General features: G+C 72.2%; 39 protein-coding genes and 2 pseudogenes. 16 read left to right on the forward strand and 25 right to left on the reverse strand.

What is annotated here, in order from left to right; translation table 11 throughout:
• Window positions 1-116: 116 nt before the first annotated feature.
• A complete protein-coding gene (locus tag AB0G63_RS33370) occupies window positions 117-263 on the reverse strand; it encodes a hypothetical protein (RefSeq protein WP_360758146.1) in 147 nt (48 codons plus the stop codon).
• Window positions 264-456: 193 nt separating this feature from the next.
• Between AB0G63_RS33370 and AB0G63_RS33375 the strand changes: the two genes are divergently transcribed.
• A complete protein-coding gene (locus AB0G63_RS33375; RefSeq protein WP_360758233.1) occupies window positions 457-966 on the forward strand; it encodes a hypothetical protein in 510 nt (169 codons plus the stop codon).
• Here AB0G63_RS33375 and AB0G63_RS33380 read toward each other — a convergent pair.
• Window positions 914-1,708, reverse strand: a complete 795-nt coding sequence (locus tag AB0G63_RS33380; protein WP_360758148.1) for an IS5 family transposase — start codon at window positions 1,706-1,708, stop codon at window positions 914-916. The two genes, AB0G63_RS33375 and AB0G63_RS33380, sit on opposite strands and share 53 nt — an antisense overlap.
• Before the next feature lie 288 nt (window positions 1,709-1,996).
• Between AB0G63_RS33380 and AB0G63_RS33385 the strand changes: the two genes are divergently transcribed.
• Window positions 1,997-2,194, forward strand: a complete 198-nt coding sequence (locus AB0G63_RS33385) for a hypothetical protein (RefSeq protein WP_360758151.1) — start codon at window positions 1,997-1,999, stop codon at window positions 2,192-2,194.
• A 330-nt stretch (window positions 2,195-2,524) separates the two neighbouring features.
• On the opposite strand, the gene AB0G63_RS33390 is transcribed toward AB0G63_RS33385, so the two are convergent.
• Window positions 2,525-3,322 carry a helix-turn-helix domain-containing protein gene (locus AB0G63_RS33390; RefSeq protein WP_360758153.1) on the reverse strand — a complete coding sequence of 266 codons (798 nt, stop codon included), beginning with the start codon at window positions 3,320-3,322 and terminating at the stop codon, window positions 2,525-2,527.
• 127 nt (window positions 3,323-3,449) lie between these two features.
• Between AB0G63_RS33390 and AB0G63_RS33395 the strand changes: the two genes are divergently transcribed.
• Window positions 3,450-3,650 (forward strand): hypothetical protein, encoded by a 201-nt coding sequence (locus AB0G63_RS33395; RefSeq protein ID WP_360758155.1) that lies wholly within the window; start codon window positions 3,450-3,452, stop codon window positions 3,648-3,650.
• Window positions 3,651-4,090: 440 nt separating this feature from the next.
• Here the strand turns inward: AB0G63_RS33395 and AB0G63_RS33400 are convergent, their stop codons facing one another.
• Window positions 4,091-4,423, reverse strand: coding sequence for a DUF296 domain-containing protein (locus AB0G63_RS33400; RefSeq protein WP_360758157.1), 333 nt, complete (start codon window positions 4,421-4,423; stop codon window positions 4,091-4,093).
• A complete protein-coding gene (locus AB0G63_RS33405; protein ID WP_360758161.1) occupies window positions 4,420-5,181 on the reverse strand; it encodes a helix-turn-helix transcriptional regulator in 762 nt (253 codons plus the stop codon). The genes AB0G63_RS33400 and AB0G63_RS33405 overlap by 4 nt, the downstream gene beginning before the upstream one ends.
• Window positions 5,182-5,312: 131 nt before the next feature.
• On the opposite strand from AB0G63_RS33405, the gene tgmA reads away from it, so the two are divergent.
• From tgmA to AB0G63_RS33430, 5 genes are all read left to right on the forward strand, one after another.
• Window positions 5,313-5,579: a putative ATP-grasp-modified RiPP gene (gene tgmA, locus AB0G63_RS33410; RefSeq protein ID WP_360758162.1), complete on the forward strand. Its 267-nt coding sequence runs from the start codon at window positions 5,313-5,315 to the stop codon at window positions 5,577-5,579.
• 12 nt (window positions 5,580-5,591) lie between these two features.
• Entirely contained in the window at window positions 5,592-6,551 is a 960-nt protein-coding gene (tgmB, locus tag AB0G63_RS33415; protein ID WP_360758165.1) for an ATP-grasp ribosomal peptide maturase, read from the forward strand.
• On the forward strand, window positions 6,544-7,665 hold the full coding sequence (gene tgmC / locus AB0G63_RS33420; RefSeq protein WP_360758167.1) for an ATP-grasp peptide maturase system methyltransferase: 1,122 nt from the start codon (window positions 6,544-6,546) through the stop codon (window positions 7,663-7,665). Before tgmB ends, tgmC begins: the two co-directional genes overlap by 8 nt.
• A 177-nt stretch (window positions 7,666-7,842) precedes the next feature.
• Window positions 7,843-8,739: a helix-turn-helix transcriptional regulator gene (locus tag AB0G63_RS33425; RefSeq protein ID WP_360758170.1), complete on the forward strand. Its 897-nt coding sequence runs from the start codon at window positions 7,843-7,845 to the stop codon at window positions 8,737-8,739.
• Window positions 8,736-8,927 carry a DUF397 domain-containing protein gene (locus tag AB0G63_RS33430; protein WP_360758173.1) on the forward strand — a complete coding sequence of 64 codons (192 nt, stop codon included), beginning with the start codon at window positions 8,736-8,738 and terminating at the stop codon, window positions 8,925-8,927. Before AB0G63_RS33425 ends, AB0G63_RS33430 begins: the two co-directional genes overlap by 4 nt.
• A gap of 89 nt (window positions 8,928-9,016) precedes the next feature.
• Here the strand turns inward: AB0G63_RS33430 and AB0G63_RS33435 are convergent, their stop codons facing one another.
• The 11 genes from AB0G63_RS33435 to AB0G63_RS33485 form a co-directional block, all read right to left on the reverse strand.
• Complete coding sequence (locus AB0G63_RS33435) at window positions 9,017-10,174, reverse strand: LLM class flavin-dependent oxidoreductase (RefSeq protein ID WP_360758176.1); 1,158 nt, start codon at window positions 10,172-10,174, stop codon at window positions 9,017-9,019.
• Between the two features lie 52 nt (window positions 10,175-10,226).
• Window positions 10,227-11,540 (reverse strand): SfnB family sulfur acquisition oxidoreductase, encoded by a 1,314-nt coding sequence (locus AB0G63_RS33440; protein WP_360758179.1) that lies wholly within the window; start codon window positions 11,538-11,540, stop codon window positions 10,227-10,229.
• Between the two features lie 22 nt (window positions 11,541-11,562).
• Window positions 11,563-13,005 carry an NtaA/DmoA family FMN-dependent monooxygenase gene (locus AB0G63_RS33445; protein WP_360758181.1) on the reverse strand — a complete coding sequence of 481 codons (1,443 nt, stop codon included), beginning with the start codon at window positions 13,003-13,005 and terminating at the stop codon, window positions 11,563-11,565.
• On the reverse strand, window positions 13,002-14,321 hold the full coding sequence (locus AB0G63_RS33450; protein WP_360758184.1) for an acyl-CoA dehydrogenase family protein: 1,320 nt from the start codon (window positions 14,319-14,321) through the stop codon (window positions 13,002-13,004). Before AB0G63_RS33450 ends, AB0G63_RS33445 begins: the two co-directional genes overlap by 4 nt.
• Entirely contained in the window at window positions 14,318-16,057 is a 1,740-nt protein-coding gene (locus tag AB0G63_RS33455) for an ABC transporter ATP-binding protein (RefSeq protein ID WP_360758186.1), read from the reverse strand. The genes AB0G63_RS33450 and AB0G63_RS33455 overlap by 4 nt, the downstream gene beginning before the upstream one ends.
• A complete protein-coding gene (locus AB0G63_RS33460) occupies window positions 16,054-16,935 on the reverse strand; it encodes an ABC transporter permease (protein WP_360758188.1) in 882 nt (293 codons plus the stop codon). Before AB0G63_RS33460 ends, AB0G63_RS33455 begins: the two co-directional genes overlap by 4 nt.
• On the reverse strand, window positions 16,935-17,936 hold the full coding sequence (locus AB0G63_RS33465; protein WP_360758192.1) for an ABC transporter permease: 1,002 nt from the start codon (window positions 17,934-17,936) through the stop codon (window positions 16,935-16,937). The genes AB0G63_RS33460 and AB0G63_RS33465 overlap by 1 nt, the downstream gene beginning before the upstream one ends.
• A 13-nt stretch (window positions 17,937-17,949) precedes the next feature.
• Window positions 17,950-19,596 (reverse strand): ABC transporter substrate-binding protein, encoded by a 1,647-nt coding sequence (locus AB0G63_RS33470; protein WP_360758194.1) that lies wholly within the window; start codon window positions 19,594-19,596, stop codon window positions 17,950-17,952.
• Entirely contained in the window at window positions 19,596-21,062 is a 1,467-nt protein-coding gene (locus AB0G63_RS33475; protein ID WP_360758197.1) for an NtaA/DmoA family FMN-dependent monooxygenase, read from the reverse strand. Before AB0G63_RS33475 ends, AB0G63_RS33470 begins: the two co-directional genes overlap by 1 nt.
• Before the next feature lie 50 nt (window positions 21,063-21,112).
• Window positions 21,113-21,667 (reverse strand): NADPH-dependent FMN reductase, encoded by a 555-nt coding sequence (gene ssuE, locus AB0G63_RS33480; protein ID WP_360758201.1) that lies wholly within the window; start codon window positions 21,665-21,667, stop codon window positions 21,113-21,115.
• Window positions 21,668-21,890: 223 nt separating this feature from the next.
• On the reverse strand, window positions 21,891-21,980 hold the full coding sequence (locus AB0G63_RS33485; protein ID WP_360758204.1) for a putative leader peptide: 90 nt from the start codon (window positions 21,978-21,980) through the stop codon (window positions 21,891-21,893).
• Window positions 21,981-22,065: 85 nt separating this feature from the next.
• Between AB0G63_RS33485 and AB0G63_RS33490 the strand changes: the two genes are divergently transcribed.
• Window positions 22,066-22,974: a LysR family transcriptional regulator gene (locus AB0G63_RS33490; RefSeq protein WP_360758207.1), complete on the forward strand. Its 909-nt coding sequence runs from the start codon at window positions 22,066-22,068 to the stop codon at window positions 22,972-22,974.
• 223 nt (window positions 22,975-23,197) lie between these two features.
• Window positions 23,198-26,002, forward strand: a complete 2,805-nt coding sequence (locus tag AB0G63_RS33495; RefSeq protein ID WP_360758210.1) for a SpoIIE family protein phosphatase — start codon at window positions 23,198-23,200, stop codon at window positions 26,000-26,002.
• 39 nt (window positions 26,003-26,041) lie between these two features.
• Here the strand turns inward: AB0G63_RS33495 and AB0G63_RS33500 are convergent, their stop codons facing one another.
• Window positions 26,042-27,505 carry a hypothetical protein gene (locus tag AB0G63_RS33500; RefSeq protein ID WP_360758235.1) on the reverse strand — a complete coding sequence of 488 codons (1,464 nt, stop codon included), beginning with the start codon at window positions 27,503-27,505 and terminating at the stop codon, window positions 26,042-26,044.
• A gap of 234 nt (window positions 27,506-27,739) precedes the next feature.
• Between AB0G63_RS33500 and AB0G63_RS33505 the strand changes: the two genes are divergently transcribed.
• Window positions 27,740-28,957, forward strand: a complete 1,218-nt coding sequence (locus AB0G63_RS33505; protein WP_360758212.1) for a molybdopterin-dependent oxidoreductase — start codon at window positions 27,740-27,742, stop codon at window positions 28,955-28,957.
• A gap of 391 nt (window positions 28,958-29,348) precedes the next feature.
• Here AB0G63_RS33505 and AB0G63_RS33510 read toward each other — a convergent pair whose 3' ends face one another.
• From AB0G63_RS33510 to AB0G63_RS33520, 3 genes are all read right to left on the reverse strand, one after another.
• Window positions 29,349-30,134: a methyltransferase domain-containing protein gene (locus tag AB0G63_RS33510; protein ID WP_360758237.1), complete on the reverse strand. Its 786-nt coding sequence runs from the start codon at window positions 30,132-30,134 to the stop codon at window positions 29,349-29,351.
• A gap of 608 nt (window positions 30,135-30,742) precedes the next feature.
• Window positions 30,743-31,357: a DUF2064 domain-containing protein gene (locus tag AB0G63_RS33515; RefSeq protein WP_360758214.1), complete on the reverse strand. Its 615-nt coding sequence runs from the start codon at window positions 31,355-31,357 to the stop codon at window positions 30,743-30,745.
• Complete coding sequence (locus tag AB0G63_RS33520; protein ID WP_360758216.1) at window positions 31,354-32,094, reverse strand: glycosyltransferase family 2 protein; 741 nt, start codon at window positions 32,092-32,094, stop codon at window positions 31,354-31,356. Before AB0G63_RS33520 ends, AB0G63_RS33515 begins: the two co-directional genes overlap by 4 nt.
• 103 nt (window positions 32,095-32,197) lie before the next feature.
• Here AB0G63_RS33520 and AB0G63_RS33525 point away from each other — a divergent pair.
• Window positions 32,198-32,890 (forward strand): annotated as a pseudogene (locus AB0G63_RS33525) (response regulator transcription factor); the annotation flags it as partial.
• Between the two features lie 959 nt (window positions 32,891-33,849).
• Window positions 33,850-34,962: a HAMP domain-containing sensor histidine kinase gene (locus AB0G63_RS33530; protein WP_360758218.1), complete on the forward strand. Its 1,113-nt coding sequence runs from the start codon at window positions 33,850-33,852 to the stop codon at window positions 34,960-34,962.
• Window positions 34,963-35,039: 77 nt separating this feature from the next.
• Here AB0G63_RS33530 and AB0G63_RS33535 read toward each other — a convergent pair whose 3' ends face one another.
• Entirely contained in the window at window positions 35,040-36,029 is a 990-nt protein-coding gene (locus AB0G63_RS33535) for an NAD-dependent epimerase/dehydratase family protein (RefSeq protein ID WP_360758220.1), read from the reverse strand.
• 256 nt (window positions 36,030-36,285) lie between these two features.
• Between AB0G63_RS33535 and AB0G63_RS33540 the strand changes: the two genes are divergently transcribed.
• From AB0G63_RS33540 to AB0G63_RS33550, 3 genes are read left to right on the forward strand one after another with little or no spacing between them, the layout of a single operon-like run.
• Complete coding sequence (locus tag AB0G63_RS33540; protein ID WP_360758222.1) at window positions 36,286-37,407, forward strand: ABC transporter ATP-binding protein; 1,122 nt, start codon at window positions 36,286-36,288, stop codon at window positions 37,405-37,407.
• Window positions 37,404-38,126 carry an ABC transporter permease gene (locus AB0G63_RS33545; RefSeq protein WP_360758224.1) on the forward strand — a complete coding sequence of 241 codons (723 nt, stop codon included), beginning with the start codon at window positions 37,404-37,406 and terminating at the stop codon, window positions 38,124-38,126. Before AB0G63_RS33540 ends, AB0G63_RS33545 begins: the two co-directional genes overlap by 4 nt.
• Window positions 38,123-38,791, forward strand: a complete 669-nt coding sequence (locus tag AB0G63_RS33550; protein WP_360758225.1) for an ABC transporter permease — start codon at window positions 38,123-38,125, stop codon at window positions 38,789-38,791. Before AB0G63_RS33545 ends, AB0G63_RS33550 begins: the two co-directional genes overlap by 4 nt.
• A gap of 188 nt (window positions 38,792-38,979) precedes the next feature.
• On the opposite strand, the gene AB0G63_RS33555 is transcribed toward AB0G63_RS33550, so the two are convergent.
• From AB0G63_RS33555 to AB0G63_RS33570, 4 genes and pseudogenes are all read right to left on the reverse strand, one after another.
• Entirely contained in the window at window positions 38,980-39,582 is a 603-nt protein-coding gene (locus tag AB0G63_RS33555) for an ATP/GTP-binding protein (RefSeq protein WP_360758227.1), read from the reverse strand.
• A complete protein-coding gene (locus tag AB0G63_RS33560; protein ID WP_360758229.1) occupies window positions 39,569-39,985 on the reverse strand; it encodes a DUF742 domain-containing protein in 417 nt (138 codons plus the stop codon). Before AB0G63_RS33560 ends, AB0G63_RS33555 begins: the two co-directional genes overlap by 14 nt.
• Before the next feature lie 34 nt (window positions 39,986-40,019).
• Entirely contained in the window at window positions 40,020-40,496 is a 477-nt protein-coding gene (locus AB0G63_RS33565) for a roadblock/LC7 domain-containing protein (protein ID WP_360758231.1), read from the reverse strand.
• Window positions 40,493-40,949: pseudogene (locus tag AB0G63_RS33570) on the reverse strand (ATP-binding protein); the annotation flags it as partial. The pseudogene AB0G63_RS33570 and the gene AB0G63_RS33565, both read right to left, overlap by 4 nt.

The following is a 40,949-nucleotide window of genomic DNA, read 5'->3' on the forward strand; positions in this document are numbered from 1 at the left end:
GCCGACGCCTGCGCAAGCACAAAATCTTCGGCTACCTCACCCCGGCCGAGACCAGGCAACGGCATCAACACACCCTCGCGGCATAACCATCGAGTATCCAAGATCACGGGGAAACTTCAACCGACCGCTTCCACCGAGACGGCGACGACGCCTACCTGATCATCAGCAAGCACCCCGTCCTCCTCCCACCCCGACTCGCTGTCCTCATCGAACGACAGATCACGAGCCCCTCCTGCCGCACCTCCGTGCTCCAGCAGTCGCACACCGGGACACCTGGCTTCCTCTTTCCGGGCCCGCCCCCAAGTCGCCCCCGCGGCCCTCAGAAGCCGTATCTCAACCGAACTTGATCGCGTGGTTCCTGCTGGTCAGGCATGGTTCGGTTCGGAGTGAGGGAGGCATGCGGCGTCTTGTGTCCGCTTCGTGGTCGAGGGGTGCGCGGTGGCGTCGGTGCTGGGAATGCTGGAGGAGCGGGAGACGGCTGCCCGGGTGCGGGTGGAAAGTCTGCGGGAGGACGTCGCGCGGCTGGCTGAGGTGTTGGAGGCCGCGGAGATCGAGCTGGACCGGCGGGTGATCGCGCGGGAGGAGCTGATCGAGGCCCTGGCTGTCTCTGCGGCTGAGTCCACTGCCGTGACCGAGGCCGGGACGGAGCGGGAAGCCGCGTCCTCGCCCGTGCCGGGCTCGACGGTGCCGCCGTGGCGGGACGGGTTGCCGGTGACGGTTCTGGCACCGGACTATCAGCGGCTTCTGGGTGTGCTGGAGGAGGGACGATCAGCGGGCAGGGGGCCGCTGAAGGCCAGGGAGATCGCAGTGGAGCTGGGCTTGGAGACGACGCCGGCGAAGGTCGAGGGGGTGCGCTCGAAGGCAAGGCGCCTGGCGGAGCGCGGGTGGCTGGTGCAGGAGTCGTCAGGGATGTTCAGCGCCGGTCGGCGACCCGTGCCCGTGCCAGGCGCCGGCCCATCCGCGTGATCATCGACCACTGGACCACCGCCTCGCTGGTAGCGGGCAGGGTTTCGTAATCCCGGGCCAGACGACGGGAGTTCATCAACCATGCGAACGTGCGCTCTGCCACCCAGCGTCTGGGCAGCACCACGAATCCCTGCATGTCGTCGGTGCGCTTGACGATCTGCAGGGTGAGGGCGAGTTTCCGCCGGCACCAGTCGACCAGGTCGCCGGTGTAGCCGCCGTCGGCCCAGACCAGGGTGATGTCGCGGTGCAGGCGGCGCAGCCGCTGAAGCAGGCCCGCGGCGGCGTCCCGGTCGCCGATGTTCGCGGCGGTGACCGCGACGACCAGGAGCAGGCCGAGCGTGTCGGTCACGATGTGCCGCTTGCGGCCCGGCACCTTCTTCCCGCCGTCGTAGCCGCGTGAGGCGGCCGGCACCGTCGCGGCGGCCCGCACCGACTGCGCGTCGATGATTCCGGCCGTGGGCTCGGCCTCACGGCCCTCGCGCTCACGCACCTTTCCGCGGAGCCGGTCGTGGAACTCGGTGATCAGCCCGTGCTCGCGCCAGCGGCGGAAGAAGGCGTGGACCCGGCCCCAGGCGGGGAAGTCCGCGGGCATCGCCCGCCAGGAGATCCCGCCCGCGACCAGGTACCGGATAGCGTCCAGCATCTGGCGGTGGCAGTAGCCTTCGGGCTGTCCGCCCCGCCCCTGAAGCCAGGCCGGCACCGGCAGCAGCGGCCGAATGGCCGCCCACTCCGCGTCCGTCATGTCCGACGGATACCGGCGCACCCGGTCCGGATGATCGGCCGCGTTCCCGTACGCGTGCGTGAGGCAATCACACGATCGGGAGCCCGAGTTGAGACCAGCGGGCGTGAGCGCGTACAACTGCGACAACAGGGCCTCCTGGTACTGCTCGGTTCGGTTCGCACCTCCGCGCTACCAAGGGGCCCTGCCTTCCTGCGCCGACCGCCAGAAGATCATCCCGGCGAGAAAACTGTTCGACTCGCACGTTCCATGATCGGTTGAGATACGGCTTCTCAGACCGTCAGCCACTACATGAGGCAGCACGGCCTGCCGGGCATCGGCGCCCGCAACACGGCCATGATGGAAGCGATCAGCGACCTCCCTCCGATCGTGGTCAGCGACCTCTTCGGCATCCACCCCAACACCGCCTACGCCTGGGCCCAGTACGCCCAGAACAGCTGGGCCGAATACCTCGAAGCCGTTCAGGCCACCGATGATGGCGATCGTTGAAAACGGCCACCCCGTCGGGTGCTGACCAGACCTGCTCACCCGGACTCCCCACTTGCGGGGTGGTTGACCTGAGGAACGCCATACCTCTGGGGCTGCTCGTCAACCATGCCGCTGCCAGGGCCCGCCTGGGCTGGGTGGGACCGGCCATCGCGCCAGCGACGCCGAAGGCGCCTTGACAGGGCAAGTCGGCCGACGAGAAGGACGGGAACGAGCAATAGCGGCAGCGGTCAGCGGTTGGTGAGCTGTTTTGGAAGGCGGAGCTCCTGTAGGCCAGGGATGGTGAAGCGGATGCGCAGGCAGCAGATGCGGCTCGGGTCTCCCGGGTACGGCTCAGAGAATTGCGTGGAAGGCCCGGCTGAGTCGCTCGGCCTCCTCGAACATCTCCATCCGTGCGGCGGTAGGCAGTTTCGTGCGGCAGTAGCCCTTTACCTCGTTCCGCAGCTCCTCCGGCATGTGGACGGTGTCACTGAGATAGAACAGTTCGGTTCGTGCGCCTTCGACGTTCGGAGCTGACGGCCACGCCGCCGCTGCGTAGAAGGCAATGCCCTGCAGGAGCTTGCCCAATTCGAACCAGCGGAACTCGGCGCGCGGGGTCCGCTCGTTCACCAGGTCGATCACCTCATCCAGTACGTGCGACAACAAGGGCAGGATGGTCGGGTCAGGCTCGTCAGCCTGCTCCAGTCGGGTCCTGATCTCGCGCAGCGGCGCGGTTTCGGACTTCTCCAAGCCGATCACCCGAAGGGCTCCCAGGAACTCCTCGAACCGGCCAGCCTCGGTTGTCTGGAGCGTGACGGCAATGCCGATGGCGGAGCCGGCCTGGAAGAGAGCCAGCAACCGGTCTCCGGGTTGTCCGGGGATCCTGGGGCCTACCGGGGCGGGAGCCTGTCCGAGGGCGATCGCCCGCAGAGCGAGCAGGCGCCCTGGGTCCAAACCCAACGCTTCGGCCAGTAACGTGACCGTTTCCTCTCTCGGCACCGGCCCCGCGACGATGTTGTTGACGGTGCCGCGGCTCACGTTCGCCTTCTGCGCGAGCTGGGTCCTGCTCAAGCCCATGCTGTTCCGCTTGTCTTCCAGCTGCCTGCGCAGTTCGGCGAGCGCCGCTTCAGGCCCAAGGTCGTTCGTGCTCACATGCCCCCCAGCATCGGGTGTCTATCAGTGTCCAGGAGTCCACAGCTTTGTCCAGATCGACCTTGTTCAACACCGATTCCAGGAAAGTCGGTCACGTCAACGCCCCCGACCTCTGCTGGAGATCGTTGTGAATCACCTGGCTGTCGTCCTGCTAACCACCGCCCTGGTCGTCGTGCTCGCCCTTCTGGTCAGCGCCACCACGGGCGTGCTCGCCCGCCTCGATGGCACTACCTACCCCACCGCCCTCGCCCGCGCTGGCGCGGCCTTCGCCGCCGTCCTCGCCCTTGCCGCCGCCATCACCGGCGTGCTCGTCCAGGTCTTCAGCTGACGCCTCTGCAGTCCCGCTCCTCGCTCGGCCCCAGATCGATACTCTCGTCGATCCGGGGCCGAGTTCTTCGTACGCCGCGGCTTTTCAAGGCAGACCGTCGGATGAGGACTTCCGGAGCAGCTCGGCCCATCGTCAACCGATCATTCCTATCTTCCTCGCAGGTCAGGACGGACCGAACATTCAACGGACGGGCGGCCTCGCAGCCCTTGCTCGCTGAACCTCCCCACTCGCTTCGAACAACCTGAGGAACCATGAGCAGGGGCGGGGAAATCCGCGGGTTCTCATCACCGAATAGCGCAGGGTTGGAACACCGCCTCTTCACCAGTGGCGCGGCCCGATCACGTGTCGGCCGGTGGAGTCCGCAGCTCGGAGCGGACGGTCGTGCCGCTACGCGGCTCTCTCAGGGGCGGGCAAAAACCCTGGTACGGGCCTACGGGCCTTCAGCGGACCGGGATGACGTAGGCGCGGGCGAAGTGGGTCGCGATGTGGGCCTCGTGGAGGTGCCCGGCGACGGCGCGGTCGCCTTCGACACCCATGACGACGTGGAGGTGGACGAAGCCGTTGCGGATCTCGCCGGTGCCGGTCATTTCGCCGGGCAGGTGGTACTTGGTGATGGTGTCCTTGAGCGCGTCGCCCTCGGGCATGGTCGAGACGGTGAAGGAGTCGGCGGCGCCGATCAGGGAGACGATCGCGGCGTCGGTGACGCCCGCCTTGGCGGCTTGGCGGTTCAGCTCGTCGACGAGTTCGCCGTCGGACACTTCAAAGACGATCACGCAGGACTCCGTCCGATCATGGGGCTCAGCTCTCGTAGCATGACCGACGAGCACCAGCGGGCACCAGAGTCACGGGGGTTGAGCGCCTCTCTCGCGAAACGGGTGGCGAGAAAGTCCGCCCGGTGGGCGTAATCCGTGGGGCGGGAGGCGATGCGGCCGGCGGTCATCCAGTCCACGGCGCAGACGCGGGAGGTCACGGCCGTCATGTAGAGACGGCGGACTTCCTCGTCGTGCGCCAGGACGCGGGCTACCTGGTCTGCCTGGCCCTGCCCGGGGAGCTTGGCGAGGATGCCCGTGGCGTTGACGCGCAGGATCGGCATGTCGCCGCCGAGCATCCATCGGCGCAGGTTAGCGGTGGCTGCCTTGTCGGCCAGCGACGCCGTGACGATGTCCGTGCCGTGCGTGGTCTGGACCCGGGCCAGGGGGCCCGGGTCGCGGTCGGCGATGCTGGCCGCCATCTCGGCGGCAAGCGCGCCGTGCGTGACGGCAAGGGTGGACAGTCCCAGGAAGACTCGTCGGTTCACCCGGTCGAGCGTAGCTTCCATGGCCAGTTGTCCGGGAGGGACACCCAGTACGCGGGCCAAGTGCCCGATCCAGTGCTTGCCGGGGACGACCTTGCCGTTCTCCCACCGCTTGACCGCGTCCCGGCCCGGTGCGCCGGTGGGATCACCTGCGGAAACAGCGAGTTCCTCGGCGAGCCGGGCTTGAGTCCACTGTTTGAGGGCGCGCAGATCACGGATCAACTGTCCGACAGGCATGGGCACATGATGCCCCCAAAGATGCCCCTCCGCCGTGGGCCCGGCACAGTTCACCCTTGTGGGGGCACATCGTCGAGGTTGTGCGCTCCTGTACGGCATCACCGGATGAAAAACCAGGAAGGGACATGCGAATGAGCCTTTTATGCACGGACGCCACCCCATCGGCCCCGTGGGGGCTGCGCCGTATGGCTCCGATGCGCAACGGAGCCTACTCGCCGTGGCGGTACGCGGGAATCGACCCGGCCACGCAGACCGGCCGATGGATCGGCGAGGACGGCACGATGACGCCGGCCGAACTCGGCAAGCACGGCACGAGCGTGAACACCTACCCGCCCACGCAGGTCAGCAAGGACGGAAAGCAGGACTCCGATTCCGGCCACGACGCGACTCAGGACTGAAGGGGCTGCTCCATGGACGGACGCCCAGTGCTGGTCTGTACGGAGTCCGAGGACGCAACCGCCGATCTGGTCATCGCGGAACTGAACCGGCGCCGGGTGTCTGTCCTGCGATTCGACCCGGGGCGTGACTTCCCGGTGCCCGGGACTCTCACCGCGCGGATCGGGGCGGGAGGCTGGAAGGGGCGACTGATGGTCGGGGAACGTGCGGCCGACCTGTCCGCCGTACGATCCCTGTACCATCGTCGGCCCAGCCCGTACCCGGCGGACAGCGGTGCACAGATGGCCCGGTTCGTTGCGCAGGAGAACAGACGCGGCTTGGGCGGCGTGCTGGGCGCACTGCCCGGGTGCCTGTACCTGAGCCACCCGCAGGCCATCGCACGGGCGGAGTACAAGCCCGCACAGCTGACCGCGGCGATCCGGGCCGGGCTCACTGTCCCGGCCACCCTGATCACGAACGACCCGGGGGAGGCCAAGGCGTTCTGTGCCGCGCAGCCGACCATCTACAAGCCGATGCACGCAGGGCCATACGAGGCCGAGGGCGAGCCCGCCGGGATCTGGGCCGCGCCGGTCGAGGCGGGCGAGATCGACGGCGCGGTGCGTTGGTGCGCGCACCTGTTCCAGGCGAGAGTGCCCAAGGTGGCCGACGTACGGGCTGTCGTCGTCGGAGAGCAGGTGTTCAGTGCCCTGATCACCTCCCCGCCCGGCGTCGTCGACTGGCGGGCCGAGTACCGCAGCCTCACCTATGAACCGGTGCTCTGCCCGGACGAGTTGCACGGGGCGCTGACGCGGTTCGTCGCCGGGTTCGGTCTGCACTTCGGGGCCTTCGACTTCGCTGTGACCGACGACGGCACATGGTGGTTCCTGGAGTGCAATCCCAACGGTCAATGGGCGTGGCTCGAAGCCGTGGCCGGGCTGCCCATCACGAACGCGATCGCGGACCTGTTGGAGAACGGAGCGAGCCCGCATGACTGACTTCCTGGCCTCGAAACATCTTCGGGCCGCCCTCGCGCGGCGCCTGTCCGAGTCCGGGGTGCTGCGCAGTCCCGACGTGGAGGCCGCCGTCATGGCCGTGCCCCGCGAGGCGTTCCTCTCACACGGCTGGTTCGAATACGACGAGGGGGGCTGGTACCGGCCCGTATACGCGCACTTCCCGGAGGGACTGGCGCGGATCTATGAGGACGACACCCTGGTGACTCAGGTCGCCGGGGGAGTCTTCCCCGACCAGGTCGAGGGGCGCATCGCCGCGCCCCCGTCGTCGTCGTCCACCCTTCCGAGTCTGGTGGTGCGGATGCTGGAGGACCTGCGGGTGACCGCCGGCACGCGCGTTCTCGAAGTCGGCACGGGTACGGGCTACTCGACCGCACTGCTTTGCCACGTCGTCGGCGAAGACAACGTGACGACCGTCGAGGTCGACGCCGAGGTGGCCGCCCGCGCCGGAACGGCGCTCGCTGGCGCCGGTCACTGGCCCGCCCGCGTGGTCGGTGACGGACTGGCGGGCTGTGCGGAGGGCGGTCCGTACGACCGCGTGATCGCCACGTGCGCTGTGCACACCGTGCCCGCGGACTGGCTCGCGCAGATCCGTCCGGGGGGTGAGGTCCTGGTCACGGTCGGCGGGTGGATGCACGCCTCCGAACTGGTACGGCTCACGGTTGCCCGGGAGGGCGTGGCCGAGGGACCGGTGCTCGGAGGCCAGGTCTCGTTCATGCCGGCCCGTCCCCATCTGCCGCCCCCGCTGGGCATCCTGCCGGACATCGGTGAGGGCGACGCGGTGCCCGCCGCACTGGGCGCGGATGTGCTCGACGACTGGACGGCCCGGTTCGTCGCGCAGTTCGCGGCGCCTCGCGCGCAGCGGCTCACTCTGGAACGCGGTGGGCGTACGGAACACGTCGTGATCGACGTGGGTGCTGGGGCGTGGGCGGTCGTCTTCCAGGACGGCGCCCGGTGGATGGTGCGGCAGGGCGGCGCGGTGCGCCTGTGGGACGCGATCACCGAGCGCCTGGCCCGGTGGCAGGCGGACGGACGCCCGCCGGCCGACCGCATGCGGCTTCGTGTCGGCCCTGAGGGACAGCACCTCACCTGGGCGTGACCGCGTGCCGGCGCTGCACCATTCGGCGTGGGACGTGCGTCCGGAGGCCACGTACGCGGGGTCCGCGTACGGGCGCGCGGGGTTGACAGTACGCGAAACCGATTCCTCACGTCGGGTGTTGAGCATGGGGCGGCGCAAGGTGGCCGCCGCGGTGCGGTACGCGGAGAGGGGCGGTGGATGGACAGCGTCAACGGTGACGAGGCCCGGACCGGACAGACGGCAGAGGCGGACGACGAGGCGGTTCCGGCCGGGGTGTGGGAGCGGGAGCCCCATCCGTCGGACAGCCTGCGCACCTTCGGCGCGGTCGTCCAGGCATTGCGCGAACATGCGGGACTCAGCCGCGCCGAGCTCGCCGTGCTGGTCCAGTACTCCAAACACACCGTGGCCTCGGTGGAGTTGGGCCGCCGGATGCCGGACCAGGCGTTCATCGAGCGCGCGGAGGAAGCGCTCGGCAACACCGGTGCGCTGCGCAAGGCCGCCCGCCATCTGACACGGGGCGAGGCGGGCCTCGCGGCGTGGTTCCGGCGGTGGGCACGGCTGGAGCGGGAGGCGGTGAGCCTGTGCACGTATGAATGCCGGCTGCTGCCAGGGTTGTTGCAGTCGGAGGCGTACGCGCGGGCGGTGTTCGACAACAGCATCCCGCTGCTGACCGATGAACAGACGGAAGCGCAGCTCACTGCCCGAATGGGACGCCAGGCGATGCTGCGGGAGCGGCCGACCGTGCCGTTCAGCTTCATCGTGGAGGAGTCGGTCTTCCGGCGCGGGCTGGGCGGGCCACAGGTGCAGGCGAGCATGCTGGACCATGTGCTTGAACTGACCGCGCCGCGCAACGTGACGTTCCAAGTGGTGCCGCTGGAGCTGGAGTTCCACGGGTGCCTCGACGGCCCCGTGCGAATCTTGGAGACCCAGGAGGGGAGGCGGCTCGGGTACTCGGAGGGGCAGCAGAACGGGCGGCTGATCTCCGACCCGAAAGAGATGAGCCTGCTCTGCCGACGCTATGACACACTGCGCTCGCAGGCCCTCAACCCGAGAGAATCCCGGGACCTGCTGGAGCGACTCCGAGGAGAGCCATGAGCAGCGGTACGACGGAACTCGCCTGGTTCAAGTCCAGCTACAGCGGTACCCAGGGCGACGACTGCGTTGAGGTCGCGATCGCCGAACAGGCCGTGCACATACGGGACTCCAAGGACGTGACCCGCCCGGCGTTCGCGGTGAGCCGTGAGCGCTGGGGGCAGTTCGTGCGGTTCGCGTCGGGGGACTGAGCTTGAGGTTGTGCCGGTGTGAACCGGCAGGGCGACCTGGAGGAGCCCGGTGGCGACCGGCGGGCAGTCCGCCGGTCGCATCGCGGTGCTCAGCTCACGACGGGTGCCGGGGCGGCGCCGAACGGTACCGACGCGCGTGAGACGACCGGGGCCGGGTGGCGCCACAGGCCCCGGCGCGTGAGTTCGGGCAGCACGCCCTCGCCGAACCAATAGGCCTCCTCGAGGTGGGGATAGCCCGAGAGCACGAACTCGCTGATCCCGACCGAGCGGTACTCCTCGATCAGGTCGGCGATCTCGGTGAACGAGCCCACCAGAGCGGTCCCGGCGCCGCCCCGCACCAGCCCGACGCCGGCCCAGAGGTTGGGGTAGATCTCCAGGTCGTCCTTCGAGCCGCCGTTGAGTTCGAGCATGCGGCGCTGTCCCTCGCCGCCCGAGCGGCGCAGTCCCGCCTGGATGCGGTCGATGTCGGCCTGGTCGATCTGGTCGAGCAGCCGTCCCGCCTCCGCCCACGCGGCCCCGGATGTGTCCCTGGCGATGGTGTGCAGCCGGATGCCGTACCGGAGCGTCCGGCCGTGCTTCGCAGCCGCGGCGCGGACCCGGTCGAGCTTCTCGGCCACGGCGGCCGGCGGCTCACCCCAGGTGAGGTAGACGTCGGCGTGCCTGGCGGCCACCTCGATGCCCTCGGGTGAGGAGCCGCCGAAGTAGATCTCGGGCTGTGTGTCGGGGAGGTTGTTGAGGCGCGAGTTCTCCACCGACAGGTAGCGGCCCTGGAAGTCGACCGTCTCGCCGGCCCACAGCGCCTTGGCGATGGTCAGGAACTCGTCGCAGCGCGCGTAGCGCTCGGCCTTGTTGAGGAAGTCGCCGTACATCCGCTGTTCGTGGTCCTCGCCGCCGGTCACGATGTTGAGCAGCAGGCGGCCGCCCGAGAGGTTGACGAAGGTGCTCGCCATCTGGGCCGCGAGGTAGGGACCGACCGAGTCGGGGCGCAGCGCGACGAGGAACTTCAGCCGTTCCGAGAGGGAGTTGACCATCGCCGTGGTCACCCAGGCGTCCTGGCACCACGCGCCCGTGGGCGTCAGCGCGGCTTCAAAGCCGAGCTGCTCGGCCGATCGCGCGATCTGCCCCAGGTAGGGCACGGACGCGGGCCGGCCGGCGGTCTCCGCGGCGAGTCCATGGCCGCCTCCGATGATGTGGCGGCCGTCACCGCCGTTGGTGGGGAGGAACCAGTGGAACTTCAGGTCGTTCACGAGTACATCTTTCGTTGTCGGGTCGGGTCGACGTTCGGGGGCAGGCGCGTCGTCAGAGCTGGCCGTGCCGGGGCGGCAGGTGCCGCTCGACCGCCCAGCGGCCGAGGTGCTGCAGCTTCCACGCCGCCGGGTCGTGCAAGCTGTGGGTGCGGGCGTTGCGCCAGTGCCGGTCGAGCCCCTCGACGCTCAGCGCCGCCCGGGTTCCGGCGACTTCGAGAAGGCGCGAGCCCACCTCGACCGACACCCGTGTCGAGGAGGCGCGCGCGGCGGCGACGGCGAGGCTGGCCGCTGCGGCCGACTCCGCCGAGAGGTCGCCGTCGGCCGCATCGACGGCACGCCCCGCCTCGGCCAGGAGCGCCTCCGTGCCGCGCACCGCCAGTTCCATCTCGCCGAAGGCGTGGACGACCACCGGGTCCTGCGCGGCGCGCTCGATGCCGTGGATCGCCACCGCGTCGGGGTAGGGACGCGACTTCGTCATGACGAAGGCGGCGGCGTCGTCGAGCGCCGCCCGCGCGATGCCGGTGTCGATGGCGGCGTGGATCAGCTGGGCGAAAGAGCCGTACGTCGTGGGGCCGTCGAAGACCTCGGCGTAGTCGGTGATCCACTCCTCGCCCACCAGGACGTCCGTGAAGGTGGCCGTCCCCGAGGCGGTGGTGCGCTGGCCGACGGCGTCCCAGTCGTCGACGACCGAGACCCCGTCGGCGTCGCGGCGCACCCAGGCGACGTGCATCGGCCCGTCGGGCCCGAGGTGGGCCAGCACGGGGATCCAGTCGGCGAAGAGCGCGCCGGTGCAGTAGAACTTCGTGCCGTTGAGCCGCCACCCGTCACGGTGGGAGTCGCGGGTGAGGGTGGTGCGGAAGTCCCGTACGTGCTTCGTGCCCAGCTCGGACTGGGCGTTGCCGAACCACCGGCCCGCCAGGACCTCGCCGAAGAGCCGCTGCTGCTGCGCCCGGCTGCCCTGCAGCCGCAGCTGGTTGACGTAGATGAAGTGGCTGAGCGGGATCTGGCCGAGGTTCGGGTCGCCCCGGCTGATCCGCCGCACCACCTCCGCCACGACCGATGCGGGAAGACCGGGACCGCCGAACGCGCGCGGGACGGTGATGGCCAGCAGGCCGCTGCCTGCCAGCCGGCGGAGCTGTTCGAACGGCAGGATCCGCTCCCGGTCGCGCGAGGCGGCCCCGGTGGCGAACTCCTCGGCGAGCCGGGCGGCCGCGGCGAGCGCGCCCGCGGCGTCGAGCACCTCCACCCGCGCGGTCTCCCCGCCGGGCCGGCGCGAATCGGCCGGCCCGCCGAGGAGTTCGGCCGGCGCCTCGCCCGCCGCCCCGCCCTCTGCGGTCGCCGGAAGCCGGTCCTCCTGCAACGTCATGAGATGTGCACCCTTTCCCGGATCAGTGACTGGGCGTCAGCGCGGCCTGTTCCGCAGCCTGTTCCGCTTCGGCCCAGCTGCGCGGGCCGTTCGTGAAGGCTCCGCGGTAACGGGCCGCCGGATGACGCTCGGAGAGCCGGTCCTGGCCGAACAGCTTGCGGCGCAGCGTGCCCTCGCCGTACTCGCTCTGGGCGAGGCCCCGCTCGCGCAGCACCGGCAGGACCTTGTCGGCGAACTCCTGGAAGGACCCGGGGATCACCCAGTTGATGACGTTGATGCCGTCGACGCCGGCGGCCTGCCACAGCTCGACGGCGTCGGCGATCTGCTCGGGCGTGCCCACGACCACGGTGTCCTCGAGCCGCTGGATGGCCAGGTCGCCGACGGTCGGCTCGCGGTCGGTGATGTGCTTGCGCAGGTGCTCCAGGAAGCCCTTGACCGTGTTGGTGTCGACCTGGCTCAGCGGCGTGTCGGCGGGGTAGACCCGGCCGGCCTTGTCGACGATCGCGGAGTGCGCGGCGTAGCCGTCGGAGCTGACGTACTGCTGGTACCACGCGAACTTCTCGCGGGCCTCCTCCTCGGTGTCGCCGATGACGAAGGAGAGCCCCTGGTGGAAGGTGATGTCGTGCGGGTCACGGCCGTACGACACGGCGAGCGCGCGGGTCTCCTCGATCTGCTGGCGGGCGATCTCCGGCGTCGGGGCGATGAGGAAGACGGCCTCGGCGTTGCGGGCGGCGAAGTCGCGGCCCGGGCCCGACGAGCCGGCCTGGAAGAGCAGCGGCGTCCGCTGCGGCGAGGGGGCCGGGAGGAACGGGCCCTCGACGCGGTAGCGCGGCGAGGAGTGGAAGATCTTGTGGATCTTGCTCGGGTCGGCGTGCCGGCTGCCCGCCTTGTCCTGGACCAGCGCGCCGTCGTCCCAGGAGCCCTCCCACAGCTTGTAGGTCACGTCGACGAATTCGTCTGCCCAGCGGTAGCGCTCGGAGTGGTCCTCCAGCGCCTCGTAGCCGAAGTTGCGGTAGCCGTTGTCCTGGGTGCCGGTGACGATGTTCCACGCGATGCGGCCCTTGGAGATGTGGTCCAGGGTGGTCAGCTGGCGGGCGAAGTTGGTCGGGTGCTGCTGGAAGACGTTGCTGGTGACGGCCAGGCCGATGTGCTTGGTGTGCGCGGCCAGAGCCCCGACGAGCACGGCCGGGTCGTTGCTGGGGATCTGCAGGCCCTCGTTGACGTAGACCGAGTAGTCGGCCTCGGCGTCGCCGTAGAGGCCCACGACGTCGGCGAAGAACATCGAGTCGAACTTCGCCTCCTCCAGGATCTTGGCGAGGCTGATCCATGTCTCGACGTCGTTGAAGTTGTGCTGCTGGGCGTCCGGGCGGCGCCACTGGCCGTGGTGGATGTGGCTCGTCGTGTTCATCACGAAGGCGTTGAGGAACAGGCGCTTGCGCTTGGCGGGGGTGGTGCTGAGGGTCATGAGGCACTCCTGTGCGCGGTGATGTGTGCGGTGTCGTGGGTGTGGGCGGTGGCACTGTCGCTGAGGCTGCTCGTCCGGTTCGCCTGTACGGCCTGCCAGGTGCGGGTGATCCACTCGCTCGGCGAGGTGCCGTTGAGCGCCGCGTCGCCCACGATCGTCTGGCGGTAGATCAGCGGGTTGTGCGAGGCCAGGGTGCGGGCGTTGCGCCAGTGCCGGTCGAGCCGGAAGCGCTCGGTCACCGCCGACGCGCCGCCGACCTCGAAGATCTCCGTCGTCAGGTCGAGCACGAGCTCGATGACCGCCGTCTGGGCCGCGAACACCGCGAGGTCCGCGGCGTCGAAGAGCTCGGGGGTGGCCTCCTGCCCGAGCTGGGCCCGGTGCACCCGGTCGAGCTCGTCGACGGCCGCCAGTGTCGTCGCACAGGCGCCGAAGGACTTCGACCGGACGCGTCCGACGACCTGCTGGATCTGCGGGTCGAGCCGCGGCTGGGGGTACAGCGGGTTGGCGAGGTTGCGCCCACGCTGCTGGACGAAGGCGGTGATGTCGCGGACGGCCGCCCGCGCGATGCCCGACAGCGTGGCGAGGTGGATGAGCTGGAAGACCGCGAACAGCGTCGTCCCGCGGAAGGCGCCGTTGGGGTAGACCTCGACGTCCTCGGGCGCGATCCGGACGTCGTCGAAGACCGTCGTGCCCGACCCGGTCAGGCGCTGGCCGAAACCGTCCCAGTCGTCGATCCGGCTCACACCCGGGGCGCCGGCCGGGACCAGGACGTTGGCGCTGTGCTCGGCGTCGAGCGTCGCGGTCGTCTGGATCCAGTCGGCGAACAGGCTCCCGGTGGAGTAGAACTTCCTGCCGCTCAGCGACCAGCCGGCGGCGTCGCCGGAGCCGGCCGCGCGGACCGTGGTGGCGTTCTCCCAGAAGGAGCCGTTGCCCTGCTCCGACTGGGCGTTGCCCACGATGGCGCCCGCCGAGACCCGCCGCAGCCAGCGCTCCCGGAGTTCCGGGTCGTGGTGCACCAGCAGCGACTCGACGAAGCCGATGTGGCCCCGCCACAGCTGCGGCAGGTTGGAGTCCGCCTCCGCCAGCGCGATGAGCAGGCGGAAGAACTGCGGCAGGCTCGCACCCAGCCCTCCGAACTCCACGGGCACCCGGACCCGGCCGAAGCCGGCCGTCCGCAGCGCCTCCACCTCGTCGTACGGCAGTCCGCGGTCGGCCTCGCGGTCGATCGCGCCGCGGGCGATCTCCTCGAAGACCGGCTCGAACCGCTCGCTCAGCTCCGCGTCGGTGATCCCTCCGCCGAGGGTGTCGCCGCTCATGCCTGCGAGATCCGGGGCAGGGCGGTGAGGAGCCGCCGGGTGTAGTCGTGCCGAGGGCGTTCGAAGACGTCGTCCGCGGTGCCCGACTCGACGGCCTTGCCGTCCTTCATGACGAGAATCCGGTCGCTCATGTGGTGGATCACGCCCAGGTCGTGGGAGATGAAGAGGTAGGAGACGCCGAGCTCGTCCTGGAGGTCGGTGAGCAGGTCGAGCACCTGCGCCTGGATCGAGACGTCGAGGGCCGACACCGGCTCGTCGCAGACGATGACGCCTGGCTCGGGGGCCAGCGCCCGCGCGATGGCGACGCGCTGGCGCTGGCCACCCGACAGGCGCAGCGGGGCCGAGTCGAAGTGCTCCTCGCGGAGCCCGACCTGCTCCAGGAGCCTGACGGCCCTGCCGCGCGCCTCCGCCCGCGAGGAGGGCGGGGTGGGCCCGGTGGCCAACGCGTCCGTGAGGATGCGCCCGACCGGCCACCGGGGGTCGAAGGAGCTCAGCGGGTCCTGGTAGACCACGCCGATCCGGTGGCGCAGCGGGCGGCGCTGCGCCTGGGTGAGGCTGGACCAGGCCTGGCCGTGCAGCAGCACCTCGCCGGCGGTCGGACTGATCAGCGACAGCGCGATCCGGGCGGTGGTGGTCTTGCCGGAGCCGGACTCGCCGACGATGCCGAGCGTCTCCCCCTGGAAGAGCTCGAAGGAGACGTCGTCGACGACGGTGCGGTCGATCTTGTCCGGGCCGGTGTAGACCTTGGTGAGGTGGCGGGCGTCGATGACCGGGCGGTCCCGCTCGACCGCCTTGCGGGTGCGGACGGATGGCGAGCCGGCGGCGTCGCCGTCGTCGGCCGGCTTCACCAGCCGCTGGCCGCGGGTGTGCTCCGACGGCACCGCGTCGAGCAGCGCCTGGGTGTAGGGGTGTCGCGCGTCGCGCAGGATCTCGTGCGCGGGACCCTGCTCGACGATCTCGCCGTCCTTCATCACCGCGATGTCGTCGGCGAGGCGGGCCACGACGGACAGGTCGTGGCTGATCAGGATGATCGCCCGGCCGCGCTCCTTGGCCTCGATGAGCAGGTCGAGGATCTGGGCCTGGATGGTGACGTCGAGGGCCGTCGTCGGCTCGTCGGCGATGAGCAGCGGCGGGTCCAGGGCGATCGCGCCGGCGATGAGCGTGCGCTGGCGCAGGCCGCCGGACAGCTCGTAGGGCCGCTGGCGCACCTTCACCTCGGGCTCGGGCACGCCGACCGAGTCGAGGAGCTCGATCGCCTTGGCCTTGCGCGACGCCCTGGTGCCGACGCCGTGGAGCTTGAGCGGCTCCGCGACCTCGTCACCGACCTTGCGGAGCTGGTCGAGGGAGACGAGCGCGTCCTGGAGGACGAAGCCGACCTCCTTGCCCCGGATCCGGCGCCAGGCGCGTTCGCTCTGGCGGGTGAGGTCCAGGCCGTCGAGTGTCATCCGGTCCGCACTCACCCGTGAGTCGCCGCCGGTGAGGCCGACGAGCGTACGGGCGGTGACGGACTTGCCGGAGCCGGACTCGCCCACGATCGCCAGGCAGCGGCCCGGGTGGGCGGCGAAGGAGATGCCGTGGACGACCTCGCGATCGCCGAACCGGACGCGGAGCCCCTCGACGCTGAGCAGCGGCGCGTCGGGGGCCGCTTCGTCGGGACGGGCGGACTGTCGGGTCACGGCCTCGTCGGTGATGGTGTCGCCGGCTGCGGTTTCGGTGGTGGGCGGCGAGACGGTCATCGGGCCGCTCCTTCCAGTCGCTGTCGGATCGCCCGGCCGAGGGTGGTGACCGAGATGGCGAAGAGGACGATCACGAGGCCCGGGAGGACCTCGAGCCACCACTGGGTGGTGATGTAGTTGCGCCCGGAGTCGAGGAGTGCGCCCCACTCGGGGCTCGGCGGCGGGACGCCCAGGCCGAGGAAGGCCAGGGACGAGGCCCACACGATGGACTGTCCGACGCCGAGGGTGACGACCGCGACCAGCGGGCGCATGGCGTTGGGGAAGAGGTGGTGGCGCAGGACCGTCCACCTGCTGTGCCCCAGGGCGTGGGCCGACTCGATGTAGCCGGCCTGGCGCACGTTGAGGACCTGGCCGCGCACCATGCGGGCGTAACCCGGCATGGAGCTGATCCCGACCGCGATGATCGACGTCTTGACCGACGGCCCGAAGACGGAGATCACGAGCAGTGCCGCCAGCAGCGACGGGAAGGCGAACAGGACTTCGAGGACGCGGGTGATGACCGTGTCCACCACGCCGCCGGCGAGTGCCGAGACGAAGCCGAGCACGATGGCCAGGCCCATGGCGATCGCGGTGGCGCCGAGGCCGATCCCGAGGGAGAGCCGGGTGCCGTGGACGACTCGGCTGAAGACGTCGCGGCCGGCCTCGTCGGTGCCGAAGAGGTGGTGCCACGACGGCGCGGCGAGGGCGTCGGTCAGGTCGACGTGGGTCGGCGTCGTGGTGGCGAGGACGCCGGGCGCGATCGCGGCCAGCACGACGAGCGCTGTGAACACGGCCGAGAGGGTCGCGCCGAGACCGAGGCCGAGGCTCCGGCGGACGGCCCGCCGGGGCTCGGCCGCCTCCGCGCTGACCGGGTCGGGGCTGAGCGAGACGGTGGTCATTAGGCACGCAACCTTGGGTCGATGGCGGTGTAGGCGAGGTCGACGAGGAGGTTGGCGACGACGTAGATCGCGGCGACGACCACGACGACTCCGGCGACGGTCGGGACGTCGCGCGTGCTGACCGCGGTGTTGAGGACCATGCCGATGCCGGGCCGCCCGTAGATGTTCTCCACGATGACCGCGCCCGAGACGAGCGCGCCGAGCGCCCAGCCCGACAGGGTGACCGCCGGCAGCACCGCGTGCCGCAGCGCGTGCCGGAGGCGTACGGCGGTGTCGCTCATGCCCCGGGTACGGGCGGTGGTGACGAACGGCTGGTCGAGGACCTTGTCGAGCTCGTCACGGATGACCTGCCCGAGGAATCCGCTGAGCGGGATCGCCAGGGTGAGCACCGGGAGGACGAGGCCCGAGGCGCCCGAGCCGCTGATGACGGGGAAGAGCGGGATCTTCACCGCGAGGACCACCAGCAGGATGACGCCCACCCAGTAGTGCGGCAGGCTCGCGGTGAACGCCTCGAAGACCGAGCCGAGTCCTTCCAGGGCCCGTCCGCGCTTCACGGTGAGCAGCGAGACCGCGAGCGCGATCACCCAGGCCACGACGAGCGCCGAGACGGTCAGTACGAGGCTCGGCACGATCTGGGCGCCGATCACCTGCGTGACCGGCTGGTACTGCGTGTAGGACGTGCCCAGGTCGCCCTTGAAGAAGCCGCCGAGGTAGTGCAGCCACTGGGAGACCAGCGGGTGGTCGAAGCCGAACTCGTGCCGCACCGGCGCCAGTTGGGCCGCGGAGTAGTTCTGCTGCTTGCCGTTGCGCATGTTGAGGATCGCCGTCGCGCGGTCGCCCGGGATCAGGATCTGGGCGAACCAGGCCAGGGAGGCCGCCGCGAGGAGCACGCCGACCGCCGAGGCGATCTTGACGGCGGCCCTGCGGGCGGCCCGCGCGGTCGCCCACGCGGGCCGCCTCGGCGTCGCGAGCGACGCCGGGTCAGGGGTGATGGCAGTCATGACAGACCTCGAATCACTGCTTGCCGGTGAAGTACGCGTCGGAGAACACCGGCTCGCCCTGGCTCTTCTCGACCCAGAAGTCGTGCAGCTTGTTCGAGACGGCGATCAGCGTGTTCTGGGTGTAGAGCCCGACGCCTGCCGCGTCGTCGTTGATGATCTTCTGGGCCTGCTTGTACTGGCCGAACCCGGCGGCGGTGTCGGTGTTGGTGTTGGCCTTGTCGATCAGCTTCGTGAGCGTGGAGTTGTTGTAGAACGACTGGTTGTTGCCGTTCGGGTTGTCCTTGGTGGACTCACGCCAGACGATCCAGAGGATCGCCGGGCTGGGGCTGGTCCAGTACGACGCCTGCGCGTCGTAGCCGTCCGGGCCGCTGTACTTGCCGCCCCATGCCTCGGCCTGCGTGGCGGGGACGAGGGTGACGCCGAAACCGTTCTGCTTCCACTGCTCCTGGAGCGCCTGCAGGACGGTCGCGCCCTCGCTGGTGAAGATGTATCCCGCTCCGTAGACGAGCCGGACCTTCAGCTTCTGGCCGCCCTTGGCGTAGATGCCGTCGGCGCCCTTCTTCCAGCCGGCCTGCTTCAGCAGCTGGGCGGCCTTGCCGGGGTTGTAGGGGTACGGGTCGGTGCCGAGGTAGCCGGGGGTCGACTGCGAGACCGCGGGGTTGGGCTCGTAGGGGATCACGTCGTGGAAGCCCGCCTTGACCGCGGCCTTGCGGTCGGCGGCGTAGGCGAAGGCCTGCCGGACGAGCTTGTCCCTGAACGGCCCCTTCGCGGTGTTGAGGTAGAACGAGACCGGGTGACCCGGGGTGATGTAGCGGATCGTGTTCTTGAACTTGGCCTGGGCGTCCTTCCAGTTGACGGTCGGGACCTCGTAGACCACGTCGGACTGGCCGGTGGTCAGCGAGGCGTAGCGCGAGGTGCCGTCGGCGACGAACTTCCAGTCGATCTTGTCGACGTACGCCGGGCCGTGGTGCTTCGCGGTCGCGGGCCACGAGGTGTAGTGGGGGTTCCGCTTGAAGACGACGTTCTGGCCCTTGTTCCACTTCTCGACCGTGAAGGCGCCGGAGCCGATCGGCTGCTCGCAGTTCTGCTCCTTCGTCCGGGTCTTGAGCGCGTGCTCGGACTGGATGCCGAAGTAGCCCTGCGTGATCAGGCGGAGGAACTCGGGGTAGGGCTTGGTGAGGTGAATGGCGACGTGGGTCGCGTCGATCGCCTCGGCGTTCTTGAAGTAGGGGTCGATCGACACCTTGGCGGTGCCGTTGAGGTCGCTCTTCTCGAACTGGTTGAAGTTGTAGGCGACGGCCTCGGCGTCGACCGGGGTGCCGTCGGTGAACTTTACGCCGTCCTTGAGGGTGAAGGTGTAGGTCAGGCCGTCGGCCGAGGTCTTCCACGAGGTGGCCAGCCACGGCTTGACGCTGCCGTCCTCGGCCTCGGTCACCAGGCCGTCGAGGACCTGGCGGGAGATGTAGGCCTGCTGGATCCAGCCGCCGAAGATGCAGGGCGGCTCCTGGACGTGCGTGTAGGTGATCGTGCCGCCCTGGACGGGCTTACCGCCGGTGCTGCCGGCGGAGCCGCTGCCGCCGCCGCAGGCTGCCAGCGTGAGACTCGTGAGTACGGCGCCGACGGAGGTGACGGCGAGACGGGGTCTGGTGAAGTGGGTCATCAGCTGGCTTTCTCTGCAAGGGGGTTGGGCGTGGGGAGCGGGTCCGAGATGCCCTCGGGGCGGGGGAGGTTCCTGCCGCCGCGGTAGCGGGTGGCGGGGTGGTTGGGAGGGAGCCGGTCGCCGCGGCCGAAGATCCGGTCGCGGAGCGACTCTGACTCGTCGTACGACGTGCGCAGCCGGCCCCGGGCCCGCAGGACGGGCACGACGAGTTCGATGAAGTCCTTCGCCGTGTCGAAGGTGTGGTACTGGAGCAGGTTGATGCCGTCGAGGCCGAGGTCGTCGAGCCAGTGCTCGATCGCGTCGGCGGCCTGCTCGGGGGTGCCGACGACCGAGAGCGGGTGGCGGGAGATGTCGCCGAAGCCGGCCAGGAACTCACCGACGGTGCCGTCGGACTTGATCTGCCGCCAGCGGCCGGCCCGGCCGTCCTCGACGGCGATGTCGGCGAGCGGGGTCTCGGGCGGGAGCGCGGTCGGGTCCCACGCCAGTCCGGTGTGGGCGAGGTAGCCCTCGGGGTCGGACAGTTCCTGGAAGCGGGCGGCCTTGGCGCGCGCCTCCTCCTCGGTCGGCGCGACGATGACGCCGGCCGTCGTGATCACCTTGAGGTCGTCGCTGGTCCGGCCGGCGTCGACGGCGGCCTGCTTGAGCTCGGCGACGAGCTCCTTGATCGCCTCGGGGGAGCCGCCGCCGGTGAAGACGACCTCGGAGTGCTTGCCTGCGAAGGCGATGCCGTCGGCCGACTGCGTCGCGGTGAAGAGCACCGGGGTGCGTTGGCGGCTCGGGCTGGGCAGGTGCGGGCCCTCGACCTTGAAGTGCTTGCCGACGTGGTCGATCGGGCGGATCTTCGCCGGATCGGCGAACACGTTGTGCTCCCGGTCGGCGATGATCGCGTCGTCGTCCCAGCTGCCCTCCCAGAGCTTGTAGAGCACGTCGAGGTACTCGTCGGCGATCTCGAACCGCGTGCTGTGCTCGACCTCGTCCGGCAGCCCGTGGTTGCGGGCGGCGTTGGGCAGGTAGGACGTGACGATGTTCCAGCCGACGCGGCCCTTGGTGAGGTGGTCGAGCGTGCTCGCCCGGCGGGCCCAGGCGAACGGCGGCTCGTACGTCGTGGAGAAGGTGATCCCGAAGCCGAGGTGCTTCGTCACGGCGGCCATGGCCGGCACGACGACGGCCGGGTCGTTGTTGGGGATCTGCAGACCCTGCTTGATCGCGGTCTCCGCGGAGCCGCGGAAGGTGTCGTAGGTGCCGACGACGTCGGCGAGGAAGACGGCGTCGAAGCCGCCCTTCTCCAGCAGCTGGGCCAACTCGGTCCAGTAATCGATGTCGTTGAACCGCTCGCGGTTGTTGTCCGGCAGCCGCCACAGGCCGTGGGTGATGTGGCTGACGCAGTTCATCTCGAAGAGGTTGAGGATGAGCCGCTTCTTCCCTGGGGAGCGCGGTGGTCGAGCGGATGGCTGGGTGCGGGACATGGGGGTCCTTCGGGGGTGTTGCTGGGTGGTCCGGAGTCCGGCCCGGGGAATCAGGCAGCGGCGAGGACGTGGTGCCGGGCGGTGAGCGCGGACGAGAAGGCGTCGGCGACCCGGTAGACCTCGCGGGCGGTGTCCTCCTGGACGGTGACCGCGCCGTCCGGGGCGACCGTGATGTGCTTGTCGACCACGAACCAGCCGGGCAGTACATGGTCGGCGCCCATGGAGGTGAGCACCGGCCTCAACGCGTAGTCCACGGCCAGGACATGGGCCGGGCTGCCGCCGGTGGCCAGGGGGAGCACCGCCTTGCCCGCGAGGGCGTACTGGGGCAGCAGGTCCAAGAGGGTCTTGAGCAGACCGGAGTAGGCGGCCTTGTAGACGGGTGTCCCTATCACCACACCGTCGGCCTGCTCGAACAGCCGGGCCGCGGCCTGGATCGCGGGGTGGCCGAAATCCGCCCCCAGCAGCGCCTCGGGGGGCAGCGTGCGCACGTCGAGCGGGATCACATGGTGTCCCTGCCCGGCCAGACGCGTGTCGAGGTGGCGCAGCAGGCGACCGGTGCGGGAGGTCGGGGACGGGCTTCCCGAGACGGAGAGCACGGTGGGCATGAGAGGGCTCCTTCACAGAGGGCAGGGCGGCGGCGCACACGGGAACGCCGGCCGTGGGCTGCCGTTCCGCACCGACCGAGGCGGTGGAAACGGGCAGGTCACGGCTGCGTGAGGGGATGAAGAAGGGAGGCGCCGGACCGGCGGAAGGTCAGGAAGGACGCCGCCCGGCTGCGGGCAGGCGACACCTGGGGGTCACGGCGGGAAAGCGCGAGAGGAGGCCCGCTCAGCGGGCGGCGCGAGGCGAACAGAGGCCGCTGGACACACGCACGAGGTCGACATGACGTCGACGCGTGAGGTCCTTGGGCTGGTTCATGTGAAGGATTTAAGCAGACAATGTGCCGATCGGTCGAGAGAGTCCGTGTTAAGGATCCATGATGCCTTGATAGGGTTCACCTTCCATGCGGATCGAACAGCTCGAGTACCTCCAGACCGTCGCCCGGCTCGGCTCCCTGCGCCGCGCCGCCGAGGCGCTGCACCTGTCACAGCCCGCGCTCAGCGAGACCGTGCGCAATCTCGAACGCGAACTCGGCGTCGACCTGCTGGACCGCCACCGTTCGGGAACCCGCACCAGCGATGCCGGCCGCGAGCTGCTGCCGCACATCGCCGCGGTCCTGGAGGCCGTGGACCGGCTGCGCCAGGCCGCCGACCACCAGCACCAGGTCAGCCGGATGGTCAGGCTGGGCACGGTGCATGCCGCGACCGTCCCGCTGCTCGTCCCCGCCGTCCAGGACTTCCGCGCCGCACACCCGCAGACCCAGGTCGAAGTCGTCACCGCCCAGCAGGTCGACATCCACCGGATGCTCGCCGAGGGCAGCCTCGACCTGGGCCTCGTCAACTACCTCACCGGCGACGACCTGCCGCCCGACCTGGACTCCACCCAACTGCTGCGCGGTCGCCCCGTCGTCTGCCTGCACCCCGGCAGCCCGCTGGCCGCACACTCCGCCGTCAGCACCGACGCCCTGCTGCGCGAGCCCCTGATCGTCATGCGGGCCGGTTATGTGATGCACCGTTACATCCACCGGCTGCTGCGCGGCCGCACCCCGGTCTTCTCCTACTCCACCGACGGCGCCGAGATGGGCAAGCTCATGGTCGCCGAGGGCCTGGGCGCGACCGTACTGCCCGACTTCAGCGTCATCGGCGACCCGCTGGAACGCCACGGCGTGATCACCTGGCGTCCGCTCGCCGACGCGGAGAAGGACACGGAGGTGGTGATGGCCGCGGAGCGCCGCCGCTCCGGTTCGTCCGCGCGGGCCGTCCACGATCTGCATGACATCCTGCTGGACCGGGCCCGGCTGTACCGGCGCTGACGCCCCCGCCCTCCTGGGTTTCCCCACTGCGGTCCTCGTGCAGTGGCCGCGCGCGGCGGTGCGGCCGCCGGGCCGCGGACGGCGGTGTTGGTGGGGGCGCCGGGCCGCGGTGATCCCGCGTTGTGGCGTGGGTCACCTCGGTTTACGGTGGAAGATGCTTGGAGGGCTTCGCCGGTGCGGGCCGAGAGGCGGCGCGTGACCGGGCCGGCTCCAGGTGAGGGAAGTGATCCGGTTGTCCGTCTCCTGGGACGACATAGGCGGACTCGTCGATGCCCACGAACGTTTCTTGAGCGGCGCGCCCGTCGAGGCGGACGTGCGCGGCCCGGTGCTCGAGTCCTGGAAGCGCTGCCGGTTCTCCGGGGTGCGACCGCATCAGCCGCTCATCCCCTACACGCCGGACCTGGCGATGGACGACCGATTCCTGCGGGCGGCGGACCCGGTGCTCCGGGAACTGGCGGCCTCGCTGACGGACGTCGGCATGACGATCGCACTGTGCGACGCGCACGGCCGGATGACCCGGCGGCTCGGCGGGGACCGGCGGCTGCGCGACCGCCTCGACCGGGCCTGGTTCGCGCCCGGGTACGACGCCTCCGAGACGGTGGCCGGCACCAACGGCATCGGCACCGCGCTCGCCGAGCGCAGCCCCGTCTACGTCGCCGGCCGCGAGCACTTCGCCGACTGGCTGCAGCCCTTCGCCTGCGCCGGCGCCCCGGTCCGTGATCCGCTCAGCGGACGCATCGAGGCCGCCCTCGACCTCACCTGCCTACGCGACCGTGGCGACCCGGTGATGCTGCGGCTGGTCCGTGCCGCAGCACAGCACATCGAGTCCCGGCTGCTGGAGCAGGCCACGCAGAGGGAGCGTGCGCTGCTGGCCGCGTACCGACGGGCCGGTGCGCAGCCGGGCGGGTGGCCGGGACAGCCGGAAGTGCCGGGCGGCGAGGGCCGGCTGAGCCGGCTCGACCTGGCGGTGCTGCGGGAACGCGCCGAGGAGCTGATCGCGTCGCCGCATCGCACCCTCGACGACGTCACACTGCCCGACGGGCGCGTCGCCGCCCTGCTGCGCCGGCCGGTCCAGGGCCCCTCGGGGGAGACGGGCGTCGCCGTCGAGGCCCGCGTCCTCGGCGGCCCCCGCGCGACCACCCTCGACGTCACGCCGCCGCCTCCCCTCGTCGGGCCGACGGCGGAGCCGGCCCGGGCCGCCGTCGTCGTACGGGCCGTCGTCCCGCCGCTCCCTGCCGGACCGCCGGAGGCGCCCGAGCCGCCCGAGCCGTCGGAGCCGCCCGAGAACGTCGCGGACCGGGTGGGCGCGGGCGACGACGGGCGACTGGTGCTGGTCGGGGAGCCATGCGTGGGGCGGCTGGCCGTTCTGGCGCGCCGGCGGCTGGAGCTGCTGCACGAGGCCGGGGGGCGGATCGGCACCACCCTCGACGTCACGCGCACCGCCGAGGAGCTGACCGAGGTGGCCGTACCCCGGTTCGCCGACGTCGTCACCGTCGACCTGCCGGACACGGTGCTGCGTGGCGAGGAACCGGGACCGCTCGGCGCGGGCACGCGGCTGCGCCGGGTCGCCGTGGCCGCGGGGGGCGAGGCGCCGCACCCGTACGGCGTCGGCGAGCAGGTCGTGTACGAGGCCGCCGCCCCACAGGCACGCAGCCTGGAGGGCACGCATGCGGTGCTGGAGCCCGGGACGGGCGGCCGGACCGGCCGGGAGCCGCCGCCCGCATGCGCGCCCCCGGCCGGCGCCCACTCCCTGATCGCCGTGCCGCTGTCGGCGCGCGGCGTGATCCTCGGCGTGGTGAGCCTCTACCGCTGCGCGCAGCCCGCTCCCTTCGAGGACGACGACCTGTCGCTCGCCGAGGAACTCGCCGGCCGCGCCGCGATCTGCGTCGACAACGCCCGCCGCTACACCCGCGAGCATCACATTTCCCTCGCCCTGCAGCGCAGCCTGCTGCCGAAGGGACGGCCCGAGCAGAGCGCGGTCGAGGCCGCCTGCCGCTACCTGCCCGCGCGGGCCGGCGTCGGCGGCGACTGGTTCGACGTCATACCCCTCTCCGGCGCCCGCGTCGCGCTGGTCGTCGGCGACGTCGTCGGCCACGGGCTGTACGCCACCGCCACCATGGGCCGGCTGCGCACTGCCGTGCAGAACTTCTGCTCCCTTGACCTGCCGCCCGAGGACCTCCTCACGCACCTCGACGACCTGGTCGGGCAGCTCGACCAGGGCGACGGCTGGGCGGCGGGCAGCGCAGCGGAGGAGCCCTGGATCGTCGGGGCGACCTGCCTGTACGCCGTGTACGACCCGGTGTCCCGGCGCTGCTGCCTCACCCGCGCAGGACACGTGCCGCCCGCGATCGTGGGACCCGACGGGACCGTCGAGCTCCTCGACCTGCCCTCCGGGCCGCCGCTCGGGCTCGGCGGCGTGCCCTTCGAGACGGTCGAGCTGGAGCTGGCCGAGGGCAGCCAGCTGGTGCTCTACACCGACGGGCTGGTGGAGGACCGGGTGCACGACATCGACGTCGGCCTGCGGCGGCTGCGCGAGGTGCTGGCGGTGCCCGGCCGGGCGCCCGAGGACACCTGCGAGGCGGTGCTGGACGCGCTGCTGCCGGTCAGGCCGAGCGACGACGTGGCCCTGGTCGTCGCCCGCACCCGCGCCCTGGGGCCGGAGCAGGTCGCCCAGTGGGAGCTGCCCTGCGACCCGGCGGTCGTCTCCCGTTCCCGCGCCGCGGTGATCCGGCAACTCGCCGTCTGGGGCCTGGACGACCTCGCCTTCACCACCGAACTGGTCGTCAGCGAACTGGTCACCAACGCCATCCGTCACGCCACCGGCCCCGTCCAGCTCCGCCTCCTCCGTGACCGCGCGCTGATCTGCGAGGTCGCCGACGGCAGCAGCACCGCACCCCGCCTGCGCCGCGCCCGCACCGAGGACGAGGGCGGCCGCGGCCTGTTCCTGGTCGCCCGGCTGACCGAGCGGTGGGGGACGCGGTACACCGCCGACGGCAAGGTGATCTGGACGGAGCAGCGGCTGCCCTGACGCCTGTTCAGGCACGTGTCTGTCTTCACCTGCCTGTGGTCACCAGCCGGTCAGCAGGAGGTGGTTGACCAGCAGGGCGAGTGAGGCCTGGGCCGCGAGCCAGCCGCGCCGTCCGGGCAGGAACGCGCAGGCCGGCAACAGCCACCAGGCGAACGGCAGCCAGATGCGTTCCGTCTCCGCCTTGCTCATCCCGGACAGGTCGGCGACCAGGAGGGCGAGCAACGCGGCGGCGACCAGCAGCCCCAGCCGGACGGCGCCGGCTCCCGCCGTGCCGGGCTGGGTCGCGGCCCTGGCGGGCTGGGTCGCGGCCCTGGTGGGCTCGGTCGCGGCCCCGGTGGGCTCAGGAGTGGTCCCGCCGTGGCGCGCCTCGGCGGCCTTCGTCCGGCCGGACGTGACAGCCGCCCTTGTGCGCCACAGTCTCGGCTCCGTGCGCCGCAGCCTCGCCCCCGTGCGCCGCAGTCCCGCCGCGGTCGCCGGGCCCACGACGAACACCGTGCAGGCCAGGTTCGCCCACACCCAGTAGCCGTACGGCCGTACTCCGCCCGCTCCTTGGTGGTAGCGGATGACCAACAGGCGGTACGCCGCCCACCAGTCGAAACCCAGCGCGGTGAACACGGCCGGGAAGACGGCGAGTCCGGCCGGCAGGAAGGCGAGCAGGGAGAGCGGCGGGCGGGTGCGGCGGGAGCCGAGGAGCAGTACGGCCGCGGCGATCACGGCGAAGAGGGTGAGGCCGTAGGAGAGGTAGGCGGTGAGCCCGAACAGCAGGCCCGACGCGAATCCGGTCGCGCCCGGCCGGTGCCCCGTGACCGCCAGGGCCAGCAGTGCCACCGCCCAGGCGGCGACCGCCGCGAAGTAACCGTCGGCCGAGGTGCCCACCCACACCGCGCCCGGGGCCAGTGCGAGGAAGGGCGCGGCACGGCGGGCCGGCCGCTCCGCGATCAGCGCCCGTACGGCGACCAGGACCGCGGCCGGCGCGGTCGTGCCGACGGTGATGACGAAGACGCCCGCCCAGCCGCCACCCCCAAGGCCGATCCGGTCGAGCAGCACGAAGGTGACCGTGGCCGCGGGCGGGTGCCCGGCGACGTGCGCGGGCCAGTTGCCGGGCGCGTCGATGAGGATGTGGTGGGTGAAGTCCCGCAGGGCGGCAGGGATGTCGTGGAAGCGCCCGACGGCCCGCAGGTACTCGTTGCGCGTCGTGAGCTGCTCGGCGACCCCTCGGTACCAGCCGTCGACCAGGGCGAGGGACCACGTCCAGGCCGCCGCCGCCCCCCACACCGCGAACAGCAGCCGCCGCCACGGCAGTCGGGCGGCGAGCGGTACGCCGTACGCGATCACCGCGACCGCCACGGCGACCGCGGCCGGAGTACCCGGGCCGACGTGCGGCTCCCAGGTCGCGAGGAGCGGTGGCCGGCCGACCCGGAGCGAGCCGGTCCGGTCCTCCAGGGCGTTGCCGACCAGGACGGCGGCCACGACCAGCAGCGCGGCGGCCCCGGCGGCGTACAGGTCACGGCGGAGAGCCGGACCGTGGCCACGGCGGGCGTCGTCACCGGGGAGAACGTCATTGGGGAGAACGTCGTCGAGGGCGTCGTCGGGGAGGGCGTCGTCGGGGAGGGCGCGGTTCACGCCGTGAACGCTAGGGCCGGGGGCCGGGACCGGCTCGCTGACATGGGCTGACGTCAGAGTTTCGTCATGGATCGGCCGCCCTGCGCGGGGGTGCCGCGGACCTACGGTCGGGGCATGAGACGGACTCCCTTCTCGCCCGACTTCTGGCGCAGCCCTGTGCGCGGTCCCTGGTTCACCTCGGTGCTCGGCCTCGTGCTGCTCGGTGGTGTCACGGTGCTGTTCGTGACGGGCCTGCTGTCGTACGCCGCGTACAACCCGGACCTGTCCCCGGTCAACGACAAGACCCCGGACAAGGGCATCCTCGGCTTCTACCTCTTCTCCTGGCCGACCCACCCGCACTGGCTGTACCGGCTCACCCAGGGCGTCCACGTCACCCTCGGCGTCGTGCTCATCCCCGTGCTGCTGGCCAAGCTGTGGTCGGTCGTGCCCCGGCTGTTCGCGCTGCCGCCCGCCCGGTCCCTCGCGCACGCGCTGGAGCGGATCTCGCTGCTGCTCCTGGTCGGCGGCGGCCTGTTCGAGTTCACCACCGGCGTGCTCAACGTCCAGCTGGACTACGTCTTCCCCGGCTCCTTCTACCCCCTGCACTTCTACGGTGCCTGGGTGTTCTTCGCCGCGTTCCTCGCGCACGCCGTGCTGAAGACCCCGGCCGCGGTGCGGGGGGTGCGGCAACTGCGCTCGGAGAGAGGTGAGTTGACGTCTCCACGACCCGCCGAGCCGACGGTGTCCCGGCGGGGTGCGCTCGGGCTGGTCGGGGGCGGCTCGCTGGTGCTGTTCGCCACGACCGCCGGGCAGACCTCCGACGGGCTGCGGTGGACCGCCCTCCTCGCGCCGCACGGCGGTGGTGAACCGGCCGCGGGACCCGGCGGTTTCCAGATCAACAAGACGGCCGCGCGTGCGGGCATCCGGGCGGCCGAGACCCGCGAGGACGCCTGGCGGCTGGTGCTGACCGGACGCGCGGGGACGGTCCGGCTCGCCCGGGCGGAACTGCTGCGGCTCCCGCTGCACAGCGCGGCGCTGCCCATCGCCTGCGTGGAGGGCTGGTCCACCTCCGACCAGTGGTGGCGCGGGGTGCGGCTGCGCGACCTCGCCGCCCTCGTCGGACACGACGACCCCGCCGACGTTCTCGTGGAGTCGTTGCAGCGGCACGGCGCCTTCCGCCGGGCCGCCCTGCGCGCGAACCAGGTCGCCGACCCCCGCTCCCTGCTCGCCCTGTTCGTCAACGGCGAGGAACTGACCCCCGACCACGGCCACCCGGCGCGGATCATCGTGCCCGCGGCACCCGGTGTGCTCAACACCAAGTGGGTGGCCGGGATGACCTTCGGAGACCTGTGATGCGGAGACCTGTGATGCGGAGACCTGTGATGCGGGAACCTGTGATGCGGGAACCTGTGATGCGGGGACCTGTGATGCGCCGCCTCGGGAACGCCATCGGCAGTCCGCTGCGACTCCTGCTGCTCGGCGGCTCGTTCGGCCTCGCCGGCTATGCGGGCCTGCGGCTGGTCGGGTCCGCGGGGGACCGGTCCGGCGTCGTGCTGTGGGTGGTGGGGGCGGCGCTGCTGCACGACCTGGTGCTGCTGCCGCTGTACGCGGCGGCGGACCGGGCCCTGGTGCGGGCGGTGGGCCGCAGGCGGACGTGGGCCGGGTACGTCCGGGTGCCGGCGGCCCTCTCCCTGATGTTGCTGCTGGTGTGGTTCCCGCTGATCAGCGGGCGGGTCGCGGGGCGTTACGCCTCCGCCACCGGCCTGTCCCCGGACGGCTTCCTCGCCCGCTGGCTGCTGGTGACGGCCGTGCTGTTCGGCGGCTCGGCGCTGCTGTTCGCGCTGCGGCTGCGCAGGGTGACGAAGCAGCGGCCGCCCGCCGTCCACTGAGCGTCGGCACGCCAGCCCGCCCGGCCCGCGAGCCGCAGCAGGGCGGGCGTGCCGAGCCGCGCCCACGGGAAGGGCCGGCCGGCTCTCCCGCGGGCGTCGGCGACGTGCACTCTCACCCGCTCGTCGACGTCCGGCCCGGGCACCGTCTCGGCGATCAACAGGCCGCCGGGGGACAGGAGTCGGGCCACACGGTCGAGGAGTGCGCGCGGGTCGCCGCCGATGCCGACGTTGCCGTCGATCAGCAGGGCGGTGCCCCAGCGGCCCTCGCCGGGCAGCGGATCGAAGACGGAGCGGCGTAGCGCCTGGCCGCCGAGGGCCACCGTGCGGGCGACGGCGGCCTCGCTCACGTCGATGCCCAGCACCGGTCGGCCCCGTGCGCCCAGCGCCGCGACCAGGCGGCCCGGCCCGCAGCCGACGTCCAGTACCGCGCCCTCGCAGTGCCGCAGCACCTCCAGGTCGGCCGGGTCCGCGTCCGCGCACCAGCGCTCCACCTCCAGGGGGAGCAGCCAGCCGTCGGCCCGGCGCAGGAAGAGGGGGCCCCGGCCGCTGCGCAGGGCGTCGGAGTACGGGTCGGCGGACCAGGGCCCGTGCTCGTCCGCCCACCCGCCCGGCTCCGGGCCCGCTTCCCCGGCCGTTCCCAGCACGGTGGCGGCGGCGACGGTTCCCAGCACGGTGGCGGCGGTGACGGTTCCCGACGCGGCAGCCGGCCTCGTTCCGGCCGCGGTGGCCGGGACCGCACCCGTTGCGGTGGCCGGGACCGCACCCGTTGCGGTGGCCGGGACCGCACCCGTTGCGGTGGCCGGGACCGCCGCCCCTCTTGCGGTGGCCGGGACCGCCGCACCCGCTGTGGTGGCCGGGAGGGTCCCTGCCTGCCGCCCGATTCGTGGCGTGGCCTGCGCGGTGCCGCGTGCGGCCGATCCCGCCGCTGTTCCCGGCGCGGCGTCCGGGGCTGCCCCCGCCGCAGTGGCGGGGACCGCAGCCCCCGCCGTGGCGGCCGGGAGCGTTCCTGGCTGCGGTGCGACGAGTGCCGCCGTCTGTCCGGTGCCGTGTGCGGCCGGGTGTGCGGCCGTTCCCGGCGCCGCAGCCTGCACCGCCCCGGCTGCGGCGGCCAGGGCCACTGCCCCCGCCGTGGCTACCGGGGCCGTCCCTGATCGCCGCCCGACGAGTGCCGTCGGCCGGCCGGTGCCGCCGCTTGTGGTGGGGGACGCCGTGTCACCGGCGTCGTCGGCGTCTCTCCCCCTGGCACCGTTCACCCGGACACCGCCCCGAGACGCGCTCGTACCGCGGCGAAGCGGCTGCCGGGTGCCGACTCGGCCACGGCGTCCGCGTCCCGCACGGTGTCCACGTCACGCAGCCGTGGCAGCTCCCGCACCCGCAGTCCCGCGAGCCGGGCGCGCTGCGCGGCGCCGGTGTGCGGCGTCGACATGGGCACGCCGCGCAGCAGCGCCGGATCGGGGTCCGCCAGGCCCAGCGCCCAGAAGCCGCCGTCCTCGGCGGGGCCGAAGCAGGCGTCGCAGTCGGTGAAGTCGACGGAGACGGCGAGGAGTTCCGGGGTCACCTGGGGTGTGTCCATGCCGATCAGCAGCGCCGGGCCGTCGCAGCCCGCGAAGGCCGCGGCGAGCCGTTCGTCGAGGCCGCCCGCGCACTGCGGCACCACCTCGAAGCCGGCCGGCAGCCAGGCGCCGGGCTCTCCGTCCAGCACCAGCACCCGGCGCCTGGCGGGCGTCCGCGCGACCGCGTCCAGGGTGTCCGCGAGCGCCGCCTCCGCGAGGCTCGCGGCCTCGTGCGGGGTGAACGGCGGCGTCAGCCGGGTCTTCACCCGCCCCGGCCGGGGTTCCTTGGCGATGACCAGGAGCGTGGTCACGCGGCGCCTCCTTCACCGGCCGGCCCGCCGAAGGGGTCGGCGGCCGGATCGGTGAGCACCCGGCTCATGTCGCGCACCGCCTGCCAGGTGCCGCGCCAGGTCCCGGTCACCTTGGAGGAGCCGGTGCGCGGGCGGTACGGGACGTCGTACTCGGCGATCCGCCAGCCCGCGTCGGCGGCGCGGACCACCATCTGCAGGGGGTAGCCGCTGCGCCGATCGGACAGGCCGAGGGCGAGCAGCGGCTCGCGGCGGGCGGCGCGCAGGGGGCCGATGTCGTGCAGGCGCAGACCGGTGCGGCGGCGCAGCAGGCGGGCGAGGGCGAGGTTGCCGGCCCGGGCGTGCGGAGGCCAGGCGCCGCGCGTCTGCGGGCGCCGCCTGCCCAGCACCAGGTCGGCCTCGCCGGCCAGGATCCGCCGGACGAACGGCACCAGGCCGGCCGGATCGAGGGAGGCGTCGCAGTCGCAGAAGCACACGATGTCGGCCGTCGCGGCCGTCAGGCCCGCGTGGCACGCGGCGCCGAAGCCGCGCCGCTCCTCGTGCACGACGTGCGCGCCGAGGTCGCGGGCGACGCGGGCGGAACCGTCGGTGGAACCGTTGTCCACGACGAGCGCGCGCCAGCCGGGCGGGATGCGGCGCAGCACCCAGGGCAGGGCCGCGGCCTCGTCGAGACAGGGCAGGACGACGTCCACGGACGCCGTGACCGGTACTGGGGCGGAAGAGGTCGTCACCCCTCTCACCCTACGAACGCGAAACGGGCGAATCGGGCGCTTGCTCCTTACGGAAAAAGGACGTCGCGGCCCGGCGGCGGCATCGCCCCGCGTGCGGTGCGAGGCTGGCGTCATGGAGCAGCAGCCGAACACACCCGGCGGGGCCCGGGTCCTCGTCGTGGACGACGACCCCACCGTCGCCGAGGTCGTCACCGGATACCTCGACCGGGCCGGATACGTCGTCGACCGGGCCGGCGACGGCCCCGACGCCCTCACGCGGGCCGCAGCGCACTGGCCCGACCTCGTCGTCCTCGACCTGATGCTGCCCGGCATGGACGGCCTGGAAGTCTGCCGGCGGATGCGGGGCCGCGGTCCGGTACCGGTCATCATGCTCACCGCGCGCGGCGACGAGGACGACCGCATCCTCGGCCTGGAGGTGGGCGCCGACGACTACGTCACCAAGCCCTTCAGCCCGCGCGAACTCGTGCTGCGCGTCGAGTCCGTGCTGCGCCGCACGCGGCCCGTGCGGCCCTCCGGCGTCCTGCGCGCGGCCGGCCTGAGCGTCGACCCGGCGGCCCGCCGCGCCGTCAAGGACGGTGTCGAACTCGCCCTGACTGTGCGGGAGTTCGACCTGCTCGCGTTCTTCCTGCGGCACCCCGGCCGGGTCTACGGCCGCCAGGACCTGATGCGCGAGGTGTGGGGCTGGGACTTCGGCGACCTGTCGACCGTCACCGTCCACGTCCGCCGGCTCCGCGGCAAGGTCGAGGACGACCCGGCACGCCCCCGCCTGATCCATACGGTATGGGGCGTCGGCTACCGCTTCGACGGCCCCCCGACGCCGGACGCCTCCGGCGCGTCGAGGGTGTCCGGAGCTTCCGGAGCGTCCGACGGATCCCGGGCATCCGCGGCTTCCGGAGCGTCCGGAGCGTCCGGGACACCCGAAGTGTCGGAGGTGTCCGACGCCTCCGGCGCGTCGGGGGTGTCCGGCGTCCCCGGAGCGTCCATCGGATCCGGGGCGTTCGACGCATCCGGGGCTTCCAAGGCGTCCTGGGTCTCCGACGCATCAGACGCCTCCGGCGCGTCTGGGGTGTCCGGAGCTTTCGGAGCGTCCGACGGATCCGGGGCCTCCAGGGAGTCGAAGGCGTCCGCGGCCACTGACGAATCCAAGGCATCCGAGACCTCCGGGATATCCGAGGCGTCCGGAGCGTCCGACGGATCCCGGGCATCCGCGGCCTCCGGAGCCTCCGGAGCGTCCGGGGGGTCCGGTGGGTCCGACGGATCCGGGGCGTTCGACGCGTTCGACGCGTTCGACGCGTTCGACGGGGCCGAGGCGTCCGGAGTGGTGGGAGCGTCCGGGGCTTCCGAAGTGTCCGCGGCGTCCGATGCATCCGGGGCGTCCAGGGCGCCCGACGGATCCGAGGTGTCCGCGGCGTCCAACGGATCCGGGGCGTCCAACGGATCCGGGGCGTCCGACGGATCCGGGGCGTTCGACGGATCCGGGGCGTTCGACGCGTCCGACGCGTCCGACGCGTTCGACGGGGCCGAGGCGTCCGGAGCGGTGGGAGCGTCCGCGGCTTCCGAAGCGTCCGCGGCGTCCGATGCATCCGGGGCGTCCAGGGCGCCCGACGGATCCGAGGTGTCCGCGGCGTCCAACGGATCCGAGACGTCCCACGGATCCGAGACGTCCGCGGTGTCCGACGCGTTCGACGGATCGGAGGCGTCCGGGGCGTCCGAGGCATCCGGCGTATCCCGAACCCCCGACGCACCCCATGCGGAGGCGTGACCGTGCGGGACACTCTGCTCATCGCCCTGTTCGCCTTTCTCGGGGCCGGCGCGGCCGGGCTCCTCGGGGCCTGGGTGCTGCTGATGATCCGACGGCGCTCGCTCGTCGCGCACCTCGCCGTGGTCGCCGGTGTCGCCGTCACCGCGATGCTCGCGGGCACGCTCGCGGTCGCGCAGGCGATGTTCCTGTCCGGGCACGACCTGCGCGTCGTCACGACCGTCGTCGCGATGGCCGCCGTGGTCTCCCTCGCCACCGCCCTGTTGCTCGGCCGCTGGGTCGCCGCCCGCAGCCGGGCCCTCGCGCTCGCCGCCCGTTCCTTCGGTGACGGCGGCGATTTCACCTCGCCCGACGGTCCTGCGGCCGCCGAACTCGCCGCACTGAGCCGGGAGTTGGAGGCCACCAGCGCCAGGCTCGCCGAGTCCCGCGAACGCGAGCGCGCCCTGGAGTCCTCCCGCCGCGAGCTCGTCGCCTGGATCTCCCACGACCTGCGCACCCCGCTCGCCGGACTGCGCGCGATGTCCGAGGCCCTGGAGGACGGCGTCGCCGCCGACCCCGCCCGCTACCTGAGGCAGATGCGCACCGAGGTAGAACGCCTCAACGACATGGTGGGCGACCTCTTCGAACTCTCCCGCATCCACGCCGGCGCCCTGACCCTGTCCGTCTCCCGGATGTCCCTGTACGACCTCGTCGGCGACGCCCTCTCCGGAGCGGACGCCCTCGCCCGCGAGCACGGCGTACGGCTCGTCGGCGACCGCATCGAGCCGGTGCCGGTCGAGGTGGACGGCAAGGAGATGAGCCGCGTACTCGGCAACCTGCTGGTCAACGCGATCCGCCGCACCCCGGCAGACGGCACGGTCGCCGTCGCCGCGCAGCGCTCGGCCGACGGTGTGGTGGTGTCCGTCACCGACGGCTGCGGCGGCATCCCCGAGGAGGACCTGCCCCGCGTGTTCGACACCGGCTGGCGCGGCACCCACGCCCGGACGCCGCCCGCCGGGGCGGGACTCGGCCTCGCCATCGTCCGCGGCATCGTCGAGGCCCACCAGGGCCGGGCCGGCGTGCGCAACATCCCCGGCGGCTGCCGTTTCGAGGTGACCCTGCCCGCGGCCCCGACCTGAGCGCACGCGCCCCGGACGTGAGCGCACGCGCCTCCGACCTGAGCGCGCATCCCCGACACGAGCGCGCACCCCGACGCTCACCCGGCCGCCGCGAACTCCCGCATCCCCTCAGCGAACCCCACCCGCGCCGTCCACCCCAACTCCCCGCGCAGCCGCGCCGAGTCGGCGGTGACGTGCCGCACGTCGCCGAGCCGGTACGCGCCGGTGACGACCGGTTCGGGGCCGCCGTACGCCGCCGCGAGCGCCCGCGCCATCTCGCCGACCGTGCGCACCTCGCCGCTGCCGGTGTTGTACGCCGTCAGCGCGCCCTCCGGCGAACCGGCCTCCAGCGCCGCCACGTTGGCGGCGGCCACGTCCCGTACGTGGACGAAGTCCCGCCGCTGGCAGCCGTCCTCGTAGACCTGCGGCGCGACGCCGCGCGCCAGCGCCGAGCGGAAGAAGGAGGCCACGCCGGCGTACGGGGTGTCGCGGGGCATGCCCGGCCCGTACACGTTGTGGTAGCGCAGCGACACCGCCGAGCCGCCCGTGGCCCGCGCCCACGCCGCCGCCAGGTGCTCCTGGGCGAGCTTGGTCGTGGCGTACACGTTCCGCGGATCGGCGGGAGCGTCCTCCCCGACCAGCCCGGGGGCGAGGTCCGCCCCGCACACCGGGCAGGGCGGTTCGAAGCGGCCCGCGTCCAGGTCGGCCACGGTCCGCGGCCCCGGCCGCACGGTCCCGTGCCGGCCGCAGGTGTACCGGCCCTCGCCGTACACCACCATCGACCCGGCGAGCACGAGCCGCCGTACGCCCGCCTCCGCCATCGCGGTCAGCAGTACGGCGGTGCCGAGGTCGTTGCGGGAGACGTACTCCGCCGCGTCCGCGAAGCCGGCGCCGAGCCCCACCATCGCCGCCTGGTGGCACACGGCGTCCACACCGGTGAGGGCGCGGCGGACCGATTCCGCGTCCCGTACGTCGGACGGGGGATCGGCCCGGACGTCGAGGACGACGGTTTCGTGGCCCCGCGCCCGCAGCGCCCGCACGACATGGGACCCGATGAACCCGGCACCGCCGGTGACCAGTACACGCATGGCCCAACGCTAGGCCGCCGAACCGCCGCCGGGGCCGGACCCGACCCGGCACGTCACCGGTCCGTAAGACCTGCGCACCGTCAGATCCGCGCCCCCGTCAGGCCTCCGGCGTGACCGGACCGCGCCGTGATCTCGACGAGAGGACGCGACACGAGAGGTCTAGACTCTCCACCCAGCGGCCCGCGTGACCGTGGCCGGGAGCGGGCAGCACGAGCGGGCAGCACCTGCTGCCAGACCCGAAGGGGTATTCGGCGCTTTGATACGGATAGATTCAGTCACCAAGCGGTACCCGGACGGGACGGTCGCGGTCGACGATCTCTCGCTGGAGATACCCGACCGCTCCATCACCGTGCTCGTCGGTCCGTCGGGCTGCGGTAAGACCACGACCCTGCGCATGATCAACCGGATGATCGAGCCGAGCGCGGGCACCATCCGCCTCGACGGCAAGGACATCCAGCAGCAGCCCGTCAACACCCTTCGCCGGTCCATGGGTTACGTCATCCAGAACGCCGGCCTCTTCCAGCACCGTACGATCCTCGACAACATCGCCACCGTCCCCCGGCTGCTCGGCTGGAGCAAGCAGGACGCGCGGGCGCGGGCCCGGGAGCTGATGCAGCGGGTGGGGCTCGACGAATCACTCGCCCGGCGGTACCCTTACCAGCTCTCCGGCGGCCAGCAGCAGCGCGTCGGCGTGGCGCGCGCCCTCGCCGCGGACCCGCCGGTGCTGCTGATGGACGAGCCGTTCTCGGCCGTCGACCCGGTCGTGCGCAAGGGGCTGCAGGACGAACTGCTGCGCATCCAGGGCGAGCTGGGCAAGACCATCGTCTTCGTCACGCACGACATCGACGAGGCCGTCAAGATCGGCACGATGGTCGCCGTGATGCGCACCGGCGGCCGGCTCGCCCAGTTCGCGCCGCCCGCCGAACTGCTGTCCAGCCCCGCGGACGACTTCGTCGAGGACTTCCTCGGCGCGGACCGGGGCATCCGGCGGCTGTCCTTCTTCTCCTCCGCCGGCCTCGACCTGCTCACCACCCCGATCGTCGCCCTGGACTCCACCGCCGAGCAGATCGCCGCCCGCGACACCGGGGACGCGCCCTGCCTCCTCGTGACCGACCTGGACGGCCGGCCGCTCGGCTGGAGCGAGCCGCGCGACCTGGTCGCCGGGCAGATCGACCCCGGCCGGCTCATCGCGCACGGGCGGCCCTTCGTGGCCGGCGCCGACTCGCTGCGCGCCGCGCTCGACTGCGCCGTGCTCTCGCCCACCGGCTGGGCGGTCGCGGTGGACGCCGAAGGCCGGGCGGCCGGCGTCGTCTCGCAGCAGGCGATCGCCGAGGCCATCCGCGGGGCGCACGAGGAGAGCGCGAAGGTCGCCGGATGAACGGCTTCTTCGACGTCCCGAGCGACCTGCAGAACACCTACTGGGGCCTGGTCGGCCTGCACCTGCGCGAGGCGCTGATCCCGGTGCTGGCCGGACTGCTGGTGGCACTGCCGATCGCCCAGGCCTGCGTGCGGCTGCGCTGGCTGTACCCGCCGGTGCTCGGGGCGGCGACCGTGCTGTACGCGATCCCGTCGCTCGCCTTCTTCGTCGTCCTCATCGACTACACCGGCCAGAGCGAGACCACGGTGATGATCCCCCTGGGCGTCTACAGCCTGGTGGTGTTCATCCCGGCGATCGTGGAAGGGGTCCGCTCGGTGCCCCAGGAGACCCTGGACGCCGCGACCGCCATGGGCTTCGGCCCCGTGCGCCGCTACCTCCAGGTGCAGCTGCCGATCGCGGCGCCCGCGATCATCGCCGGACTGCGGGTGGCGACGGTGTCGAGCATCTCCCTGGTCAGCATCGGCATGCTGATCGGCAACCAGGGCGGACTCGGCAACCTCCTCAACGACGGCATGATCTACCACCAGCCGCGCCTGGTGTGGCTGTCGGTGAACGGCACCGCCGTCCTCGCCATCGTCGCGGACGCCCTGCTGGTCCTGCTGCGCGTGCTGGTGACGCCGTGGATGCCGCGCGGCGGCACCGGCAGGACCCGCCCCGCCGACGAGCCCGACGCCCGGCCCGAACCGGCCGCGGCCGCACGGGAGAAGGCCGCCCGGTGAACATCCTCCACTTCGTCAACGCCTTCTTCAGCGACGGCGCCCACTGGCACGGCTACGACGGCATCCCCACCCGGCTGCGCGAGCACGTCCAGTACTCGCTGATCGCGCTCGGCGTCGCCGCCGCCATCGGGCTGCCGGTCGGCCTGGTCACCGGGCACACCGGCCGCGGCGGCAACGCCCTCGCGTTCGTCGCCACGGCCGCCCGCGCGCTGCCCAGCTTCGGCCTGCTGGTGCTGATGTTCGTGCTGCTCGGCCTCGGCCTGCTGCCCGTGATGATCCCCCTCGTCGTCCTCGCCGTCCCGCCGATCCTGGTCACCACCTACGAGGCGGTGCGCTCGGTCGACCCCTCACCGGTGGACGCGGCGCGGGGCATGGGCATGACCGAGCCGCGGGTCCTGTTCCAGGTCGAGCTGCCGGTCGCGCTCCCGCTGATCCTCAGCGGCCTGCTCTCGGCGGCCGTCCAGATCGTCTCCACGGCCACCATCGCCGCCTACGTCAGCCTCGGCGGCCTCGGCCGCTACATCGTCGACGGCCTCTACCAGCGCGACTACGAGAAGGTCGTGGGCGGCGCCACCCTGGTCGCGCTGCTGGCCCTGGTGACGCTCGGCGCGTTCTGGGCGGTGACCCGGCTCGTCGTGTCGCCCGGGGTGCGCCGCGGCCGCTGACGCCCGGGGTGCGTCGCGGCGGCCGACGGTCGGGGTGCGTCGCGGCGGCCGACGGCTGGGGTGCGTCGCGGCGGCCGACGGCCGGAAGGACCGCGGGCCCGGGGCGGAACCTCCATCCGCCCCGGGCCCGCTTGCTCGCGCACTCGGCCCGTGCCCGGCCTCTCCTCGTGCCCCCGGCCGGCCCGTTCTCAGCCCTCCGCGCGGGCCAGCGCCAGCTCCAGGACGACGAGCAGCGCGTCACGCACCGAGCCGCGCTCACGGGCGTCGAACACCACGACCGGGACGCGGTCGGCGACGTCCAGCGCCCAGCGGATCTCCTCCAGCGTGTACGGGACCTTCCCGTCGAAGGCGTTCACCGCCACCGCGAAGGGGATCCGCCGGTGCTCGAAGTAGTCGACGGCCGTGTAGCAGTCGTCGAGGCGGCGCGGGTCGACGACGACCAGGCCGCCGATGGCGCCCTCGACGATGTCGTCCCACATGAAGCCGAAGCGCTCCTGGCCGGGCGTGCCGAACAGGTACAGCTTGAGCGTCGGGTCGATGGTGATGCAGCCGAAGTCCATCGCGACCGTGGTCGTGGTCTTGCCCGGGGTGCCGGTCAGGTCGTCCACGCCCGCCGCGACCTCGGTGATGGCGGCCTCGGTGGTCAGCGGCTCGATCTCGGAGATGGCGCCGACGGCGGTGGTCTTGCCCACGCCGAAGCCGCCCGCGATCACCATCTTGACCGGCAGCGGCGGTCGTACGGCGGCCGCACGGGCGGCTGAAGGGCGCGTGGCCGGTTCAGTCGGTGTCACGGACTACCCCTCGGGAGTCGGGGATGGCACGCAGGGCGTCGATCACCCTGCGCAGGACGGTGGCGTCGTGGACGTCGCCGGAGACGGGGATGTGCACCGTCAGGTGGCCGGCGGCGCGCAGGTCCTCGGCCAGGATGCGCACGACGTTGAGGTGGAGCCGCAGCCGGGCCGCGATCTCCGCGATGGACTGCGGCAGCCGGCAGGCGGCGACGATGTCGTGCTGCTCGAAGGAGAGCCCGTCGAGCCCCGCGAGGCCCTCGGCGGTCGCCACCACCTGGGTCTCCACGGGTACCGGCCGGCCCGGCGCGGTGGGCGCCACCCGGCCGGCGGTGACGAGGAACGGCCGTACGGCGGGGGCGGGGCCGACCGGCTCCCGGCCCGGGTGCGGGGAGCCGTCCGCCATGGATTGTCTTCCTCCTCGGCCGGGCCCGGCCCGGTCAGCGCATCGACGCGGAGCCGACGCTGTTCTTCAGCTCGAGCACCAGCTGTGGGCTGAGCGCGCTGCCCGCCCGGTTGGCGAACAGCGTCATCTCGTAGGCGATGTTGCCCAGCTTGGCCTCCTTGTCGGTGACCACGCCGAGGACGGCGCCGCTGCCGATCGCGGAGACCAGCACATGGCCGCCCTCGAGGTCGATGATGACCTTGTTGAGGCCGCCCAGACCGTAGTTGCCGGAGGCGCCGGCGGCCAGGCTGGTGATGCCGGAGACGATCGCCGCCAGCCGCTCGGAGTCGGCGTGCTCGCGCAGCGCCGACACGGCGATGAGCAGGCCGTCGGAGGACACCGCGATGGCGTCGACGACGCCCGCGGTCTCGGTGGCGAACCGGTTGAGCAGCCACGTGAAGTCGGCTGCGGCGGCCTGAAGGTCGGTCGGCGTGGTGCCTCCCGTCGGGGTGTCACCTGACGGCGTGCTCACTGCTCAGCTCCTTCCGGGAGGTCCTTCTGATGGTGCCGGCCAGAGGTGGTCGGGTGGGTGCCGCTGTCGCGGTTCGCGCGCTCCACGGCCGCCTCGAACTCGTCGAGCGCGGCGCGGACCGCTTCCGCGTCGGCGGGCCGGGGGGCCTGCCGTGCCGCCTGCCGGTCGGCGTCGGCGGTGGTCCGGAGGGTGGCACCGCGCACGCGGCGGCGCAGGGGACGGGCGGTGCCGTCGCCGGACGGAGCGGGGGACCGCGTCGTCTCCGGAGACGTCGTCCCGGTACGGGCCCTGGGGATGAACGGAATTCCACCCGACGGGGTTCCGGCGGTTCCGGCCGTGTCGGCCGTTCCGGCCGTCCCGGCCGTGTCGGCCGTGTCGGCCGTGTCGGCCGTGTCGGCCGTGTCGGCCGTGTCGGCCGTGTCGGCCGTGTCGGCCGTGTCGGCCGTGTCGGCC

This window comes from Streptomyces sp. NPDC020996, assembly GCF_040641355.1.
In the GTDB taxonomy this organism is placed as follows: Bacteria; Actinomycetota; Actinomycetes; order Streptomycetales; family Streptomycetaceae; genus Streptomyces.

Excerpts from the sequence above, each read along its gene's own strand:
- AB0G63_RS33375 (WP_360758233.1), top strand. The coding sequence starts at position 457 with ATGCTGGAGGAGCGGGAGACGGCTGCCCGGGTGCGGGTGGAAAGTCTG.
- AB0G63_RS33380 (WP_360758148.1), bottom strand. The coding sequence starts at position 1,708 with ATGACGGACGCGGAGTGGGCGGCCATTCGGCCGCTGCTGCCGGTGCCG.
- AB0G63_RS33385 (WP_360758151.1), top strand. The coding sequence starts at position 1,997 with ATGAGGCAGCACGGCCTGCCGGGCATCGGCGCCCGCAACACGGCCATG.
- AB0G63_RS33405 (WP_360758161.1), bottom strand. The coding sequence starts at position 5,181 with ATGCCTGTCGGACAGTTGATCCGTGATCTGCGCGCCCTCAAACAGTGG.
- tgmA (WP_360758162.1), top strand. The coding sequence starts at position 5,313 with ATGAGCCTTTTATGCACGGACGCCACCCCATCGGCCCCGTGGGGGCTG.
- tgmB (WP_360758165.1), top strand. The coding sequence starts at position 5,592 with ATGGACGGACGCCCAGTGCTGGTCTGTACGGAGTCCGAGGACGCAACC.
- tgmC (WP_360758167.1), top strand. The coding sequence starts at position 6,544 with ATGACTGACTTCCTGGCCTCGAAACATCTTCGGGCCGCCCTCGCGCGG.
- AB0G63_RS33425 (WP_360758170.1), top strand. The coding sequence starts at position 7,843 with ATGGACAGCGTCAACGGTGACGAGGCCCGGACCGGACAGACGGCAGAG.
- AB0G63_RS33430 (WP_360758173.1), top strand. The coding sequence starts at position 8,736 with ATGAGCAGCGGTACGACGGAACTCGCCTGGTTCAAGTCCAGCTACAGC.
- AB0G63_RS33440 (WP_360758179.1), bottom strand. The coding sequence starts at position 11,540 with ATGACGTTGCAGGAGGACCGGCTTCCGGCGACCGCAGAGGGCGGGGCG.
- AB0G63_RS33445 (WP_360758181.1), bottom strand. The coding sequence starts at position 13,005 with ATGACCCTCAGCACCACCCCCGCCAAGCGCAAGCGCCTGTTCCTCAAC.
- AB0G63_RS33450 (WP_360758184.1), bottom strand. The coding sequence starts at position 14,321 with ATGAGCGGCGACACCCTCGGCGGAGGGATCACCGACGCGGAGCTGAGC.
- AB0G63_RS33455 (WP_360758186.1), bottom strand. The coding sequence starts at position 16,057 with ATGACCGTCTCGCCGCCCACCACCGAAACCGCAGCCGGCGACACCATC.
- AB0G63_RS33460 (WP_360758188.1), bottom strand. The coding sequence starts at position 16,935 with ATGACCACCGTCTCGCTCAGCCCCGACCCGGTCAGCGCGGAGGCGGCC.
- AB0G63_RS33465 (WP_360758192.1), bottom strand. The coding sequence starts at position 17,936 with ATGACTGCCATCACCCCTGACCCGGCGTCGCTCGCGACGCCGAGGCGG.
- AB0G63_RS33470 (WP_360758194.1), bottom strand. The coding sequence starts at position 19,596 with ATGACCCACTTCACCAGACCCCGTCTCGCCGTCACCTCCGTCGGCGCC.
- AB0G63_RS33475 (WP_360758197.1), bottom strand. The coding sequence starts at position 21,062 with ATGTCCCGCACCCAGCCATCCGCTCGACCACCGCGCTCCCCAGGGAAG.
- ssuE (WP_360758201.1), bottom strand. The coding sequence starts at position 21,667 with ATGCCCACCGTGCTCTCCGTCTCGGGAAGCCCGTCCCCGACCTCCCGC.
- AB0G63_RS33485 (WP_360758204.1), bottom strand. The coding sequence starts at position 21,980 with ATGAACCAGCCCAAGGACCTCACGCGTCGACGTCATGTCGACCTCGTG.
- AB0G63_RS33490 (WP_360758207.1), top strand. The coding sequence starts at position 22,066 with ATGCGGATCGAACAGCTCGAGTACCTCCAGACCGTCGCCCGGCTCGGC.
- AB0G63_RS33505 (WP_360758212.1), top strand. The coding sequence starts at position 27,740 with ATGAGACGGACTCCCTTCTCGCCCGACTTCTGGCGCAGCCCTGTGCGC.
- AB0G63_RS33535 (WP_360758220.1), bottom strand. The coding sequence starts at position 36,029 with ATGCGTGTACTGGTCACCGGCGGTGCCGGGTTCATCGGGTCCCATGTC.
- AB0G63_RS33545 (WP_360758224.1), top strand. The coding sequence starts at position 37,404 with ATGAACGGCTTCTTCGACGTCCCGAGCGACCTGCAGAACACCTACTGG.
- AB0G63_RS33560 (WP_360758229.1), bottom strand. The coding sequence starts at position 39,985 with ATGGCGGACGGCTCCCCGCACCCGGGCCGGGAGCCGGTCGGCCCCGCC.